Below are 42,010 nucleotides of genomic sequence, written 5' to 3' on the forward strand. Positions count from 1 at the left end.
TAAAACGCCCTGCTCCCCTCGACTCCCTTGACGGGATATCCCGCCCGCCATGGGCAGCGCACCGGAGAGTTGAGCGGGCCGCGAGGACGCGCTCAGAGGCCCTCGGGCGATGCGCCCTAGCCCATGACCCCACCCAGTCCTGGTTCGGCCGTCAGCGGGCGACTGAGAGCCTCAAGATCATCTCAGTCGCGCGGGGTCGCTGCTCGATCCCAGCCGTGATCGACAGCCGGACGGATCGATCTGCTCGAGGGCCAATCCCTGACGAGTCGCCTCTCCCTCCCTCGCGCGGCATGTTGCGGGAATCACCGAGAGTCCACGAACGTCGACTCGAAGAGGTCGGATCGTCGCTGCGGTGGTCCACTGCAAAGCTGGCACGTGCGACCGGGCAGGCGGGCCACCGCTCAGGAGGTGCCAAGCGGGGCGGTCCAGGCGACGGTGCGAGCGACCACCGGCAGCCACTACGACGACGAGCCGCTGTTCTGGGCGGGACGGGTGGCGACGTCGGCCTCAACGGCCGCACAAAGGTGCGGTTGCCAGCGCTCCGGCGTCGCCGGCTCGGCAGCGCTGCGGTCGCGCTCGGAGGTGGTGACGCGCCGGGTGCGGTCGCGCGGGTCGATGAGGTGCCGGCCGGCCGGGCAGTGTTCGGGGTCGATCGCAGCGGCGACGCCAGCAAGCGCGGCGGGCAGCCAGCGGCCATGCCACTCGGCGGCGAGGTGCCCGGGGGCGTGGCGGGCGTGAGCGTCGACGTGGGTCTGACGCAACCAGGTCAGCTCGAGCACGGCGCGGCGGTGCAGGGGCCAGCAGTCGGGTAGCTCCCCGCGGGTCGGGGCGTACCAGGCGCAGAAGACTTCGCCGACCCAGCGAGCGAGGCTGTCCCACGCGGCGGTGGCGGTGTCGTGATCGAGGATTGGCCAGGCCCACGGGCCGGGCGGTTCGGGTGCCATCCCGACGGCGCGGCGAGCGGCAAGGTCGGCGGCCTGGCGCTCGTCCTCCTCCTCGGCCTCGGCGGTGAGCGCGGCGACGGTGCCGCGCAGCTTCGCGACGTCGCTGGTGAGGGTGTCCAGACGCGGCAGGGCCTCAGCCAGCAGGCCGCCGTGCTCGCGGACCAGCCCCGAGGTGCGGTCGACGTCGCGACGCAGGGCGCCGAGTTCGCCGGCAACCTGCCGGAGGATGTCCCCACGACGGGAACCCTCCGGCGGCCGCGCTCCGGTGTTAGTCATTCCCGCTCCTGGTCCTCCAGCTCGGCCTCGCGGGCCCGGTAGACCTCAAGGTCGAACAGGCCGAAGCTGGCCAAAGCGGTGATCAGGTTGGCGACCTCCTCCTCGAAGGTCCGCTGGCGCATCACGTCGTAGGGCATGGTCAGCGACCCCCTGCCGCGACGATCTGGCCACGCTGCCCGGGCACGTCCACCGACGATGTGTCCTCGTCGGCAAACACGTCGCGGATCGACGGCACCGCAAGCGGGGTGGCCGCGGCGCGCACGTCGGCGCGCTCCCAGGCCGGGAAGATGCGCACGATGGTCGCCGGGGTGGCCCGGTGCACCAGCAGCGCGTGCCACTGCGGCAGCGTGCGGACCCGATCGGGCGGGCAGACCGGGACACGCTCGTAGCGGGCGTGGCCGGCCCCGTCGTCGTCGGGGTCGGGCACCAGCTCGAGGCGGGTGCCGCAGAGCTTGCTGACCGCGTCGAGGTCGGCGTCGAGCTTGAGCCCGCCGTAGAACAGCGTCGCGTTGGTGGCGTTGAGGATGGTCTGCGCGCCCCGCTCGCCCCAGCGCTGCGCGAGCTGCGAGGGACTCTGGATGCTCCAGACGATGTGGATGCCGCGGCCGCCGGCGTCGGCCACCCAGCGGTCGAGCGGGACGGGCACGATCAGCGCCGCCTCGTCGAGGTTGAGCATCATGGGCGGGTCGAGCCGCTCGCGCGGGTACGTGGCGGCCAGCGCCTTGGCGCTGTCGAAGATGTGCCCGGTCAGCGCGGCGAGCAGCGGCGCGATCGTGGAGTGCTGCCGCTCCGAGCCGAGCATGTACAGGGTGCCGCGGTCGGCGACGAAGGCAGCCACGTCGAACACCGGCTCGTCGGGCGCCACGCAGCAGGTGTCGGCGACGGCCGGGTCGGCCATGAACGCCACCGACTGGCTCAGCGTCAGGAAGATGCTCTCCCGCGTGCGCTGCGCAGGGGTCTTGAGGACCTGCCGCAGTTCGCCGGCCCACCCGGGCGGCACGTGGTCGCGATAGGTGTCCTCGAGCAGCTGCAAGGCGTCGTCGGCCTCGTCGGTCGGGGAGGTGACCCAGCTGGCGACGTCGCGCATCGAGCGGTCGTCGAGAGCTGCCGCCATCAGGAAGCAACGCAGTACCTTCGCGGCGCTGTCTAGCCAGAACGTCCCGTCCTCCCCGCCCGCGGCGCTGGTGGCGCCCACGAGGGCAGCGGCGCGCTCGGCGGCGACGGACGGGGACCAGCAGCCGTGCACCGGCGCCCAGCGGAACGTGGAGCCGAGCCCACCCAGGTCCTCAGGGTTGAACAGCTCAACGCGACCGCTGCGGGCGACCTTGGCGCGAAGCGCGGCGGTGGAGCGGTAGAGCTCGGCCTTCGTCGAGGTCGAGACCACGGCGCCGGGGTGGTCGAGGATGTGGTGGCCCATGAGCGCGCTCTTGCCGGTCTGCGGCGGGGCGACGAGCCCCACGACGTCGCGGTGCGCCGCGTAGCACTCCAGACCCACCACGGGCCCGACTGAGGACCGGCCGAGCCAAGTGCCGCATTCGGTGATCGGAAGGCGCTCGACGAGCCGGGCGCGGCGGGCCAGCACGGCCGCGGCGCACCCGGGCCCTCCGGCGTCGTCGACGTCCTCCGGGGTGTCGATGCGGGCGGGCAGCGTCTTGGTGACGCTGACGCGCATCGTCGCCGTGGTCTGGCGGACGGCGTGTGCGGACAGGTGGCGGTACAGATCCCAGAAGCCGGCCCAGCCGTCGAGGCCGTAGCGGGTGCGGACGCGGCCGCGGGCCGTGTGCGGGTAGACGCCGACTCCGGCGAGGACGCCGGCCCACGCGAGGGCGGGCACGGCAAGGATGAGCCCGAGCCCGCTGGTGGGTCCAACCAGCCAGGCCAGCAGGCCGGCGAGGAGGGCACAGAGGACGACGCGACGGGCGCGGGCCCTCTCGGCGATCCAGATAGCCACGCGCGCCCAGCGGGTGCTGGCGAGCATCGCGGCCACCAGGGGCCGCGCCCAAAGTCGGACCCTTAAGAGCAGCGCCCTGCAGGCGCCCGTGATGTTGAGCCAGACCACGACGGTCAGCCGCAGGGCGCGAGGTCCGTGGCGCTGAGCATCGGAGGTGACCCTGGACTGCCATGCCTCGAAGTTCGTTCGGGCCGACATCATTCACGCTCCTGGTCGTCGAGCTGGGCTGCCTTGGCGCGCAGGTCGTTGTAGGTGGCGATCAGCTCTTCCTCGGAGCCGCAGAAGCAGCCGATCGGGCTGCCGTGGACGCGCTCCCAGAGCACCGACACGGCGTGGAAGAGGTCGGAGTGCTCCTTGTTGGTGAGCGGCCGCGGCTGCTGCTCATGGGCGATGTCGGTCATCACTCGCGCTCCTGGTCGTCGAGGCTGGCCTGCCAGTCGGTGAACACGGCGTCGGCGTCCTCCCCGGGCTCGAGGGCGATGAGGTCGTGCACGATGAGGTGGCCCTCGCCGTCGCGGCCGCGGGCGGTGAGTCGGTCGGCCATCTACTCGCGCTCCTGGTCATCGGTGGCGGGCTGGGGCTGCTCGGGCTCGACGGCCCCGAGGTAGTTGCGGTCCAGCGCGGACTGCTGGGCGTCGATCTCGTCGAGCCACGACCGATCCATCTGCTGCTCGGCTTGGGTGCGCTCGTCGGCGAGGTCGCGGCGCGCGTCGAGGTACTCGAACGCCCGGGCCTCCTCCTCGGTGGCGCCGTCGTGGATGAGGCGGTCGTAAGTGGCGTCGAGCTCGGCGCGACTGGGGATGCGCGGGTCGGCGCGCTGGTCGCGTGCCTGCTCGTCGTCGAGGGCCTCAAGGTGCGCGGCAGCGGTGTCGCGGCCGCCCTGGTCGCCGACGCGCTCGGCGTCGACGAGCTCGCGGGCGAGGTGCTCGCGGTCGTCGCCGTGCCGCTGGTCGGGCAGCCGGATGGCGTCGACGAGGGCGGCGTCCTCCTCGGCTGTGAGGGCGCGCAGCCCTCCCGGGACGGAGGGGTCGAAGCGGACGGCTCGGGACGGGCCGGCGTTGGCGATGAACTCGTCCCACCGCTCCATGTCGAACTCGGTCATGCGGTGCCTCCTTCGCTGGTGCGGGTGATCAGGTGCAGTCCGTGGCGGGGTGGGGACTGGGGGTTCTCGTCGAGGCAGGTGCGGGCCTCGGCCAGCAGGCGGCGCCCGGTGCGGTCGGAGACCTCGAGCTCGGCGCCGATCGCGGGTCCGGTCAGGTCCTCGCCGCCGGCGAGGCGGCGGGCCAGTTCGACGACGCGCGGGTCGACGTCCGTGTCCGGAGCCGGGTCGGCCGCCGCGGGCTCGGCCGTCTCGTCGACGTGCTCGGTGACGGGCGCGGGAGCGAGTGCGGTCTGCGGTGCGGGTGCTGGCTGGGCCTGCTCGTCGAGGCGCGGCTTGAGCGGCTGCTCCGATGCCGCTGCGCGGGGCGCGTCTTCCTGTGGTACGTGGCGGGTGTTTGGCGCGGGCCTGTCGGCGGCGAGCAGGTGCAGCAGGTGGGCGACCAGGGCGATGGCCACCGCGGGCCAGGCGCCGACCCCGAAGCGCAGCACGGTGTGCGCCTGCAGGGTGTCGGTGGCGAGGTAGGCGGCCTGGGCGAGGCCGGACAGTGCCGCGGTGAGCACCACGACCGACCACGCGTAGCCGGCGGCGCGGCCCGAGAGCCGGGCGGCGGCGGCGTAGGCGACCATGGCCAACCCGTCGGTGATCAGCGGGTAGAGCCACGCGATGAGGTCGGGCACGCGGGCGGCGACAGCGACCTCGTAGAGGCCGTGGGCGGTGGCGACCGCGGCGCCGAGGGCGACCACGCCGGCGGGCACCCAGCGCAGCGCCCACGTGCTCCAGTCGTGCTCCCTGGCGGTGCTCATGAGGCGGCTGCCCGGCGCCGGGTGCGGGCGAGCTGGCGGCGGGAGTCCTCGGTCATGCCCCCACGCACTCCGCCGTGACCGCGCTCGATGGCCTCGGTGAGGCACTCCGCGCGGACCGGGCAGCGGCCGCAGTACGAGAGAGCGGGACTCGTCGACTGGCCCGGGAGCGGGAAGAACAGGTCAGGGTCAGGTGCGGCGGGCTGGTTGGGGCGGCAGGCGGCCTGGTCACGCCAGTCGGTCGGGGCGAGCTCGGGCATCACGATCAGCCCTCCTCGGCGCTGGCCGCGGCCACGCCGGCGCCCGTGTCGCCGACCCAGCCGGCGACGTCGGCGAGCGCACCGGGCAGCCCGGAGCCGAGCGGGGTGGTGCAGAACAGCACCAAGGCGAAGGCGCCGAAGATCAGCGCGGGAACGGCGGCGCGGGCCTTGACGCAGATCGCCGCACCAGCGGCGGAGAAGACGATCAGCGCTGCGATCGTGCTCATGTCAGTTCCTCTGCTCAGCGCCTCGCGGCGTCGGTTGGTGTTCCAATGACAGCCGCCTGAGCAGGACGTGAGCAGATGACAGCGCGGACACCGCGGACACCGGACCGTGTCCGCATAGGGCTTGTGCCACCGCTCCACATCAAGTTCGCTTAAAGCGTGGACCTAGTCGAGCGCGTCGGTACGAGCCGTGTCCTGCCGGACCCGAAGCAGCGGCGCGCCCTGCGCCGCGCGCTCGGGATCGGGCAGCGCGAGATGGCTACCGAGCTCGGTGTCAGCGTCCAGACGATCTCGGCGTGGGAGAACGGAAAGGCGGCCCCGACGGGGGCACGACGGGAGCGCTACGCGGCGCTGCTCGCGCGCATGAAGCACGAGGCCGGTGGGGGGTGATGGCGATGCGGACGAAGTCCGAGGCTCGGTCGAACGAAGCGTTCAAGGCCGCGATGCGCGGCTCGGTCAACCAGATGGCATCGAGGCTCTGCGCCGCGGCACGGCAAAAGGGCACCGCGCTCGGCGAGCCTGAGAGCGTCCGTCGCCACCTGCGGCGCATCCAGTCCGGCGCGGTCGCCGTGCCCAGCGAGCCCTACCTGTCGCTGATCTGCGAGGACACCGGTCACTCGGCGCTGCACCTGTTCGGTGTGCTCGACGACGCCCCGACCGGGCCAGGGCTGCGCAGCACCTTCGCGGTCACCAGCCACCAGTTCGTGACCACGTTCCTCGGCGCTGACGGCGCCGCCGCGGTCGCGGGGGCCTCCGAGGCCGAGCCGGCCGAGGTGGCCGGCGTCCCCTGCGCGCGCGTCCAGGTGCGGCCGGGCGCGGAGCTCTACCTGTTCGACGTGGGCACCGCGATCTTCCACGTCGTCGAGCAGGTCCAGTTCGCCTACATCGCCGAGCTCGCCCGCTGGCGGCGCCGCTCGTACACCGACGTCCTCGCCTGGGCTAGCGAGTGGCTCACTCGAGCCGCGGGCCACGACGTCGAAGCCGGCTACGTCTTCTCCGTCTACTGGCTCGACCGCTCCCGGTGGCCCGCCGAGCAGCTCCCCATCGCAGTGAAGCTGCTCTCGGTGCCCAAGATCGTGCTGGGCGAGGCCGGCGACCTGTGCGGCAACGCCGAGGCCGTCGAGGAGCGGCTGCTGCGCGAGGGCGACCTCGAGGACGACCGCATCAAGTCCTACGGGTTCCCCGGGGTGTCCTACGGGTTCGCGTCCTGGTCCGCGGTGGCCTACTGCCCGTTGCTGGACGCTCGCGCGCTCGATCCGCAGACCCACGTCGACACCGAGCTGCTCACGCAATCGGTCTGGGCCTTCTGCCGCCACGTCCTCGACCAGGTGGAAGCCGGCGACGACCCCGACATCGACGAGGCCGAGGCCCGCCGCTACCTGCGGGCGATGCGGTCGCGGGCGAGTTCGCCGCGGGCCCAGGAATCCGGGCAGAGTGTGGCTATGCGACGTGCCGTGTTCGCCACGTCTGACCTCGAAGCGATGATCACGGGAGCCCTGGATTGTCTACGTTGAGCGACACGCGGCCGCGCTACGGCGACGCCGCGATCGACATCCAGTCCGCCGTGCTCGTCGTCGTCGACGTCCAGAACGGGTTCGTCACCCCGAACAGCGACCCGGTCGTGGCGCCCATCGTCGAGCTGGTCGACCGGTGGCAGCGCGCCGGCGGCGCGACGGTCTTCACCCGGTACCTCAACTACGAGGGCTCGCCGTTCGAGCGGCTCATCCACTGGTCGAAGCTGCAGACCTCGCCGGAGACCGACTTCGACCCGCGCCTGGCGCCCTACACGGAGAAGTCCGGCGCCCACCGTGTCGACAAGACCATCTACAGCCTGTTCTCCGAGGAGGGCACCGCGCTGGTCGAGTCGCAGGGCTGGTCGGACCTGCTGATCTGCGGCATTGCCACCGAGTCGTGCGTGCTCAAGACCGCCGTGGACGCTTTCGAGCTCGGGCTGCGCCCGTGGGTGCTGAGCGACGCGGTCGCCAGCCACGCGGGGGAGTTCGCCCACGACGCGGGTCTGCTGGTCGCGTCCCGGTTCATCGGCCGCGACCAGGTCGTCACCTCCGCCGATGCCTTGGAGCGCCTGCAGCTGACCGTCGGGTGACGCGCGAGGCGCGCACCGTCGCCGCTCTGGACATCGACGGGGTGGTCGCCGACGTCCGGCACCGGCTGCACCTGGTCACCCCGGACACGTGGGCGGAGTTCTTCGCCGCCGCCACGACCGACCCGCTCCTCGAGCAGGGCGCCGCGCTGGCGCATCGCCTCGCTGCCCGCCACCGGCTGGTGTGGGTCACCGGGCGGCCCGAGCGCACGCGCGGCGCCACCCAGGCGTGGCTCGATCAGCACGGGCTGCCTCCCGGCCGGCTGTTGATGCACCCGGAGCGGTCGATGGACCCGCGCTCCTCGCGCGAGGTGAAGGCCGAGCAGCTCGGCGCGCTGCGCGACGCCGGCGAGCACATCGCTGTCGTGGTCGACGACGACGCCCGCACGGTGGCCACGCTGCGTGCGGACGGGTTTCACTGCCTGCTCGCGCAGTGGTCGCCCTACTCGCCGACCTACCAGGACGCGGAGCCGGTTACACGTCCAGGCCCGGCACCGTGATCGCCAGGGTGAGGAGACGGTCGGTCGGGGACCGCCACCACCTCAGCAGCGACCAGACCGCGCCGTGGAAGTGCATGTCCTCGTTCGGCGGCCGGACGTGACCGGAGCCCCAGTCCTCAGAGTTGTTGATCTCGACCTGCAGCGCTGACGTCTCGTATCCGCGTCGCCCGAGGACGACGCGGTCATCGGGTCGCCGGTACTCGCCGGTGGACGGTGCTGTCTCGCGCCGGCCCTCCACCCAGTCGAGCGCGGCGAGGGTGCCGCGCGCCATCTGGCGGTAGTCGCGGTGCCAGCTCTGACGCACCTCGCGGCCCAGAATCTCCTCGGCTGCCGCGCGTACGAGGTCCCGCTGCTCGGGTGCCGCCACGTCGCCCATGCGCGCGAGCGTAGAGACGGCCAGCGACAACGTCGCTGGTCTCGCCTGCACCGACTGCGGATCGTGACGGCGTGTCTGCGCTGTTCCTGTGCTCAGCAACGGCAGGATCGGCCGTTGTGGAGCGCAGGAAGCCAGGTAGGCCGAGCAAGGGTGAGCGCGAGCTGATCCGTGCGCGGGTGCCGGTACCCCTCCGCAAGGCGCTCGATGAGGAAGCCGAGCGCCGCGGCATGACCCTCAACGACCTCATCGGCGAGGCCCTCGCCGACCTCGTTGGGGTCCCCTACAGCCCTCAGGAGGCACTCAAGACCGCCTGACAACACGAAAGCCCCCCGGCGGGAACCGAGGGGCTTCGCGTCGAACTTCATACCGCTCCGCGCGACCCGGGCACCTGGACTGACGACCTAGAAGCCCCGGCGTCGTGCGGCACTCACGACGGAGCCGACTATAGCGCGGACCCCGCCGTCGAGCCCCCGCGCGCGCGTCAGCGACACGCCGCCATCTCGTGCTGCGCGGGCCACGACGGCCACCCCAGATCGCGCACCGCCCCGAACCCCGGGGCGGGAGCGCGCACACCGACGCGCCCAGGCGCGGTCACGGTCGTTGGCCTATGGGCGGCGACGGGCCGCGCACCGGGTCGGCGCCGGCGATTTCCTCCCGCACCCGGGCTGGCGGCACCGGGTCCCCACCGAGCTGGTCGTGCTGGTCGACCAGTCGGCCGCGCTGCGGCGCCTCGAGCGGCTCGTCGACGCCGAGCTCTGGCGCGCCGACCACCGGGCACGGGTGCTGGCGATTGGGCGCGCCCTCGTGCACGCCATGGCGTGGGACTCCGGGCTCATCGCTGGCGTGACCCGGGCGCACCTGGCCGCGGCCGCGGGCTGCTCACCGCGCACCGTGTCGCGGGTCCTGGTATGGGCCGCCGAGATCGAGCTGCTGGTATGCGTCGAGACCGGCGCCACCGCGGAGTTCCTCGGCACCGACACCAACCGGGCGCCCAGCTACGTCCTGACCGCCCCACGGGGCGAGCTTCTGGACCCTGCCGATGTTCCACTGCAACGGCTGGTGCACGCCGTGGGCAATCCCCGCGATAGGCGGCGCACGGACCTGCCTGGGGATGGAACTGGCAACCCCCCCGCTCCTGCGGTTGAGAAAGAAGCCCTTGGCGAGACCCGAGGGCTGAAACGACACCAGAACCACGGCCCGGCGCCCTCGTGGCCTCTGTGGGATCGACCGACAACCGCTGCGGACCGGCAAGCCGCGACCGCAACCCTGCTCGAGCGGGTCGGGCTGGGCGGACGAGTCGTCTGGTGGCGTGCGCACGCGGTCCTGGCCGTCTGGTGGCAGCATGAGGGCGCCTGTATCGCCGGGCTGCTGCATGCCCTCGACCACCACCCCGACCGACCCGACGAGCCCCGTGGCGACGCGCTGCGGGCCGCGCGGGACCCGCTGCGGGTGCTTGGACATCGCCTCTCGCCGTGGCGAGGCCGCGTCGCCGAGCTCCCGGGCACCCTGCACGCGGTCGACGGCCACGAGCGGCGCCGGCGGCGGCCGCCCGAACCACAGCCGGTGCGGACATCTGGGCCCATCGCGTCACCGGCCACCAGGGCGGCCGCGCGGGCGGCCGTGGCCGCTGCTCTCGCCCAGCGGCGATGACCGGTGGCCGGTCAGGGGTGAAGGGTGATCCTGGCCGGAGGCGCGGCCGGATCGCCGGGGTCGGAGACCGGCTCCCCGTTGACCCGGGCGCCGCCGTTGGCGATCCAGCTCCGGGCCCGGTCCTCGGACAGCCCGGCGGCCAGCAGCCGGTCGAGCACCGTGGGCGTGGCAGCCGGCGTCGTCTCAGGCTCCGGGTCGGTCACCGGCCGACGGTAGGTCGGCGCACCGACAGCGCCCCGGCACGGCGCGCGTGGCTCAACCCTCCGGGTCGTAGAGGCCGTTGGCCCGCATCCGCTCGATGATCGACTCCGGCGACGGGCCAGGGTTGGCGGCCGCGTCGCGGTCGAGCTCGCGGAGCACCGGGCCCAGGATCGGGGCCCACAGCTCATCGACCACCGGGCTCATCGCCTCGTCGACGTCCTCGCCCAGGCGCTCCAGCGCCTCGCTGCGCTCGTCGTCACCCGACACGTCACCCATGCTGACGTGTTCCCGATCCTGCGGACGCTCGTTCCGAGCAACTAAGACTAGTTCGCTGCCACTCACAAACTGCACCTCGCTGCGCTCAGCAGAGCATGTCGCTGCCGCTCCCCCAAGCACTTCGCTTCGCTCAGCACTGCACTTCGCTTCGCTCAGCCAAGACCGCGACTCCTTGCCGTTACAGCTGATGCAAGGCCGTTCCTGTTGATCTCCTACAAGTCCACACACCTATGCATGTGAATGATCAAGGTCTGGCCAAGATCACGGCCTAGCGTCGCTCGCATGCTCCGGATCACCGCTGTCGGCGCCGGAGCCGTCGACTACCTGCTGCGCGGCTCGGGCTGCGAGCACGCCAAGGAGCGGGCGCAGGAGGCCCCCGAGCTCGACGCCGACAAGGACCCGGACGCCGCTCGCTACTTCGCCGACGCGATCGAGCACGGCGAGCCCGCCGGCCGTTGGCTCGGGTCGGGCATGGAGGGCCTCGGCCTCGACGCCCGGCCCGGTGACGTCGCCGTGGACGACGACGTGCGCGCGGTGTTCGGGCAGCTGCGCCGCCCCGAGTCCAGCGAGGCCGACCCGGCGTGGATCGGGTCGAAGCCGCGCCGCTACCGCGACACCGCCGAGCGCCTCGCCGAGCTGGTCGCTAAGGAGCCCGGCGCCTCCGAGGAGCGGCTGCGCGAGCTCGAGGTGCAGGCTGCGGGCAGCGGACGGCGTCCGGTCGCGTACTACGACTGGACGTTCTCACCTGCGAAAAGCGTCAGCGTCTACTACGCCTCGTTGCTCGCGGCGGGGCTCACCAAGCAGGCGCAGGCCGTGCGCGAGGCCCACGACGAGGCCGTGCGGATCGCGATCGGCTACGCCGAGAAGCACGCCGCCTACGTGCGGCGCGGTGACCACGGCATCAACGCCGAGGGCGCCCGCGTCGGAGACTTCGCGCAGGCCACGGGCCTGACGGTGCTGACGTTCTCGCACTCCACCTCGCGGGAGGCCGAGCCGCAGCTGCACACCCACGCCGCCGTGCTGAACCGGGGTGGCACCGAGGACGGCCATATCGGCGCCCTGGACGGGCGCGGGTTCCGCCCGATCAAGGAGGCTGTGGCGACGGCCTACGAGCGTGCGTTGGAGCAGCTGCTCAACGAGGAGCTCGGGCTGGCGTTCGCCGAGCGTCCCGACGGGCTGGCCCGCGAGATCGTGGGCGTGGACCCCGAGCTGTGCACCGAAGCTTCCACCCGCCGCGGCCAGGTCACCGCGAAGGTCGACGAGCTCATGGCGGCCTACCGCGAGCGCCACGACGCCGAGCCCGACGCCGCTGCGCGCAAGGCGATGGCGCAGGCGGCGACGCTGTCGACCCGTCAGCCCAAGAGCGGCCTGGCCGGGCCGGCCGCTGTGGCCGCATGGGCCGAGCGGCGCCGCGACTGGTGCGAGGAGGTCCTCGACCAGGTCGACGCGGCCGCGCTGGCCGCTGCCCGGGTGGCCGCGGCGGACACCCCGGCCATGGCCGCCCCGATGGCCGATGTCCGCCTTCGTGACCGCGACGACCGTGCCGTTGAGGGCCCGGCCACGGTCACGGGTCCGACGGTCGACCGGGCGGCACAGCAACAGGCGTGGCTCGACAAGGCCGTGGCCGCCGGGGTCGCCGACATCCAGACCCGCTACGCCACCTGGACCCTCGGCAACCTGGTCGACGCGATCGACAACCACCTCGGCGACGCCGGCGCCCTCGGGGTCGCGGCCGCGGATCGCGCCCAGTTCCTTGAGGACCTCGCCCGCGCCGCCCTGGCACCTGACGGGGGCCACGGCGTGGTGCAGCTGACCGGGCACGAGCCCGTCGCCGTGCCCGACGCGCTGCGCCGCACCGGGCCCGGCGAGGACGGCCGGCCCCGGTTCCGTCCGCACATGGACGAGCGGTACGCCACCACCGCGCACCTCGCCGCCGAGGAGCGGCTCGTGGCCCTCGCCCAGGCCGAGCGTGGCGCGCGGATCGACGACCCTCAGCTCGACGCGCGCCTGGCCGCGCAGGGCCTCTCCGACGACCAGCGCGCCGCCGTGGTCGGGATCGCCGGATCCGGGCGCGGCGGCGACGTCCTGATCGGGCCTGCCGGCGCCGGGAAGTCCCGCACCGTCGGCGCGCTGTCCAGCGAGTGGGGCACCGCGACCGGCGGGCGCGTGTTCGGCGTGGCCACCAGCCAGAACGCCACCGCGAACCTCGCGTGTGACGGGCTCGAGGCCCTCAACGTGACCAAGTTCCTCGGTCAGTTCGGCATCGGCGACGACGGCGCCCCGCCGCGCGATCTTCTCGGGCCGGACGACCTGGTGATGGTCGACGAGGCCAGCATGTCGGCCACCGCCGACCTCGAGCGGATCGCCACCATCGCGGCTGACGCGGGCGCCAAGGTCGTCTACACCGGTGACCACCACCAGCTCGACGCCGTCGGGGCCGGCGGCATGTTCGCCCACCTCGCCGAGTCCCTCGATGCGGGCCAGCGCCACGAGCTCGTCGAGGTGCACCGCTTCCGCGAGGAGTGGGAGCGCGACGCCTCGCTGGGGCTGCGCGGCGCCGACCACGCCGCCATCCCCGAGTACGCCGATCGCGGCCGGCTGCACACCGGGTCGCTGGAGGAGATGGAGGACCAGGCCTCCCGCGCCTACCTCGCCGACACCTTGTCCGGGCGGGGCTCGCTGCTGGTCGTGGGCACCAACGACCACGCCGTGAAGCTGTCCGCGCGTGTCCGCGAGGACCTCATCGAGCTTGGCCGCGTGGCCGCCGAGCCGCTCGGGGTGTTGACCGGCGGTCAGGAGGTGTCGGCCGGTGACCGCATCCAGGCCCGCCGCAACGACTACACGCTGCGCGTCGACCCGGCCGTCGATGACCACGGCCGGCCCGGTCTGGCCCGGCCGGTAACCAACCGGGCCATGTACACGGTGCTGGCCGTCGACGACCGCGGTGACCTGCTGGCCCGCGACGAGGACGGCGCCGTGGCGCGCCTGCCCGAGGACTACGTGCGCGAGCACGTCGCGCTGGGCTACGCGACGACCGTGCACGGCGCCCAGGGCCTCACCGTCGACACTGCGCACCCGCTGCTCGACCGCGATGCCACCCGCGAGCACGCCTACGTCGGCTCCACCCGTGGTCGCGAGGCCAACCACCTGTGGCTGGTCACCGCGCGCGAGCCCGACGAGCACGACCAGCAGCGCGTGACCGAGCAGGCCGCCGAGCGCCTCGCCGCCGTGCTCGACAACCGCAGCGCCCAGGACGCCGCGACCGGCACCCGCGCCGCGGCGGAGACCGACCTGGAGAGCCTCGCGGCCGTCGTGGCCCGCTGGGACGTCGAGACCGCCCGCGCCGCCCGCGAACGCCACTACGACGTGCTCGCCGCCCGGCTTTCCGAGCCCGACGCGGCGCGCCTGCAGGACGATCCCGGCCATGACCGGCTGCTGCGCGCCCTGCGCGAGGCCGACCTGGCGGGCCACGACACCACCGAGCTGCTCGGCGAGGTCACCGAGGGGTCGCTGACCACCGCCGAGTCGGTGGCCGACGTCCTGCGCGCCCGGGTCCGGATCGCCCAGGGCCGCCGCACCCCCGAGCGAGACGTGGACCCGGCCGACTGGAACACACTCAGCGCCGCCGCGACCGGCGACGACGAGACCAGCCGCTACATCGGCGAAGCGGCCACGCTGGCCTCCGCCCGCCAAGCGCTGCTCGGTGAGCGGGTCGCCGAGCAGCCGCCCGCGTGGGCGCTCGAGGCGCTCGGCGAGGTCCCCGACGCCGCCGAGGCCGACCAGCGGGCGGCGTGGCAGCGCCGCGCTGGGATCAACGCGGCCTACCGCGAACTGGCCGGCATCCCCGACGAGCAGCGCTCGCTCGGTGAGCCGCCCTCACGGGAGCGCGAGCTGCACCGCGCGCTGTGGCGCGGCGCCCTCGACGCCCTCGGCTGCGACCAGCAGGACGGCGAGCGCGACCTGCGCGAGGCCGACGACGCCGAGCTGTATGGGCTGCGGGAGCGCTGGACCCGCGAGCTGGACGCCGCACCGCCGTGGGTCGCCGAGCAGCTCGCCGACACCCACGAACTCGCCCGCGAGTACGCCGCGGACGCCGCGTTTGGCCGGGCCCGGCTGGGCCGTCTCGACCCGGCCGACCCGCAGGCGCAGGAGCTGGCCGAGCGGGTCGAGCGCTCCGAGTGGTTCGCCGAGCAGCACGCCGCCGACGCCGCCGAGCTGGAGGCCGCGCACCAGCACCGCAGCGCGTGGTGGCAGGGGCAGACCGCCAACCGGGAGGCCGATGCCGCGGCCGCCGACGAACTCGCCCGTCGGGGACTGCAGCCGCAGCGCGGCCCCGAGTTCGTCGAGGAGCCCACCGTTGAGGACGAGTCCACCGAGCCGGGCTCGTCGCCCCTCCCCCAGCCGGCCCTCGAGCCGACCCCGGATCGAGAGCCTGGCGCCACCGAGAAGGAACGCGTCGCTGACGGTCCCGGGACAGCTGAACTGACGTACCGCGACCCCGAGACCGGCGACACGGACCGGGAGATCGCTCGGCTCTGGCTCGAGTCGGAGGGCGCGGACCTCTACCGCATCGAACGTGACCGGCTCGCCGCGCTCGAGGACCACGTCGCCACGCAGCGCTCGGCCGAGCGGGCCGACGAGGAACGCCGGGCCCGCGAGGAGGACGAGCGCGAGCCCACGTCCGCCGAGCGGGACTACCGCAACCCGGACGCCTCCGAGACCACTCGCGAGATCGCACGCGTCTGGCTTGAGCAGCAGGGCGCCGACATGCAGCGGGAAGAGGAACGGCGCCTCGCCGCGCTCGAGGAGCGCACCCGCGTCGATCGCGGTGCCGAGGAGTCGCGGCCGGCCAACCCGGAGTCGGCCGTGACGGAGCCCGAGTCCCGGACCGAACTCGACGACGCGTCCGACACCGACCAGCCCCCGGTGGAGCCGGCCGCGGAGCTCGACCGGGAGGACCCCCCGGCCCATGAACCCGCCGAGGAGCCTGCCCGGTTCGCAGAGGACAACCAGGCCGCCGCACGGGCCGACTTGGACGCCGTAGCCCGCGAACGGCGGGTAGCCGACGAGCGGCGCGTTGAAGCCGCCGCCGAGCAGGCCCAGCGCGCACGGGACGCCGACCGCCAGCACGAGGTCGAGCAGGCCGCCACTGCCGCGCGCGAGCGAGATGCGGCCGCAGAGGCCGCAGCAGCGGAGGCCGCGGTGCGCGAGCCCGAATCTGAGCCAGCGGCACCGGAGCCGCAGGTCGACGACGAGGAGCCCGACGCCTGACGGCGTGCCTCCGGCGGCCCTCCGGGGGCGCTCCGCGGGGACCTCGGATCAAGCAGGTGGCGGTGAAGAGCGACGGGACGACGGGTGATGGTGGTCAGCGGCGACGTGCCCTGCCCTCACCCCGGCCGGTCGAAGACCGCCACCGAACCCCCCGGGTCGCAACCCCCCGGGACTGGGCCCAGGATGGCCAGCGCGGCTATGGAGCGATGCAGGTAGGGGGTTGCAACCCGGGAGAACCGGCGGCCCGCGGAGCGCGGCCGAGGTGACGGCAGGACCCGCCGAGTCCGAGGGCTGCGAGGAGGAGCCGGACGGGCTACGACCAGCCGCGAGCCACGGCAAGCAGTGAGAGCCGGCGACCGTCGCGGCGCAGCGCACGCCAGGTCCTCCACAGACGCATGACGAGCACCCTGCCCTGGCAGGCCATGGCACACCATCGAACACGTGTGCGAACGTGTGCTGGTGCCAGGGGCGAGCGAGGTTCGCAAGCGGGAGCGACGAGCGCGCGACGCCAAGGTCATGACCCACGGCACCGACGTTCTGCGCCGCCGTGGTCCGGGGTTCGCCGGCCTGGTCGACGAGGAGAGCATCGACGCGGTGGCGGCGCTCCTCGAAGAGGTCGCCGCCGGGGGCTCGCAGGTCACGGGTCGGGTGTGGGAGCAGGCCACGAGGGCCGCCGTGACGATCTCGGACGCAAAGACCTCAACGTCTACGGACTGGTCGGGGCCGTCCGGACCCTCACCCGAGGGGCACCGACCACCGGAGGCGGACCGCTCCCGACTCATCTAGTCCGACTGCAGAAGCCGGATCAGCTCCGCGAGCTCGTCCCCGGAGTACAGCTCCCGGATCGACGCGGCGGCCGCCGCCGGGTCACCCTTCGGGAGGCTGCGGGACCGTCTCTTAACGTCGTTAAGCGGCTTCGGTGTCAGGCGGTACGGCGGGCCGGCGGCGGCGATCTGCTCCTGCTCGTCGTCGGGCAGCCGGCCGATCTCGCGGCCCTGCTCGACGGTGAGCGTCTTCGCGTCGAGGGCGGCGCGCAGAGCGGGGATCAGGCCCAGCAGCTGTAAGCGGTAGGTGACGTGCGCCCCGGTGCGGCCGATCCGCTTGGCGAGCGCGTCTTGGGTGATGCCCTCGTGGTCGAGTGCCCGCGCGATCGCCTCGGCTTCGCGAAGCGGAGAGAGCTCTCGGCGGTTCCCGTTCTCGACGAGCATGATCTCGTACATCGAGCCGAGCTGGCCGTCGTTGACGATCGCCGGCACCTGTCGAAGCTGTGCGCGTCGGGCCGCGACGAGGCGCCTGTTCCCGATGAGCGTCACCCACCGGGCGTCAGCGAGCGCGCCGGCCTGGTCTGGGTAGCTGGCGAGGAACGCTGACGTGGTAACGACGATCAGGGGCTGCAGCACGCCATGCGCGCGGATCGTCTCGGCCATGGCCTCGAGTTCGTCGGCGTCCTCGTCGCTGTCGGTGCGCTGGTTGAGCGGGTTGACCGCGAGCCGGTCGACGGGCAGTTCGGTGGCGCCGGCGGTGCGCGCCGTGCGCGGATCGCTGTCGGGTACGTCGGTGGAGGCGAGCGCAGCCAGGTTGACCTTGGCCATAGCTACGCCTCCCCGGCCTTAACGGCGTTAAGAGCGGCGTGCCGAGGGGAACGGCCGTCGCTGCCGAGGACTTCGAGCGCCAGGCGGAAGAAGTCCTGGCGGGCCTCCAGGGCCACGCGGTTCTTCGGGTACTGCACGACGGTCACGCCCTCCGCGGACGCGCGGGTGTGCAGCTTGTAGTGCCGGATGACGGTGTTGAAGACCGGCCAGCCCTTGGCAGTGACGTAGCCGCGGGTCTGCTCGAGGTCGGACTCGCCGTCACGGGGGTCCCAGTTGTTGAGCAGCACCCGCCAGGTAGCGCCGGACGGTGCGATGACCCGCTGGATCGAGCGGGCGGCCGGCGAGAACGCCATGGGTTCCGGCTCGAGCGGGACGATGACATCGTCGGCCTGGGTGAGCACTGTCTGCAGGATCGACTCGTCTTCGAGGCTGCCTGGGGTGTCGACGAAGATGTGCTCGTACTGCTCAAGCTGGCGCAGCTTGCTCAGCGCGGCCGGATCGTCGTGGCACTGGGTGAAGTCGAACGGGATGGCGTCGCCGACGCGCTCGGCCCATTCCAGCATCGAGGCCTGCGGGTCGGTCGACACCCCGAGGACCGGTGAGGCGGCTGGGTCGCCCCCGAGGGTGTCCGCGACGACCGCGGCGAGGTTGACGGTGACGGTGGTCTTCCCGACCCCGCCCTTCTGGTTGGCAATGACGTGGACGCGCGCCATGGAGAGCCCTCCGTATGCTTCCCGCCGTCGGTCGGCGGTACTTCGGATCGGCCGGGATGCTGCCAGAGCTCCCGGTGGGACCCGCGGCGCCGGCGGGCGACGCGCCGATCAATCCTCGCCGTCGCGGGCCTGCAGGTTCTCGATAGTGGTCTTCCACTCCTCGTTGCGGTCCCGGCCGTCGTCGACGCGGGGGAAGGCCGCGAAGTACTGCTCGCGGGAGACGGGGCGGAAGTTGGCGGCGTCGGCCCACCAGGCGAGGGCTTCGACGTTGGGCACGCCCCACACCTCGAGCGCGGAGCAGCCGGCGCTCATCACAACCACCGACGCGATGTCGGTGTCGCCCTCAGCGCGCGCATACCCACGTTTCACGGCTGCAGCGACGAGAGCCTGCACCGAGTCCGGACCGGTGCGTTCGAGGTGGGCGAGGACGAAGTCACCGTCCACGCGCACGAGCAGCGTGACCGGGACGTCCGCGGGCTCGCGCAGCTCCAGAACCAGCGTGAAGGCGGTGGTGCCCGCTCGGTCGCCAACGGAGTGCGGGCTCATCTGTCCCCGTCCTCGTCGAGCTGGGAGCGCACGTGCGCGTGCACGGCCGCCCGTACCTCGGGGTCGCGTTCGGTGACTGCGAGCATCGCCCGCAGCAGGTCGGCTCGGGATGGGTAGCGGCGACCTCGATGCGAGGGCACGCGCCCGACGTCGTCGGCGAGGCCCCGGACCAGCCGCTCGAAGCGGGTGTCGTCGTCGGCGTCCAGGTTGACGCTGAACCGAGTCGTCTCGCTCACGCGCTGAGTGTATCGCATCTCAAGCGTAGAGGCGCATTTACTCATTGGCGTAGATGCGTCGCTACGCTACTATGATTCTAGGCCGAGATCGCCCCTCAAGGAGGTCCCCGTGACAATCGCCGAGGCCATGGCCGTTGGTGGGTCGAGGTACGACGACGCGCTCGAAGAGCTGCGTCGCTTCGGGCGGTCGGAGTTCACCCAGACCGGCGGAATGTGTGCTGCCCTGCAGGTGACCCTGGAGCGTGGCTACTTGCTGATCACTGACGTCGACGACTCGCTGCCCTGGGACCGTGGTGAGCTGCGCGGCTGGGGTGTCGGCTTCTACTGGAGCGACGACGTCAGCGAAGGCCCCGAGCACTTCGTCGACACCGACGACACTTCGGTGCACGCGCTCGGCGCACTCGTCGAGAACTGCCTGGCCGGCGCCGCTGCTGCGATGAGGACCGTCAGCGGCCCCGGTGGAGTGACTGGTTAGACGGCCAGCCACGGGACCACTCGACGAACGACCACGGCCTCCAGCTGCGTCCCGCCAGGAGTACGCCGAGCGCGAACGTAGGTTGCACACACCAGACCCCGGAGCCTGCCGAGGGCAGCGGGGTCGATTGACACGGAGGAGAGCGATCGAGGTGGCCAACGGCAAGCTCGTCGGGCTCTTCGCAGGCATCGGCGGCCTCGAGGTCGGGCTCCATCCCTACGGCTGGGACACCGAGCTGTTCTGCGAGATCGACCCTGGCGCTCAGGCCGTACTCCGGACTCGCTTCCCCGACGTGCCGGTCTGGGACGACGTCGGCGACCTCGACGCGCTGCCCGACCACACCGACATGGTCACCGCTGGCTTCCCGTGCCAAGACCTCTCCCAAGCCGGCCGCACCGCGGGCATCGGCGGTAGCAAGTCCGGCCTGGTCGAGCACGTGTTCCGCCTCGTCGACCCGGAACCCGGACCGCGCTGGCTGCTCATCGAGAACGTGCCGTTCATGCTGCAGCTCGACCGCGGCCGGGCCATGCGCCACCTCACCGCGGAGCTCGAAGACCGCGGCTACGACTGGGCCTACAGGGTCGTCGATGCCCGCGCGTTCGGTCGCCCGCAACGCCGCTGGCGGGTGCTGATGCTCGCCTCGCGCACCGAGGACCCCCGCGAAGTCCTCTTCGGTCAGGACGCCGGCGAACCCCCGGCGGCCGACCCCGAGGAGCACGGTTGCGGTTTCTACTGGACCGAGGGCACTCGCGGACTCGGCTGGGCCGTCGACGCCGTGCCAACCCTCAAAGGTGGCTCCACGGTCGGGATCGCCAGCCCTCCGGCCGTCCGTCTCACGGGCGGGCGCGGCCTGGTCACCCCTGGCATCACCGACGCCGAGTGGCTCCAGGGCTTCGACCGCGACTGGACCAGACCCGCACTCGATGCCGGTCTCCGGCCCGGACATCGCTGGCGGCTGGTCGGCAACGCCGTCTCGGCGTTGATGTCGGACTGGATCGGCCATCGGCTCACCCACCCCAAGCCCTACGACGGCAGGAGCGACCAGCCCCTCCAGCCCGGTGACCCCTGGCCCACCGCGGCGTGGGGCCGCGACCGCGTCGCCCACCGTGTCGAGACCTCGATGTGGCCGATCCGCGCGCAGGACTATGTCCACATCCAAGACGCCCTCGACGAGTCCAAGGAGCTCTCGGCACGAGCCACCGCCGGCTTCTTGCGCCGCGCGAGGAACAGCAAGTTGCGCTTCGTCGACGGCTTCCTCGATGACGTCGCCGCGCACCTCGAACACATGGGCGGCGACCCCGCCGGTGTGGGTTGACGTCGTCCTCGCGAAGACTGTCCGCGTGCGCGGACCCAGGATCATCACCCGGACACTGTCTGCGGCCGTCATCGTGGACAAGCACGGCAACCCCTGGCAGTACCACTCCCGCTCCGACCACCACTCCAAGGTCGCGTGCTGGGCGATCGCGTTCGACCTGCTCGCCGCCTCGAGCAAGCTGCGCTACCACGTCGCTGCGGGCCGAGTCACATTCGGCATCAACCGTCAGCTCAACGATTACGAGACCGGCAAGAAGAAGGACCTCGACCTCGTCATCGCCCGCGCTCCCGGCCACGACCCCGCCGGCGATGCGCCAAGCAAGGGCAAGAACGCCGCCCGGGCCTTCGACCTCATCGAGCTCGCTGAGCGCTTCCAGGTCGCGCTCACCGACGACGACCGCGCCGCTCTCGACGCCCTCGACCTGCCGCCGGCGCCTGCCGGGAAGCCAGGGGCGACCGTGCTGGTCGCGCTCGAAGCCAAGGCGTGCATGACTGCGCACATCGCCGCCCTGCCCCGCCTGCACGACGAGCTCACCTCGAGCCACGCCATCGTCCACGGAGACACCCACAGTGCCCTCTCGGTGGGGTTCGTCATGATCAACACTGCTACCGAGTTCGCCAGCCCCGGCAAGAACGCCCGCCCGCTCGAACCCGGCGCGGCACTCGACAAGACCCAGCACAAGCAGCTCCACGCCACCGAACGCACCGTGGACATGCTTGAGGACGAAGTCCGACGGCGCTCCGGCCCACAGAGCAACCAGGCCGGCTTCGACGCGCTGGGTCTCATGCTCGTCAACATGGCCAACGACGGCTCCCCGGTCGAGCTCGTCACCGCACCTCCGGCGCCCAAGCCCAGCAGCGCATTCCACTACGACCAGATGATCGACCGCGTAGCCCAGCTCTACGAGAACACCTACGGCAACCTGACCTGAACGGGCATCCCGCACCCGTGTCCCACCACCAGCAGACGCCACCTGCGTCGAGCGTGGCCGCCCGCAATCGGATGCGCGCCACGCCGCAGCGGGACACCAAACCCGAGCTTGCTCTACGCCGCGAGCTCCATCGCCGCGGTCGCCGCTTCTTCGTCGACCGCGCGCCTCTCCCTGGGCTTCGCCGTCGCGCCGATCTCGTCTTCCCTCGCCGCCGGATCGCGGTCTATGTCGACGGATGCTTCTGGCACTCCTGCCCCCAGCACGCCACAACGCCCAAGACCAACACCGCATGGTGGCAGTCCAAGCTCGACGCCAATGAAGCCCGCGACCGCGACACGGACCAGCGGCTCCGCGAGCACGGATGGGTCGCTATACGGGTTTGGGAGCATGAGCAGGCGGCAGTCGCCGCGACGAAGGTCGAGGCGGCACTCGACAGCTAGGAGATGCGGCCTGGCTCCTCCCCACGAAGAGATGCTGCGGCTCCCACAGCGCTGAGGCGCGGCCGACCGGCCCGGGGAGACGACCGAGAGTGCCCGGGCGGTGTCGAAGACGAGGCAGATGTACCACCAACGGGTGGCGCTGAGAGTAGACAGTTGCGCTTCGTGGTGTTCCTGCTAACGTGATCTACGTCAATCCACCTGCTCGTGCCGCTCTTGGCCGGCTTGGTGTACCTGCGGTGAGTCCGTCGGTGCGCTGGAAGTGCCAGGACACGGTGTCGAACGGAGTGATGAGACGTCGGAGTCCGTCGTGTTCGGCGTGCCGATGTCGTGTCGCTACGTGCGCAACCAGGCACGGGCCTTCTTCAGAGGAGGTCCGCAATGCCCCCGACCGCCCGCCGGTCTACCAACTCGCTCTTCAAGATCTTCGAAGATCCTGACTACGCGCCCGAGACCAGCCAACTGCACGACCGTCCGCTGGCCCCGGAGCCCTTCACCCCCGAGAAGGGGCGAGGCAACGAGGTCGATGGCGCTCCGCTGAGCAAGTTCGGAGCCCAGTTCCGTGCCGTCTTCGCGCGGTACAACCGCGTGCCCGAGGACGACGTCCCGCTGGGTCTCCTCCGCTACGCCGAGGCTCTCAACGCCAGCACCGACGTCAACCTCCAGGGACTCGCCCACCCGGTTCCCAAGTACACCGAGTACGGAGAGCTCTGGACGGTCTCGCTGCTGGTCAACACGCCAATGCTGATGGCCTGGCTGATCAACGGCCGCGCCCTGCGGCGGCTGGCCAGCAAGCTCAAGGGTGAGGTCACGGTCATCACGACGACCTCCGACCACGCCAACTTCAGCCTGCCCACCATGTCGGTTCATGACAAGAACCAGGTCATGGACCTGCTGGACACCCAGCGGGAGCTGGTCATGGACACCTACTCCCACAACAAGGAGTTCCTCGACCCGCTGGCCAGGCAGGGTGTCCTCAACCCTCCTCAGGTCGTCTTCACCGAGCTCGTCGACTCCGGGGGACGCACCAGTTGGACCGCCGAGGCCATGGAGGGCGCGCGCCGTACGTTCGGCAGCCAGCTGTTGATGAACGAGCTCATGGGGCGCGGCGACGCGGCCAGCCTCGCCACCCGGCACTGGTTCGACGGCGATGGCCTCCGGGACCTGACCCCTGAGGATCTGCGCCAACTGGAGAAGGACCTCCTGTTCTCCAGCACCGACGCCGCCGGCTACTTCCCCGGCCGGGACGCCCGGGACTGGCTGGACAACGCTGCGCACAACGACCGTGCCGCGGTCACCTGGCAGCTACTGCGCACCATGCGCGTCGAGCTCGTCATCGCGGTCCGGCCCAACGAGCGCACCAAGCAGCGCTACCCCCACGCGGTCTCGGCGGTCGTGCAGGAGTTCATCCGCAGCCAGCACGTCCCGAACAAGACTAAGCGGCAGTGGGACCTCGCCGACGTCGCCGGCCAGGCCGCGATCACCATCATCGACCGCTTCGACCAGGAGGATCGGATCGACACCGCGTCTCGCGCGGTCTGGCTCGGCCAGGTCGAGACCAGCTGGGACGCCTCCTACCGCGACACCGCCAGTTCCAGCAATCGGCTGGTCGAGACCGTGCGTCTGATCGCCGCTCTCACCGTGCAGCACGGCGTGACGACGGCCACCGGCTATGACGGCCTGCGCTACGTCAACGAGACTCTGGGCGAGAACGCGCTGCCCAAGGGCCCCAAGGAGCGGGCGCGCATCGCAGCCTCTCAGGCCGTGATCGTGCTCAACCAGGCCAACTCGCCCTGGGAGAACGCGCTGGCCGCGATGCTGGAAGCCACCTTCCGCGACCCGATGTTCTGGAAGGGCCGCGAGCACTCCGGCGGCAACTGGACCACCATGTTGGGCACCCCGCTCGACGAGCTCGCCGTCCAGGCCTCCGCCGAGCTGGCCACCATGACTCGCGACGGTGGGGACCCATTCGGCCCGGCCCAGCGCGCCCTCGCCGCCCTCGGCGCGGTCGCGCTGGCGACCAACCCCAAGCTGCTCGTGAACAGCGACGCGCTCTCGCGTACCGGTCGCGGCGGTGGTGGGCGCCGGGCCGACGTCTCGGCGGCCGACCCGCCCCGACTCCTCGCGGAGATGCTGCGCAGCCAGCGCGGCCTCGACCAGCTCCACGACGCGATCTACGCCCTGATCGCGGTCCGCGAGCCCTTCATCCCGGTCGATCGTGAGTCGGGTGAGGAGCTCACGGACATCTGGCTCCGCGACACGTGGCTCACCGACGGTGACACCGACGGGGACGACGAGGACGCCCGCAGCGCATACATGCGCATGCTGCGGGAGATCGTCAAGAAGCAGCAGGAGAGCTGGGACGAGGCCAGCCGGCTGCGCGACGCTACGGACGAGACGATCCTCGACCCCGACCTGCCGCCGGACCAGCAGACCGACGGGGCCGAGGTCCTGTTCGAGACGATCGGAGTCCCCGACGACCTGGCCGACGAGGCCCGCACCCTCCTGCGCCAGCTCGAGGAGTTCTTCGTCGAAGGCCGAGCCTTCGGCAGGACCGCTGCCCGCTATGGCCGGAACCGATGACCGAGCTCGACCGCAGCCACGGTGCCCACCTGCAGGTGGGCACCGTGGCCCGGCGCGGTGACCACCTCGTCGTCGAGGCCCCCGCCGAGATGTCCGACCGACACTGGCGCCGGGTCGGCCTCCGGCTTGACGTCGACCCGTCGGGAGCATCGAAGGCCCGCGGTAGGGCGGTAGCCGTGCCGCTCGACGCCGCCGACCGCACCCGTCACGAGCTCATCGAGGCCTGGCCAGCCTCACAGTGGCTGTGGCAATGGGAGCCCGCAGCGCAAGACGCCGCCAACTCCGCGGCCCGACTGCGCGACGAGCTACGGGAAGCCCTGGCGGTCGATGTGGACGAGGCCGCCTCGGCGGCGCTGCTGGAGACGGGCGAGCGCATCGGGCTGCGGCGTCGGCTTCTGCCCGAGCAAGCACGCGCCGCGGCCAAGCTCGTCGCGACCCGAAGCGGAGCTAACTTCTCCGTGCCCGGCTCCGGGAAGACCACCATGACCTACGCGGTCTTCGCGCACCTGCGTGCTCAAGGGGTCGTCGACCGAATGCTGGTCGTTGCACCCCTCAGCGCTCACCAGGCGTGGGTCGGCGAAGCCCACGAGTGCTTCACCGATGAGGCTCGGCCGGTGGTGACGGTGCAGCCTCGTCGTTGGCCAAGAGGGTCTGACGTGGTGGTCGTCAACTACGAGCGGGCCGCCGGGAGCACGACGCCGGCTGCGGTGCATCGATGGGCCCAGGGCCACCGGCTGCTCGTTGTGTTCGACGAAGCACATCGCGCGAAGAGAGGCAAGGCGGGACTGCACGGTGCCGCGGCCGCTGAGCTCGCTTCTCTCGCTACATGCCGGCTCGCTCTGACCGGTACGCCGATGCCGAACGGTGAGCAGGACCTCGCGGTCATTCTCGACCTCGTTTGGCCTGGGGCCGGTGAACGTCTGGTCTACGGCGACCTCAAGCCGCGGGCCGACCGAACTTGGGTACGGGTCACCAAGGACCAGCTCCACCTCGAGCCGATGCGGTTGAGCACCGAGACCGTGCGCCTCGATCCCGCGCACCGACAGGTGTATGACCTAGTCACCGCCGAGGTCCGCAAGCTTGAGGAGTCTGGGCTGCTCGAGGAACGGCCCGACCTCGCGTATCGGGCCGTGATGCGCATGCTGGCTGTCGCGTCGAACCCCTCGCTGATCCTGAGCTCGCCGTCCGCGCTCGGCTGGGATGGTGACGCACGGGGCGTGGTCGAGACCGTCCGTACCGAGCAGGAACTTCAGGACCTTGTCCGAGCAGCGCGTCCAGCCAAGCTGCTCCGCGTGTCGGAGATCGCGCAGGACCACGCCCGTCGTGGCGAGAAGCTGCTGGTCTGGACGAACTTCCTCGGCAACGTCGTCGAGCTTGAGCGGGTTCTCGGCGAGCATCGGCCGGCGGTGATCACCGGTGGGACACCGGTCGAGGACGAGTCCGCACCGACTGATCGCGTGCGTGAGCTGCGTCGTTTCCGCGAGGACCCCGACTGTCAGGTGCTCATCGCAACGCCCCAAACGCTGGGGGAGGGCATCAGCCTGCACCGCACCAGTCAGTCTCAGGTCCATCTCGACCGCAGCTTCAACGCCGGTCTCTACCTCCAGGCCCTCGATCGCACCCATCGAGTCGGGATGCCGCCGGGCACACACGCTTCGGCACTCGCTCTGATCGCCGAGGGAACTATCGACGAGCGCGTCCAGCAGGTGCTCACCGAGAAGATCGAGGCGATGCGCCACGTGCTCGACGACCCAAGTCTGCGCACGTTCGCACTTCCTGACCCTGACGCTGAGGCCGACTCGGCGGCCCCTGCGGACGACGAGGCATCGGAGGAGTGGCAGCCGCCCGGCGGCGTGTTCTAACCAGCTGGTCCGCCCTCCGTGCCGGTCCTCGTCTCCGTCGAGGAGACCTTGTTGAGCATGGAATGCCGCTACGGGCGAAGTTGCCCCGGGGGGACCCCTGCGCCCGTAGCGGGACTCCCTACCCTCCTCGGCCCGCGTGAGCCTCAGGAGATGGGCGGAGCCCGTCCCAGTTCCTCTGCCAGCTATGGCTTCGGGCGCGGCGTCGTGAGTCGTTGAGGCTGGCGCTGAAGCTCCCTCCGACCAGTCCGCCGAGGATGAAGATCACGGCCGCCAGCAAGGTCACGATAATGATGCTCATTCCTTCTCCTTCTTCTCGTTTCCGTTTGAACCGCGGGCGGAACTACCCCCTCGATCGGGCCTCCACATTCCGATCCGTCGCCCGATGGATTCGACGTTGGTGAAGAGTTCGCCGGCCATCAAGAGCGTTTCAGGTAAAGACAATCCTGCCTTCAAATTCAGTGGGATCGAAGCGATTGCCGTTGCCGCGGCGGTAGTAGTGGCCGCTACGGCCACCACTCGAAGCCGTCGTTCCTTGCTTACCTGTGAGGAGTCGTCATTGGACATGTGCCCGGGCCCCTTCCCGCTGGAGCTCGCGAACCCCTCTCGTTCTGAAGAGGAGTTCGCTCGAAGAGCTCCTAGGGCCGCTCGGACACCTTGAGGCGTAGAAGTGACTCAGGTCATATTGACAGACGGCTGGGCGGGGCTCTGTTGGCCCCGCCCAGCCGTGCGGCAACGCCTCCGACTCTCGGGGGCGCGAGTTCTGTCAGGCGCTGGAGCCCCTTCCTCCAACAAGGTCTTCACCGGGGACCTCGTCGAGCGCGTCCTGAACCTCCGCGAAGAGAAGGTTCAGGGCTTCGGGGAGGCGCTGTTCTCCTGCTTGGCCGGCGTGGAGCCGCGCCATCGCATTCTGCAACGTCTGTGACGTCTTTCCCGCATCCTGCTCAACCACCTCCGAGACCGCGTCAGTGCTCATTCCGGCTAGCGTTAGTACGAAGGTTTCTAGTTCGTCGTCCGGCAGTCGCTGGAACTCCTTTCGGTATCTGATTACACCCCCAGAGCTTGGCTCGGGCTCGGTGTCCGGGTAGTCGAGCACCAGATCGCCTTCGATCGTGGGATCTAGGCGGCCGGCGAGCTCGGACCCTGCTCGCTCCCAGATGAAGCGAGCGAGTCGGACACTGTCGGGCTTGGATCGGATCTTTCGCTGAACCTCGGCGCCGACTTCGACGGACGCCTGGGTGAGCTTGGCGAACCCGTTTGGCGACCAATCCGAACAGCGGGCGTAACCCCGAAGTAGAGTGATGGTGCGTGCAAGATGAGTGATGCGTTCGACGGCCTCCGTCCTCGACTTGGAAGTGGTCCGGCATCGCGCCTCGGCGGTGAGTTCCTTAAAGGAGGACCCCTTCAGCGACCCTCGTAGTTCGTCGAATGGTCGGCGAAGGGATGCCGGTGGCCCCCATGTCGCCTGCTCCTTGAGGGTCAAGCTCAGATCGCGGTCGGCTCGACACAGGATTTGATCGAGCTGCGGGTTCCCGACAGTCTTCTGAGGCTCCGCCATGTCGATCAACGCCACCGCGGACGGTGTATGGCCACGTCCGACCGCGTGGCTGAAGGCGGTCCGCGCTAGGTCGGTCCGGTCTGCGAACACGTAGAGCATCGACCCCATCGCGAACGTCGCGGCCGTGGTCCCTAGTACTGGACCCGCTGCAGCTCGGTGTCGCGGTCGTTTGAAGGCGCGGGCGGCGACGAGGCCCTCGACGTTCTTGGCGAGGGCGGAGATCGTCGTCGGCGGGATGGTCGCGCTCGCTGACGACGCCAATCGGACGGCCCACTCCGTCTCGCCGCGCTGCTGGCAGATGACAGCGAGGCGAAAGAGGGCGGTCGGCTCGCGCAGCCGTGCGGCGTGTGCATAGAGCTCCCAGGCTTCGTTTGTGAACCCCTTTGCTTCCAGGAGCATGGCCAGTCGCGAGGCGGCACCCGGCATGTGAAGAAGCCTTCGGTACCGTAGTTCTGCCTCGAATGTGTAACCCCGGTGCTCGAGTTCGTCTGCGACGCGCTCGTCGATTTGGTCCTCTCTGGTCTGGTGTCCGTCGTTCTTGGATCTGAGACCGGCCGCATGTTCCTTGAAATTCTTGCTGATCTCCTTTCGTCCGACAAGGCGCTTTGCGATCGCTTCCTGGTCTCCGAGGGACGAATTGTTCAAGAGTCGGGCGATCTCGACTCCCTCGGCCACCTCGCCATCCAAGGTGTCGAGGGGGCTACTTATCACGTTCGCTTTGACCTCCACGTTGGACTTGGTGTTACTCTGATGAGTCATCTGCCGTGACCTTCCCCAGTCTCTTCTTGAGGTTGTTCTTGATGCTTCGCCATTCACGGTCGACGGTCTCGACGTCGGTGTCGAGCTCGTCAGCGATTTCAGCGTGCTTCATTCCACTCATGACGCAGCCGAATATCGCGACAGCGAACTCGTCGTGACCGACGAGCAGTCGATTGAGGAAGTCTCGCTGGGAAGCGAGCACGGCAGGGTCCGCGGCGAGCGGTGTGCGCGAGACTTGAACGGGCAAGGTTACGGGGTCTCCGAAGAGGAGCTCCTTTCCGGTCTCTTCCCGAAGGTAGATTCGGTACTCATCTGCGAACGAGTAGAGCCCGCGCCGGACAGCGGAGGTCTTGACGCTCGCGCCTTTGCGGTGATCCCACTTACCTCCGATGACGTAGCTGTCCATGAATCGGTCGACGCCTGTCCGCGCCGAGAAGAAGATCACCCGGCGTGAATGGTCTCCCCAGTCTCGCGGGGGCGAGGGAAGTGGGATTCTGCACTGCCTACGTACCTCCCTACGTAGGGTCTGGGTGGCGTTCAGGTTCATCAACGTGCCCATTACGTAGTCGAACAGCGTCTCGTCCATGTAGCGGAACGCCGTACTGTCGGGCCCCGTTGCTCGGACGGCCCTGACTAGTTCGATATCACCTTGAAGGCGGTGGGAATCGTCGTCTGGAAAAGTCGTCGAGAATGCCATAGTGTCCTCCTGTTCGAAATTTCGTGATCTTGAGAGGATCGACGAATGAGATGACTAGAGGCATGCGTATCCCCGATTCGATTAGTCGGATTCGCACTCACTGACATCGCCGCGGCGAGGGTCGCTCGCTCTTCGCTCGATTTCGGTCAGCGGTGATATCGGTACTAGGGAGACCCGGGGAAGCTCCGACTCAGGTGTGACCCAGATCACGTCTGTAGCGGCGGCTGCGCCGCAGGTCGTCGAGAAGATGCTGGTCGAGCGTCGGGACGTGGCCCGTTGTATCGGTGGTTAACGCGTTGGTCATGCGCGTCAAGTGCATCTCGGAGTACTTCACGAAGCCGAGGAGCTCAAGCGATGCGCGCAAGGTACGACGGTCCTCGGGTCGCCAAGACATGCCCAGAAGGTGCGAGTTCATGAAGAGGCACACGGAGAGGGCCGCTGCTTCCAGGGCGAGGGCGGCGTTCTCCGCGGTGACCGCCACGAAGCCGAGATCGATCCCGATGGCGCCGGCGATCGCCATACCGAGGCTCCCCGAGCGCAGCGGACCCAGTAGTGCGCCAACCAAATTCTCGTCGAGGACGTGAGCCACGGTGCGATACGTCGTGCTCTTGGGTCCGCTCGTGCGCACGAGGTGTGCAAGCTCGGCGTCGGCGACGAGCTGTCGCCGCAGGATCGCCTCTTCGGGTCGCTGGGGCCCGGGCAACGACCCCTCGTCGTCCGGGTCGGGCTCTGGTTCAAACGGGGGATGGGTCAACGTTGGCACCTCCGTCCGTAACGAGAAGTGCGAGCGGTAGCGATACTTCGATCAATGGCCGCTCGCACCTGCCTACCTGTCGGTAATCGACCGAGTGCCAAGCGTGGGCTAGCCCGCTTACAGGCACGCAAGGGGCAGTCCGGGCGTGGGGGGGAGCAGGTACCGGACTTCGGGGGCAGCGCAAGGGCAAAGTCCGGGCGCGACTGGGCAGACAGCAGGAACGTGGGGGGAAGTGCGCGGTAGTGGTTAAGAATCCGTCGGGGGACCCGGCTCGCTGCGAGTCAGCTCTCAAGGAGCTGGCAAGGCACGTCGGTCCCGTCAAGATCGGGCTCCGACGCCTCCTGGACTACACCGAAGACGTGGCCGAGGAGCATCGTGAACTGGCTCGTCTCGTGGCCCGCCCTCTGGGCTCGCTTGCCGTCCAGCGGCAAGCGGATTGCCTGTTGCGGGTCGTCCGCGAAGAGATAGACAACGTGGCCGACGAGCGCTGGAAGGAGGGCGTCGCACTTAGGACGGTCTTTCGTGCCAGTGAGCTCGACGAGCCGTCGCAAAGCAACCCCGAGGCCGGCATCTACGCGCGCCTCAAGCTCGCTAACGAGAGCGGCGAGTTTCGAAGGCCGGTTCACCCAGACACCTGCCTTCGGTATTGGCTTTTCGGCGTCCGCAACCTGGGCCGACGACTCGATCGACGGTTGGCTGAGCTTCAAGAACCCGACGCTTGGGCCCCGTACTTGGGCGCTCCAGACGACGCGGGCCCTATCGCGGTCGGCGAGGATTCCGCCGAGCCACCAGCGTCGGGGGCACAACGCGTGTTCGTGAAGCGGCTCGTCGCGACCTACGGGATGAAGGGTCGGGCGGTGAACTACGCGATCAGCGAGCGGACGGTCGTCGCTCTAGACGCAGGGGTCGACCGCTACAGGGTTCGGGCTCGGTCTCCCCGCAGGGAGGGGGGTGCGGACGCTCCGGTTATCAGGGCGCGCCTAAACTGCCGAGCTGGAGAGGTGCAGCTGCTCCCCTCCGCGGACGGTCCTCCGACTCACGAGGTCGCGATGATCTTCCCGCAGCCGTTGAAGGCGAACGACGAGATCTTCTTCGCGTCTGCGGTCAGTGGGCAGCAGGACACGACGCCCCTGGTCGAAGTGCAGGTGACGTCCCATGGCATCGCTGCCAACGGACTGACGCTCAGGGTCCAGTTCGATAGGGAGCAGCTGCCGGCGGCGGCGTGGTGGTTCGCAGAGTGTCTAGACGACTACAGGCTCGTTAAGCCACCTGAGGGTGATGTTCGACGGTTGACCTGGTCGTCGTTGGGCTATGTGGAGTACACCTTCACCCGAAAAGGCAAATACGGTCACCGGTACGGCATAGGCTGGGCGTGGAGCTGACCCCCACACGGGGGTATGTGCGGCCTATGCAAGAGAGGAGGGAAAGTGCGCGGCACCGAGGGAAACTGAGCTCACGCGGGAGGAACGCCTTCTGCGGCTCTCTCCTCAGGTACACACAGCGGCGAGCCCGCAGCGTTGGTGTCGGCCCAAGAGACACCAAGGCTGCGGGCTCGTTTGCGTGAGGGCGAGCAACACCCCCCGACCGTTCGATTGTGGGCACTGGGAGCGGGCAGGGCAACACACTCGAGCCACACCGTGATAACTCGCTGTATCACGGTGTCGCTGCTGCTCCTCCCCGCCTCGTCGCCGGCCTCGTTCCCCGCGCCGGCGCGGCGCGGCGTGCCCGGTGCCGTCGGGGGTCGGTCCTACCGTCGCGACCGTGACCGCCCCGCGCCCCGCCGAGCTCCCGGTCGAGCTGCCTGAAGCTCCCACCGGGTGCCGGGACACCCGACGAGGGCCCATGCCCTCACCCCGGGACGGGGTCGCGAGGCCGTCAGCGGCCCTCTCAGCGGCCCAAGATCTTCCGGTCGAGCCCGCCGAGCCGGTCTGCGGCGCCGATCGGGCTCTCGACACCTCGACCGGCAGGGACACTGGCGTGGACCACTTCTCCGTCGACGAGGTCTACTGCGAGGACGTCTACGGCGGTGACGTTCCCTGGGTCTCGCCGGGGCCCCGCGCCGGTGTCGCGCTTGTCGACGCCGGAACTGAGCTGCTTGCCCGGTTTGCCGGTGAGCAGCCCGCACTCGCTCGTCTCGGCGAGCACGACCCGTGGGTGGCGCTGCTGGCGGCCGGTTGGTTGGCCGGGTTCCGCTCGGTGCGCACGCGGCGCGCCTACGCCGGCGACCTCGCGGCCTTCACTGCCTGGTGCGCCGCGCGCGGGCTCGGGGTGCTCGCCGCGCGGCGGGTGCAGGTCGACCTGCACGTCACCGGGCTGCTCGACGCCGGCGCCGCGGCGTCCTCGGTGGCTCGGCGGCTCTCGGCGTTGAGCTCGTTCTACCGGTTCTGTCTGGCCCAGGACGAGCACACCGCACTTGGGTCCGGGGTCGGGGGAAGGGTCGGGGCGGGGCTCGGGGTGGCGGGCGACCCGACCGTCGGGGTGCGCCGGCCCGCGGTCGACGCCGACCACACCGCCACCGTCGGGTTGTCCGCCGACCAGGCCCGCGCGCTGATCACCGCCGCCGACACCGACCCCGGGCCGCAGCGGCTGCGCTCGGCCGCGCTGGTGCGCCTGCTGCTGCACACCGCGCTGCGCGTCGACGAGGCCCTCGCCGCCGACGTCACCGACTTGGGCGCCGCACCGGGCCGCGAACGCACCCATCACACCTTGGGTGTGGTGCGCAAGGGCGGACGCCGCGCGGTCGTCGTGCTCGCCCCCGACACCACCGCGGCGCTCGAGGCGCACCTCGAGCGCCGCGCCGCGCTCGCCGGCGTGCCCCGCGAACGGCTCGCCGGTCCGCTGCTGGCCACCCGCACCGGCGGGCGGCTCTGCCAGAAGGACGTGTGGGTGCTGATCCGCCGCCTCGCCCACGCCGGAGGCATCTCCAGCTGGTCGACACTCTCGCCGCACAGCCTGCGACACACCGCCATCACCCTGGCCCTCGACGCCGGCGCCAGCCTGCGCGACGTCCAGGACTACGCCGGGCACCGTGACCCCCGCACCACCCGACGCTACGACCACACCCGCGCCGCGCTCGATCGCAACGCCGCCTACGCCGTCGTCTCCCGGCTCGATGCGGCCGCCCGGTAGCTGCTCACCGTGGACGGGTCTGGTTGAGGTCGTCGAGGCGTGCGTCGCAGACCGCTCGCAGCTGGGAGCGATCCGCGATGCAGGCTTGGTAGAGACCGGAGATGACCTCGGCGACCCGGCGATTCTCCTGCGCAGTCGCCTCCGCGACGGTTGCCGGGGGTACGACCGGGTCGTCCGGAGCTGGCCCGCAGCCCGGCGGGAGCTCGACGTCTCGTTCGGTGTCGTCGATCGCGGCCTGGGCCTCGGCGCAGGCCTTCGCGGTGGCGACCAGGGCGTCGTTGCGGGCGGTGGACAGTAGGCCTGCGCCTGCCGTCAACGCGATCAAGCCGGCGAGGAACAGCGCCCCAGCGACGATCGTCGAGCCTCCCGTGATCGCCCGAGACGCGCGTTCCCGCACGACCAGCGCGCCGGCGCGTGCGTGGACCGCCCGGACCTCGGCGCGGATCATGTCGGCCTCTTGGAGGAGCTCCTTCTTCCGATCCTCGTCAGCGCGGCTCGCGATGCGCTGCAGGCGCCACCCGCGTGCCTCGTAGGCCAGCAGCGACCGCACGCCGTTGAGCCGGGCCATGTCGGTGTACGCGTTGGCGACGAGCTCCTCTTCCTCGTCCGTACCGAGACCCTCCTGGGTCTCGATCAGGTCCGAGGACGTGAAGACCGGTGCGCCGACCCGCCAGAGACGAGCCGAGAACCATGCGAGGGCGACCGCAACGAGGATGAAGCCCGCTACTGCCGCTGCCACCCCGGTGACGGTCTCCACAGACCAGTACTCGGGCGTGAGGTCCGTTGCCTTGGTGATCCCCAGCGCGGCGAGGGCGGCGCCACCGAAGGCGAGCAAGCCCTTCGCGGTGGTGTCAGCGCGCGTTCGGATCTTCCCGATGGCCTCGGTGAGACGAGTCGCTTGGTCCTTCGCGGCTTCGACGGCGGTACTTGCCGGCTTCTCGTCCGCCTTCTCGGCCGCCTTGCTGGGTGCGGCGGGTGCGGTGGGTGCGGCCACGACTCACTCCGACGAGAAGCGCTGAGCGAGGGTCGACGCCTGCATCGCTAGGTCCTCGATCTGCTCCTCGAGCAGCTGCAAATCCAGTCTCTGACGTCGACGCTCCTCGTTGTCTCGCTTCCGCGTCTTCTCGTTGCGCTCCGCCGCCTCGCCGACCTCCTTCAGGCTCTCGCTCGACCTGGCGCTATGCAGGGACCTCCGCTGCGCAAGGAGCGCCGTCGCCACGCCGTGGAGGAGGTTCTCGAGCTTCGACTTCTGGGGACCGATCTCCGGCTGCTGTTGGCCGTCGCCCGTTGGCGCGCCGCCCTCGGTGTCGTCGCCACTCCTGCACCGATCGTCCGGGCTCCCGCCTCTTACGGTCTCGCTGGGGCTCAAGGCTGGCCCGTGAGGCGGAGACTCTGGTGTCTTCGGTCCGTCAGTTGACGACATGATGCTCACCCCCAGGGGGGATGGTATTGCTCCGTGTGTCGACCAGTAGGGCCGATCGAGTATGTCGACTAGTTCTTTCGGGTTAGTATCTGAAAGGAAGCGCGAGACCGCCGCTCGTCATCTCTTGCGACGCCTTGCCTTCACCCTCTCCCGTGACCGTGCTCCCGGAACTGCTCGATGAGCCGGCAGCACCGGCGGGTGCGAGTCAGGCATCGCCGCGAGCGCCTCGGCGGGCGGCCACCAGCGCGACGCTGGGGACCTCGCGGGACGTCGCAGCGCCACGCCACCCTAGTCGTCCTTGCGCAACAGGTGCGATGACGAGCCGAGAGTGCGTCCTTATGTCGCTGGCGGGACGACCAGCTTGGCGTTTGCGGGGTCGACGTCGTAGGCGTGTGCGAGGTGGGCGATCTCGGTTCCACCCGGTGATCCCGCCAGTGCCACAGCTGTCTGGGACATCAGGTGGGATTCCCGTAGGGAGCTTCCATTGGCGATGGAGGCGTAGAAGCGGGCGGCGTACTCGATGGCGTCCTGGTCCTTAACTTCATCGGACATGCCGATGGCGAACGGCACGACGTCTTCGTCGACCAACGTGTCGGCCTGGCTAGCGGAGTGGCAGGAGTTCAGCATGACGAGAAGTGGGGGACTGTCGAGTGCGGACAACGCGCGCGCGAAAGTCTCCGCGGCGACGACTACGCCTTCGTGGTGCGCGTCGACATCGTCCTCGAACACGATGAGGTCCTCGTCGCTGTGCCCCGAGAAGTGCACGACGTGCGGACGGAAGGTGGTGAGCCCGTCCAGCAGGTCCGAGGGGGTGGCGGACATTCTCATGTCGATCTCGACCAAGTCGCGGTGCAGCGCTCCTTGTACCGCGAGCTTGACTCGGCGCTGCTCGCGGTCGACACGGAGGTCACCCTGACTGGACGCGGCCAGCATGAGCACCCGCAGACGCTCAGGCTTGGGCGGGCGCATGGTGCGGAGCTCCGCTACCTCCTGCTCGGCGGCTAACACGCGCCGCTCAATGCGGTCGTGGTCTCGAGTGATACGCCGCTGGGAGGCGAGTGCCTCGCTGCGTGCAGCCCGTTCGCGGGCCGAGCTCTCGGCTTGCTCGGCCCGGATCAGCCGCTTCTCGATGTTGGCGGCGTCCTTGAGGTAGCCGGCGGCCTTGCCGCTCCAGTAAGCAGCGTCCTTAGCTGCTTTGTTGGCGTTGTCCTCATGACGCTCGGCTTCCCGTAGTCGGCTACGGGCAGTGGTGGCGTTCTTAGTGCTAGTCGCGCTGGACCTGGACTTCGCGGCATCGGCGCGCTTCGCGGCCTCCTTCCTGCGGGCATCTCCAGCGTTCTTCTCGGCCGAGACCTGCTGCTCGCGCTTGCGCTGGAGCTGACGGCGATACTGGTCGCTGCTCATCGTCGTTGGCTCCTTTCGAGCGGCGGTTCCCTTCTGGCGTGACATGATCTCGCTGATATCGGACGGTGCGCTCAAGCGACGCACGGACCGAACCTGTTCTGCCCCTAGAGAGGATTGTTCGAGGTGCGAGAGGAATCCGAGGATGTCGTTCACCGCTGCTCGTGCCTCTTCGTCTAGGGCGACAGCAGACTCGGAGTGGCCGTGCACGATGCGGTTGCGGACGTGGCGCAGCGCGTCCACGGCGCGCGAGAACTCCGGGTCGGACACGTCCTCGCCGCGCAGCTGCATCGTCTCGACGAGCTGGTGGAGCAGCACCACGTCGTGACGAAGGAGTAGAGCGTCGAGGTCGCCGACGCGGTCGGGGGGAGGCTGCGTCACGTGATCCTCCTTCCTAGCTGGCGCTTGGCTGCGACCTTCCGATAGCGATAGAAGAGCGCTTCGACCGCGCGCTCGGTGATCCCGAGGTCGGCGCCGATCTCGGCATAGCTCGCGCCCAGCAGGAGCAGCCGACCGGCCGCTTCGCGGGTCCGCTCGGGCATCGCCTCGAGCTCGGCGGCAACGGCGAGCTGGCCGGCCACCGTCGCGGCCGGGTCGTGGTCCAGGGTCCGGTCGAGGGCGTCCCACTCGGTGGTGCAGTCCAGGAAGTCATCGAGGTCGGAGGGCGTCGTGGTGGCGAAGCTGCGGTGCTGGCGTTCGGTCGACCACGTGGAGAGGACGTTGGGGAACTGCAGCAGGCACGCACCGATGTAGTAGGTCTTGAGCGAGGCGCCGCCCTCGAACGACCAGGCGCCGGTCAGCAGCACCTGCTCGCGGAAGGCGTCGAGGGCGCGCGCGTTCGTCTCGAGCGCGAGCTCCCGGCGCTCGTCGGCGGCCTCGGTGTCGGGGCGAGGGTCGCTGAGGAACACCCGGTCGTGGTCGGTGGGGGTGGCGGGGCGACCGCGGCGTGCGCAGAACTCGTAGATCACGCCGCGGCGCAGCCAGGAGCGGATGACGGGGTAACCGTACGCGGCCAATGCGTTGACGAAGATGTCGTACTTTGGCCCCTCGAAGCTGCGCAGCGCGAGATCGTTGAGGGTCGCCAGGTCCGCCCAGCGCTGCATCTCCCGCTCACCCTGGTCGAGGTCGCCGGCCTCGTCGGGGTCGTTGACCTGCAGTGCATCGAGGTCGGCCTGCTCATCGCAGGAGAGACGGAGGCCCGGTTGTAGATGCGCGCCACCACGCGGCTGGCCGCCGCCCAGTGGTCCTGCGCCCATCTCGTCCCGCCTCCGCTGCGCTCGCTGTAAGCCGTCCCCTCGATCGGAGGGACCGTCCACGGGCGCTCACGCCCGCCCTCTCCTTCGTCGAGGCCCGGCAAGAGCATCCGTACACGATCCCTTCTAGATAGGCCGACCCCGCCGACCCCACGGAAATCTTCAAGGTTTTCTGCGGGGCGCTGAGCAGCAACTTTCCGTGGGGTGAGCGCCCTCGGCTCATCTATAGCCCCGACGGGAGCCGGGGCTAAAGCTCGGCCGTGACACACGACGAAGGGAGCGCATGGTGACGACGAACGGGGCGGGCGGCGCCGAGGGTCCAGGTCCGCTGCTGCCGCTGCGGACCGCGCTGATCCTGCTGCTGGCGACCCTGACCGCCGTGGCGGTGGTGGTGCTTCTGGCCCTGGCGCACCGCGGCGGCGCCGAGATCGCGCTCGCCGCGCTCGCGGCTTTGGCCGGCGCCGTGAAGTTCTTCCACTGGCTCATCGACTGATCTTCAGCCTGTCGACCCTCGGGGATCGCGGTCTGCCTCATGGCCGGCGGGCCGAGTCGAACCCGGCAGACACCGCTGCGCGGTGGGAGTCCCGGTTGGCCCGGAGCTTGACCGGGCCGCTCTCAGCATCAAGGGCGCCCACGGCGTCGCTGCGCGACCAGGCACGCCTGGCCCTTGACCCTGAGCCTCGGCGGCCCCGACGGCGCCCAGGCGAGGTGGAGGCACGAAGACGCCTCCACCCATCGCCGGGCCAACCGGGACTCGTCGTCCGAGGAGTACGCCATGCAGGACACCCTCATCACCGTCATCGGCAACTTGACCGCCGACCCCGAGCTGCGCTTCACCGCATCGGGAGTGGCCGTCGCCGGCTTCACCGTGGCCAGCACGCCGCGCACCTACGACAAGCAGGCAGGGGAGTGGAAGGACGGGGAGGCGCTGTTCCTTCGCTGCAACCTATGGCGCCAGCCGGCGGAGAACGTGACCGAGTCCCTGGCGCGCGGGTCGCGGGTCATCGTGCAAGGCCGGCTCAAGCAGCGGTCGTATGAGACGCGAGAGGGCGAGAAGCGCACGGTCATCGAGCTTGAGGTGGTCGAGATCGGCGCGTCTCTGCGGTGGTCGATGGCGAAGCTGACCAAGGTCACGAGCGGTCGCGGCGCGGCTTCGGAGGCGGGGGGCTCGGAGGAGCCTCCGTTCTGAGCGCGTCCCGTCAGCGTGGCCGCCCGGAGTATGTCGGTGCGGGTGCGACCCTCGGCTGCTGTGAACCCTTGCACGCACTGCGGCGGCACCGAGCTCATGGTCATTCAGGAGATCGAGCATCCGCCGCGGCGGACCCGGCAGGGCGGAAGCTTCGCTCGTCGGGAAGTCGTCGTTGAATGCCAGTCCTGCGAGAAGACCGAGCAGCGATCGGACATCAGCCAGTAGCGCCAGGCTGGCGCTGGGCGACGTCGGCATCGGCGGCTGCGCGCAGATGCTGGTGCCAGTGGTGAGGCCGTCGCCGACCTCCGATGGCTCTCGGTGCGAGGGTTGATAACGCGCTTTATCGCCCCCTCGCTACATCGCGTGCAGGCACGGCGGAGCCAGGGACACTGAGACCTGGTCGGTCCCGGTGGCTCGGCCCGGTGGTCCTCCCCCCGACCGCAGGGCCAACCCCGCCGCCGGGGCCGGCCCCGAGCTCTCATCTCATCGACCTCGAGAGCTCGGGGCCGTCCGTCGGTGTCTCAACCGGACCGGTTCGCCGCGTGGACAGCCCGGTCACCGCTGGGACAGGCTCCGCGGATCAGCCCATGCCGTCCCCGGCACCGGCCCGGCTATCTACGCAGAGACCGACGCAGAGGTTCGATCTCCGGGAGCAGATGGCCGAGGAAGAACCCCAGCGCGCCGGGAATGACGGTGAAGACGGTCACGGTGCTGTCGTACTGCGCGCCGAGCACGGCGAGCACCGCCCCGATGGGAAGAGCGGCCAGTAGCCCCGCGCTCCATGGGCGGTAATGGAGGTGGAGGTAGCCCAACGCCAAGGCGCCTAGGAAATAGGGAAGGTAGAACAAGCTCAGCATTAGGGCGAAGCCGCCGAAGAGAAACGCGTGCGCCCCGGGGCTGTGCGGAAATCGAATCATGGTCGTCGCTTCCGGTTTCGACGGGACGGATGAATCGGGGTGTCGGTCGGTGCTCACACCAGCGGGATCGGGGCTGGGCGGCGCGCACAGTCTTTGCGGCCGCCCAGCCGCCGACGGAGTTACTGCTCGGCAGGGATGACCCAGCCGGCGGAGGGATTGCGGTCGCCGGCCAGACCCGGTCCGCCCGCGCCACCGCGCACGCCGGCCAGGACGCGGCCGGTGTCGCCGACGTAGACCATCGGGGAGTAGTAGCTCCCGGCCGGGGTCGCCGAGCGCCGGTCGAACCAGCCGGGACGCAGATCGCGGCTCACCGCCGACGCACCGGCCTTGGTGATCGAGATACGGGTGATGGGACTCTCGCCCTCGGTCAGGATGCGGGCCCACGCGGTCCGACAGGTCGGGCTGTGACGGACCTCGAGGACACCGACGACGCTGCGCTCCTCGCCGCGCTCGACCCCCACCGACGCCTCGACCTGTGCCCCGGCCTGTCCAGTGGCGCGCCCGCCAGCCGCGCCGCCCGCAGCGCCTGCGGCCCCGCCGGCCGCGCCACCGACGGCATCGCCGCCGACATCCCCGCCGACACTTCCGCGCGGCTCGACGCGCGTGACCGGCCGTCGGACAACCACGATCTCCTCACTCGCGACCGTGCGTGCACCGGCAGCGCAGCCGACTTCGTTGGCGTACCTGCCACGGCAGTTCTCCCCGACACAACCGGGTGCCACGCGCGCGGGCTGCGTCAGAGCGGCACCCTCTGTGGCCGCTGCCGTCGCCGGAGCCGGCGCACCCGTACCGAGAACAGTCGCCACGCCCATTGCCGTCGCGATGAATGTTCCCCGGCGAACCCAGTCGACGCACCTGTCCCAGACGCTACGCATCGGTCATCCCTCCTTCCGAGAACCGGCGCTCCCGTCTTGTCTCGGTCGCCGCTCGATTCTCCTCCCACAGTTAAGACACGCTGTCCGTCTTTGACAACACCGTTTCTCGACTTCGCTGTTTTTCGATGAATCCGGACGAGACGAGGGCTGGTGCTGAGCGTCCTGCGACCCGCTGAGCTGCAGGTTTCGCTCGTAAGGTAACGAATTTCGATCGCGTGCGATACTCCTCTTGGAGGCGCTCGGGGTCGCGGTCAGCAATCGAAAGTCGACCTCGCGGCCTTTCGGGAAGCGCGGGGAGGCAGGGTATGACGTCGAAAGAGCCTCCGTCTCGAGCTGGCGGGGGTCGGGCCGGAAAGAAGCCGAACAGAGACATCCTTGGGTCAGATCATGAGGAACTGTGGATCGCGGCCCAGCGCTCCCTTCGTGACCCGATTAGAAACTGGTGCTCTGGTGACGAAGAGCGATTGAGAAGGCTCCTGGCTGAAGAAGTTGGAGTCACGCCAACGCAATTATCAAACATCTACGCCCCCCGCCGTCAGCCGAGAATGGCTACGTGGGCGGAGGTAGAGGCGATTCTCCGGGCCACCGGCGCAGACGTGAACGCGTTCGTCGGCGAGTACGGCAAGGCCTGGGACGGGGCGCCGCCGTATCGGCTGCCAGGTCCGGCTGAGCTCGAGTCCGGATTCACGTCTGGGACGGCGTGGGCCGCTGGTCGAGACGGAACGGTCCGGCCTCCGCTCGATCGAGACCCCCAGTCCCTGGCGGCAGACCGAGGCATCTCAGACTCGAACGACGACCCGTGGTCCGATCAGGATCGAGCCGAGCCGCAGCAGGAGCGGCAGCGCTCCGAGGAGGAGCTGGAGCAAGAGCTGTACTGGGCCCGTGAGCGGGTCCGAGTGGCCGAAGAGCGAGCGCTCGATGCCGAGGCACAGGCCAGGAAGGCCGAGCAGCGCGCCCAGCAGGCCGAGGAACGCGGAGAGAGCGAGCGGTGGCGGCGCCAGGTCGATGAGTTCCGACGCCAGGCCGAGGAGCAGCGGCGTGCCGAAGGGCAGGCCCGCGCCGAGGAGCAGCGGCGTGCCGAAGGGCAGGCCCGCGCCGAGGAGCAGCGGCGTGCCGAAGAGCAGGCCCGCGCCGAGGAACAGGCCCGCGAGAAGCGACGGCGGGCCGAGGAGCAGGCTCGTGAGGATCGACGACGAGCCCGGGAGGACGCCGCACAGAAGGAGGCAGCAGACGAGAAGGTGAAGAGGGCGCAGAAACAGTGGCAGGCCCAGCAGGACAAGCGCTTCCGGGAGAAAGCCAGGCAGCCCGCATTATGGGTGCGGCGTACCGGTGCAACGGTGCTCATCGTACTAGTAATGGCGGCAGTGGGAGGGGCACTGTATTATGCGGTTACATTCTTCCTCGGCGTTCTGGCCACTCTTTTCTAGAGCGTTCCA

43 protein-coding genes are annotated in these 42,010 nt (G+C 70.2%); 18 read left to right on the top strand and 25 right to left on the bottom strand.

Annotation, left to right across the window (positions count from 1 at the left end; genetic code table 11):
* Positions 1 to 458: 458 nt before the first annotated feature.
* Genes WCD58_RS32670 through WCD58_RS32710 form a run of 9 tightly spaced genes read right to left on the bottom strand, consistent with a single transcriptional unit; the run spans position 459 to position 5,560 of the window.
* Positions 459 to 1,220 (bottom strand): hypothetical protein, encoded by a 762-nt coding sequence (locus WCD58_RS32670; protein ID WP_337707327.1) that lies wholly within the window; start codon positions 1,218 to 1,220, stop codon positions 459 to 461.
* Positions 1,217 to 1,357 carry a hypothetical protein gene (locus WCD58_RS32675; RefSeq protein WP_337707328.1) on the bottom strand — a complete coding sequence of 47 codons (141 nt, stop codon included), beginning with the start codon at positions 1,355 to 1,357 and terminating at the stop codon, positions 1,217 to 1,219. Before WCD58_RS32675 ends, WCD58_RS32670 begins: the two co-directional genes overlap by 4 nt.
* 2 nt (positions 1,358 to 1,359) lie before the next feature.
* A complete protein-coding gene (locus WCD58_RS32680; RefSeq protein WP_337707329.1) occupies positions 1,360 to 3,372 on the bottom strand; it encodes a type IV secretory system conjugative DNA transfer family protein in 2,013 nt (670 codons plus the stop codon).
* Positions 3,369 to 3,572 carry a hypothetical protein gene (locus WCD58_RS32685; protein WP_337707330.1) on the bottom strand — a complete coding sequence of 68 codons (204 nt, stop codon included), beginning with the start codon at positions 3,570 to 3,572 and terminating at the stop codon, positions 3,369 to 3,371. The genes WCD58_RS32680 and WCD58_RS32685 overlap by 4 nt, the downstream gene beginning before the upstream one ends.
* Positions 3,572 to 3,715: a hypothetical protein gene (locus WCD58_RS32690; RefSeq protein ID WP_337707331.1), complete on the bottom strand. Its 144-nt coding sequence runs from the start codon at positions 3,713 to 3,715 to the stop codon at positions 3,572 to 3,574. Before WCD58_RS32690 ends, WCD58_RS32685 begins: the two co-directional genes overlap by 1 nt.
* Positions 3,716 to 4,273, bottom strand: coding sequence for a hypothetical protein (locus WCD58_RS32695; protein WP_337707332.1), 558 nt, complete (start codon positions 4,271 to 4,273; stop codon positions 3,716 to 3,718). It abuts the gene before it with no gap.
* Positions 4,270 to 5,076 (bottom strand): hypothetical protein, encoded by an 807-nt coding sequence (locus tag WCD58_RS32700; RefSeq protein ID WP_337707333.1) that lies wholly within the window; start codon positions 5,074 to 5,076, stop codon positions 4,270 to 4,272. Before WCD58_RS32700 ends, WCD58_RS32695 begins: the two co-directional genes overlap by 4 nt.
* Positions 5,073 to 5,333: a WhiB family transcriptional regulator gene (locus WCD58_RS32705; protein ID WP_337707334.1), complete on the bottom strand. Its 261-nt coding sequence runs from the start codon at positions 5,331 to 5,333 to the stop codon at positions 5,073 to 5,075. Before WCD58_RS32705 ends, WCD58_RS32700 begins: the two co-directional genes overlap by 4 nt.
* Positions 5,334 to 5,338: 5 nt before the next feature.
* Positions 5,339 to 5,560: a hypothetical protein gene (locus tag WCD58_RS32710; RefSeq protein WP_337707335.1), complete on the bottom strand. Its 222-nt coding sequence runs from the start codon at positions 5,558 to 5,560 to the stop codon at positions 5,339 to 5,341.
* A 156-nt stretch (positions 5,561 to 5,716) separates the two neighbouring features.
* Here WCD58_RS32710 and WCD58_RS32715 point away from each other — a divergent pair, with 156 nt between their 5' ends.
* From WCD58_RS32715 to WCD58_RS32730, 4 genes are read left to right on the top strand one after another with little or no spacing between them, the layout of a single operon-like run.
* Entirely contained in the window at positions 5,717 to 5,947 is a 231-nt protein-coding gene (locus WCD58_RS32715; protein ID WP_337707336.1) for a helix-turn-helix domain-containing protein, read from the top strand.
* 5 nt (positions 5,948 to 5,952) lie between these two features.
* Positions 5,953 to 7,071, top strand: coding sequence for a hypothetical protein (locus WCD58_RS32720; protein WP_337707337.1), 1,119 nt, complete (start codon positions 5,953 to 5,955; stop codon positions 7,069 to 7,071).
* Positions 7,068 to 7,661 (top strand): cysteine hydrolase family protein, encoded by a 594-nt coding sequence (locus tag WCD58_RS32725; protein ID WP_337707338.1) that lies wholly within the window; start codon positions 7,068 to 7,070, stop codon positions 7,659 to 7,661. Before WCD58_RS32720 ends, WCD58_RS32725 begins: the two co-directional genes overlap by 4 nt.
* Positions 7,658 to 8,158: a phosphatase domain-containing protein gene (locus tag WCD58_RS32730; RefSeq protein WP_337707339.1), complete on the top strand. Its 501-nt coding sequence runs from the start codon at positions 7,658 to 7,660 to the stop codon at positions 8,156 to 8,158. Before WCD58_RS32725 ends, WCD58_RS32730 begins: the two co-directional genes overlap by 4 nt.
* Here WCD58_RS32730 and WCD58_RS32735 read toward each other — a convergent pair.
* Positions 8,133 to 8,534: a hypothetical protein gene (locus WCD58_RS32735; RefSeq protein ID WP_337707340.1), complete on the bottom strand. Its 402-nt coding sequence runs from the start codon at positions 8,532 to 8,534 to the stop codon at positions 8,133 to 8,135. The genes WCD58_RS32730 and WCD58_RS32735 overlap by 26 nt on opposite strands.
* Positions 8,535 to 8,605: 71 nt before the next feature.
* Here WCD58_RS32735 and WCD58_RS32740 point away from each other — a divergent pair, with 71 nt between their 5' ends.
* Entirely contained in the window at positions 8,606 to 8,848 is a 243-nt protein-coding gene (locus WCD58_RS32740; protein ID WP_337707341.1) for a hypothetical protein, read from the top strand.
* Between the two features lie 382 nt (positions 8,849 to 9,230).
* Positions 9,231 to 10,184 (top strand): hypothetical protein, encoded by a 954-nt coding sequence (locus WCD58_RS32745; RefSeq protein WP_337707342.1) that lies wholly within the window; start codon positions 9,231 to 9,233, stop codon positions 10,182 to 10,184.
* A gap of 11 nt (positions 10,185 to 10,195) precedes the next feature.
* Here the strand turns inward: WCD58_RS32745 and WCD58_RS32750 are convergent, their stop codons facing one another.
* A complete protein-coding gene (locus WCD58_RS32750) occupies positions 10,196 to 10,387 on the bottom strand; it encodes an RNA-binding S4 domain-containing protein (protein WP_337707343.1) in 192 nt (63 codons plus the stop codon).
* 52 nt (positions 10,388 to 10,439) lie between these two features.
* Positions 10,440 to 10,652: a hypothetical protein gene (locus WCD58_RS32755; protein ID WP_337707344.1), complete on the bottom strand. Its 213-nt coding sequence runs from the start codon at positions 10,650 to 10,652 to the stop codon at positions 10,440 to 10,442.
* 291 nt (positions 10,653 to 10,943) lie between these two features.
* Here WCD58_RS32755 and mobF point away from each other — a divergent pair, with 291 nt between their 5' ends.
* On the top strand, positions 10,944 to 15,932 hold the full coding sequence (gene mobF / locus WCD58_RS32760; protein ID WP_337707345.1) for a MobF family relaxase: 4,989 nt from the start codon (positions 10,944 to 10,946) through the stop codon (positions 15,930 to 15,932).
* A 782-nt stretch (positions 15,933 to 16,714) separates the two neighbouring features.
* Here mobF and WCD58_RS32765 read toward each other — a convergent pair.
* The 4 genes from WCD58_RS32765 to WCD58_RS32780 form a co-directional block, all read right to left on the bottom strand.
* Positions 16,715 to 17,524, bottom strand: coding sequence for a ParB/RepB/Spo0J family partition protein (locus WCD58_RS32765; RefSeq protein ID WP_337707346.1), 810 nt, complete (start codon positions 17,522 to 17,524; stop codon positions 16,715 to 16,717).
* Positions 17,525 to 17,526: 2 nt separating this feature from the next.
* Positions 17,527 to 18,237: a ParA family protein gene (locus WCD58_RS32770; protein ID WP_337707347.1), complete on the bottom strand. Its 711-nt coding sequence runs from the start codon at positions 18,235 to 18,237 to the stop codon at positions 17,527 to 17,529.
* A 108-nt stretch (positions 18,238 to 18,345) separates the two neighbouring features.
* Positions 18,346 to 18,681: a hypothetical protein gene (locus tag WCD58_RS32775; protein ID WP_337707348.1), complete on the bottom strand. Its 336-nt coding sequence runs from the start codon at positions 18,679 to 18,681 to the stop codon at positions 18,346 to 18,348.
* 98 nt (positions 18,682 to 18,779) lie between these two features.
* Positions 18,780 to 19,019, bottom strand: a complete 240-nt coding sequence (locus tag WCD58_RS32780; RefSeq protein WP_337707349.1) for a hypothetical protein — start codon at positions 19,017 to 19,019, stop codon at positions 18,780 to 18,782.
* Between the two features lie 109 nt (positions 19,020 to 19,128).
* Here WCD58_RS32780 and WCD58_RS32785 point away from each other — a divergent pair, with 109 nt between their 5' ends.
* The 6 genes from WCD58_RS32785 (at position 19,129) to WCD58_RS32810 (ending at position 26,622) form a co-directional block, all read left to right on the top strand.
* Positions 19,129 to 19,494 (top strand): hypothetical protein, encoded by a 366-nt coding sequence (locus WCD58_RS32785; protein ID WP_337707350.1) that lies wholly within the window; start codon positions 19,129 to 19,131, stop codon positions 19,492 to 19,494.
* A 151-nt stretch (positions 19,495 to 19,645) separates the two neighbouring features.
* The gene (locus tag WCD58_RS32790; protein WP_337707351.1) at positions 19,646 to 20,809 is read left to right on the top strand and encodes a DNA cytosine methyltransferase; all 1,164 of its coding nucleotides are present in this window, start codon (positions 19,646 to 19,648) and stop codon (positions 20,807 to 20,809) included.
* Between the two features lie 25 nt (positions 20,810 to 20,834).
* Positions 20,835 to 21,740, top strand: a complete 906-nt coding sequence (locus WCD58_RS32795) for a hypothetical protein (protein ID WP_337707352.1) — start codon at positions 20,835 to 20,837, stop codon at positions 21,738 to 21,740.
* Between the two features lie 17 nt (positions 21,741 to 21,757).
* Positions 21,758 to 22,180 (top strand): very short patch repair endonuclease, encoded by a 423-nt coding sequence (locus WCD58_RS32800; protein WP_337707353.1) that lies wholly within the window; start codon positions 21,758 to 21,760, stop codon positions 22,178 to 22,180.
* 378 nt (positions 22,181 to 22,558) lie between these two features.
* Positions 22,559 to 24,760, top strand: a complete 2,202-nt coding sequence (locus WCD58_RS32805; RefSeq protein ID WP_337707354.1) for a hypothetical protein — start codon at positions 22,559 to 22,561, stop codon at positions 24,758 to 24,760.
* The gene (locus tag WCD58_RS32810; RefSeq protein WP_337707355.1) at positions 24,757 to 26,622 is read left to right on the top strand and encodes a DEAD/DEAH box helicase; all 1,866 of its coding nucleotides are present in this window, start codon (positions 24,757 to 24,759) and stop codon (positions 26,620 to 26,622) included. Before WCD58_RS32805 ends, WCD58_RS32810 begins: the two co-directional genes overlap by 4 nt.
* 763 nt (positions 26,623 to 27,385) lie before the next feature.
* Here the strand turns inward: WCD58_RS32810 and WCD58_RS32815 are convergent.
* From WCD58_RS32815 to WCD58_RS32825, 3 genes are all read right to left on the bottom strand, one after another.
* The gene (locus tag WCD58_RS32815) at positions 27,386 to 28,906 is read right to left on the bottom strand and encodes a hypothetical protein (RefSeq protein ID WP_337707356.1); all 1,521 of its coding nucleotides are present in this window, start codon (positions 28,904 to 28,906) and stop codon (positions 27,386 to 27,388) included.
* A gap of 13 nt (positions 28,907 to 28,919) precedes the next feature.
* The gene (locus WCD58_RS32820; RefSeq protein WP_337707357.1) at positions 28,920 to 29,633 is read right to left on the bottom strand and encodes a hypothetical protein; all 714 of its coding nucleotides are present in this window, start codon (positions 29,631 to 29,633) and stop codon (positions 28,920 to 28,922) included.
* A 190-nt stretch (positions 29,634 to 29,823) separates the two neighbouring features.
* Positions 29,824 to 30,387: a hypothetical protein gene (locus tag WCD58_RS32825; RefSeq protein ID WP_337707358.1), complete on the bottom strand. Its 564-nt coding sequence runs from the start codon at positions 30,385 to 30,387 to the stop codon at positions 29,824 to 29,826.
* 242 nt (positions 30,388 to 30,629) lie between these two features.
* On the opposite strand from WCD58_RS32825, the gene WCD58_RS32830 reads away from it, so the two are divergent.
* The gene (locus WCD58_RS32830) at positions 30,630 to 31,769 is read left to right on the top strand and encodes a hypothetical protein (protein ID WP_337707359.1); all 1,140 of its coding nucleotides are present in this window, start codon (positions 30,630 to 30,632) and stop codon (positions 31,767 to 31,769) included.
* A gap of 595 nt (positions 31,770 to 32,364) precedes the next feature.
* Positions 32,365 to 33,516, top strand: a complete 1,152-nt coding sequence (locus WCD58_RS32835; RefSeq protein WP_337707360.1) for a tyrosine-type recombinase/integrase — start codon at positions 32,365 to 32,367, stop codon at positions 33,514 to 33,516.
* 4 nt (positions 33,517 to 33,520) lie between these two features.
* Here WCD58_RS32835 and WCD58_RS32840 read toward each other — a convergent pair whose 3' ends face one another.
* The 4 genes from WCD58_RS32840 to WCD58_RS32855 form a co-directional block, all read right to left on the bottom strand.
* A complete protein-coding gene (locus WCD58_RS32840; RefSeq protein ID WP_337707361.1) occupies positions 33,521 to 34,510 on the bottom strand; it encodes a hypothetical protein in 990 nt (329 codons plus the stop codon).
* 3 nt (positions 34,511 to 34,513) lie between these two features.
* On the bottom strand, positions 34,514 to 34,885 hold the full coding sequence (locus WCD58_RS32845) for a hypothetical protein (RefSeq protein ID WP_337707362.1): 372 nt from the start codon (positions 34,883 to 34,885) through the stop codon (positions 34,514 to 34,516).
* 390 nt (positions 34,886 to 35,275) lie between these two features.
* Positions 35,276 to 36,721 carry a CHAT domain-containing protein gene (locus WCD58_RS32850; protein WP_337707363.1) on the bottom strand — a complete coding sequence of 482 codons (1,446 nt, stop codon included), beginning with the start codon at positions 36,719 to 36,721 and terminating at the stop codon, positions 35,276 to 35,278.
* Positions 36,718 to 37,656 carry a sigma-70 region 4 domain-containing protein gene (locus WCD58_RS32855; protein ID WP_337707364.1) on the bottom strand — a complete coding sequence of 313 codons (939 nt, stop codon included), beginning with the start codon at positions 37,654 to 37,656 and terminating at the stop codon, positions 36,718 to 36,720. The genes WCD58_RS32850 and WCD58_RS32855 overlap by 4 nt, the downstream gene beginning before the upstream one ends.
* Positions 37,657 to 37,876: 220 nt before the next feature.
* On the opposite strand from WCD58_RS32855, the gene WCD58_RS32860 reads away from it, so the two are divergent.
* Both WCD58_RS32860 and WCD58_RS32865 read left to right on the top strand, forming a co-directional pair.
* On the top strand, positions 37,877 to 38,086 hold the full coding sequence (locus tag WCD58_RS32860; protein ID WP_337707365.1) for a hypothetical protein: 210 nt from the start codon (positions 37,877 to 37,879) through the stop codon (positions 38,084 to 38,086).
* A 282-nt stretch (positions 38,087 to 38,368) separates the two neighbouring features.
* A complete protein-coding gene (locus WCD58_RS32865) occupies positions 38,369 to 38,782 on the top strand; it encodes a single-stranded DNA-binding protein (protein WP_337707366.1) in 414 nt (137 codons plus the stop codon).
* Positions 38,783 to 39,393: 611 nt separating this feature from the next.
* Here the strand turns inward: WCD58_RS32865 and WCD58_RS32870 are convergent.
* Both WCD58_RS32870 and WCD58_RS32875 read right to left on the bottom strand, forming a co-directional pair.
* The gene (locus WCD58_RS32870) at positions 39,394 to 39,756 is read right to left on the bottom strand and encodes a hypothetical protein (protein ID WP_337707367.1); all 363 of its coding nucleotides are present in this window, start codon (positions 39,754 to 39,756) and stop codon (positions 39,394 to 39,396) included.
* 62 nt (positions 39,757 to 39,818) lie between these two features.
* Positions 39,819 to 40,160 (bottom strand): DUF2690 domain-containing protein, encoded by a 342-nt coding sequence (locus tag WCD58_RS32875; RefSeq protein ID WP_337707368.1) that lies wholly within the window; start codon positions 40,158 to 40,160, stop codon positions 39,819 to 39,821.
* 1,010 nt (positions 40,161 to 41,170) lie between these two features.
* On the opposite strand from WCD58_RS32875, the gene WCD58_RS32880 reads away from it, so the two are divergent.
* Positions 41,171 to 42,001 carry a hypothetical protein gene (locus WCD58_RS32880; RefSeq protein ID WP_337707369.1) on the top strand — a complete coding sequence of 277 codons (831 nt, stop codon included), beginning with the start codon at positions 41,171 to 41,173 and terminating at the stop codon, positions 41,999 to 42,001.
* Positions 42,002 to 42,010: the final 9 nt, after the last annotated feature.

The organism is Actinomycetospora flava (assembly GCF_037400335.1).
GTDB classification, from domain to species: Bacteria; Actinomycetota; Actinomycetes; order Mycobacteriales; family Pseudonocardiaceae; genus Actinomycetospora; species Actinomycetospora flava.

Coding starts and splice junctions, on each gene's coding strand:
- WCD58_RS32670 (WP_337707327.1), bottom strand. CDS start 1,220: ATGACTAACACCGGAGCGCGGCCGCCGGAGGGTTCCCGTCGTGGGGAC.
- WCD58_RS32675 (WP_337707328.1), bottom strand. CDS start 1,357: ATGCCCTACGACGTGATGCGCCAGCGGACCTTCGAGGAGGAGGTCGCC.
- WCD58_RS32680 (WP_337707329.1), bottom strand. CDS start 3,372: ATGATGTCGGCCCGAACGAACTTCGAGGCATGGCAGTCCAGGGTCACC.
- WCD58_RS32685 (WP_337707330.1), bottom strand. CDS start 3,572: ATGACCGACATCGCCCATGAGCAGCAGCCGCGGCCGCTCACCAACAAG.
- WCD58_RS32690 (WP_337707331.1), bottom strand. CDS start 3,715: ATGGCCGACCGACTCACCGCCCGCGGCCGCGACGGCGAGGGCCACCTC.
- WCD58_RS32695 (WP_337707332.1), bottom strand. CDS start 4,273: ATGACCGAGTTCGACATGGAGCGGTGGGACGAGTTCATCGCCAACGCC.
- WCD58_RS32700 (WP_337707333.1), bottom strand. CDS start 5,076: ATGAGCACCGCCAGGGAGCACGACTGGAGCACGTGGGCGCTGCGCTGG.
- WCD58_RS32705 (WP_337707334.1), bottom strand. CDS start 5,333: ATGCCCGAGCTCGCCCCGACCGACTGGCGTGACCAGGCCGCCTGCCGC.
- WCD58_RS32710 (WP_337707335.1), bottom strand. CDS start 5,560: ATGAGCACGATCGCAGCGCTGATCGTCTTCTCCGCCGCTGGTGCGGCG.
- WCD58_RS32720 (WP_337707337.1), top strand. CDS start 5,953: ATGCGGACGAAGTCCGAGGCTCGGTCGAACGAAGCGTTCAAGGCCGCG.
- WCD58_RS32735 (WP_337707340.1), bottom strand. CDS start 8,534: ATGGGCGACGTGGCGGCACCCGAGCAGCGGGACCTCGTACGCGCGGCA.
- mobF (WP_337707345.1), top strand. CDS start 10,944: ATGCTCCGGATCACCGCTGTCGGCGCCGGAGCCGTCGACTACCTGCTG.
- WCD58_RS32765 (WP_337707346.1), bottom strand. CDS start 17,524: ATGGCCAAGGTCAACCTGGCTGCGCTCGCCTCCACCGACGTACCCGAC.
- WCD58_RS32770 (WP_337707347.1), bottom strand. CDS start 18,237: ATGGCGCGCGTCCACGTCATTGCCAACCAGAAGGGCGGGGTCGGGAAG.
- WCD58_RS32805 (WP_337707354.1), top strand. CDS start 22,559: ATGCCCCCGACCGCCCGCCGGTCTACCAACTCGCTCTTCAAGATCTTC.
- WCD58_RS32810 (WP_337707355.1), top strand. CDS start 24,757: ATGACCGAGCTCGACCGCAGCCACGGTGCCCACCTGCAGGTGGGCACC.
- WCD58_RS32820 (WP_337707357.1), bottom strand. CDS start 29,633: ATGGCATTCTCGACGACTTTTCCAGACGACGATTCCCACCGCCTTCAA.
- WCD58_RS32860 (WP_337707365.1), top strand. CDS start 37,877: ATGGTGACGACGAACGGGGCGGGCGGCGCCGAGGGTCCAGGTCCGCTG.
- WCD58_RS32865 (WP_337707366.1), top strand. CDS start 38,369: ATGCAGGACACCCTCATCACCGTCATCGGCAACTTGACCGCCGACCCC.